Source organism: Citrobacter sp. FP75 (genome assembly GCF_018342065.1).
Classification (GTDB): Bacteria; Pseudomonadota; Gammaproteobacteria; order Enterobacterales; family Enterobacteriaceae; genus Citrobacter.
The window spans coordinates 287,385-345,055 of sequence record NZ_JAFDOE010000005.1 but is presented as its reverse complement, the minus strand read 5'-3'; the positions used below and the strand labels follow the sequence as shown (position 1 = coordinate 345,055).

General features: G+C 52.5%; 47 protein-coding genes and 2 pseudogenes (2 of these 49 cut by a window edge). 21 read left to right on the top strand and 28 right to left on the bottom strand.

Annotated features, from left to right (window positions below; genetic code table 11):
• Positions 1–481, top strand: partial view of a DEAD/DEAH box helicase gene (locus JQ822_RS18390; protein ID WP_213134670.1) — the 3' end only. The gene continues 3,149 nt to the left of window position 1, outside the view; only the last 481 of its 3,630 coding nucleotides appear in the window; the start codon falls outside the window, past its left edge; the stop codon is at positions 479–481.
• A 230-nt stretch (positions 482–711) separates the two neighbouring features.
• Here JQ822_RS18390 and JQ822_RS18385 read toward each other — a convergent pair whose 3' ends face one another.
• The gene (locus tag JQ822_RS18385; RefSeq protein ID WP_121584792.1) at positions 712–1,602 is read right to left on the bottom strand and encodes a LysR family transcriptional regulator; all 891 of its coding nucleotides are present in this window, start codon (positions 1,600–1,602) and stop codon (positions 712–714) included.
• A 176-nt stretch (positions 1,603–1,778) separates the two neighbouring features.
• Between JQ822_RS18385 and JQ822_RS18380 the strand changes: the two genes are divergently transcribed.
• On the top strand, positions 1,779–2,468 hold the full coding sequence (locus JQ822_RS18380; protein WP_213134669.1) for an aspartate/glutamate racemase family protein: 690 nt from the start codon (positions 1,779–1,781) through the stop codon (positions 2,466–2,468).
• 729 nt (positions 2,469–3,197) lie between these two features.
• Here JQ822_RS18380 and JQ822_RS18375 read toward each other — a convergent pair.
• The gene (locus tag JQ822_RS18375; protein ID WP_213134668.1) at positions 3,198–4,070 is read right to left on the bottom strand and encodes a phosphorothioated DNA-binding restriction endonuclease; all 873 of its coding nucleotides are present in this window, start codon (positions 4,068–4,070) and stop codon (positions 3,198–3,200) included.
• 140 nt (positions 4,071–4,210) lie between these two features.
• On the opposite strand from JQ822_RS18375, the gene JQ822_RS18370 reads away from it, so the two are divergent.
• Positions 4,211–4,846 (top strand): HNH endonuclease, encoded by a 636-nt coding sequence (locus tag JQ822_RS18370; protein WP_213134667.1) that lies wholly within the window; start codon positions 4,211–4,213, stop codon positions 4,844–4,846.
• A 46-nt stretch (positions 4,847–4,892) separates the two neighbouring features.
• Here the strand turns inward: JQ822_RS18370 and symE (JQ822_RS18365) are convergent, their stop codons facing one another.
• Complete coding sequence (gene symE, locus JQ822_RS18365; protein ID WP_213134666.1) at positions 4,893–5,255, bottom strand: endoribonuclease SymE; 363 nt, start codon at positions 5,253–5,255, stop codon at positions 4,893–4,895.
• A gap of 778 nt (positions 5,256–6,033) precedes the next feature.
• On the opposite strand from symE (JQ822_RS18365), the gene JQ822_RS18360 reads away from it, so the two are divergent.
• The 3 genes from JQ822_RS18360 (at position 6,034) to JQ822_RS24530 (ending at position 9,007) form a co-directional block, all read left to right on the top strand.
• Positions 6,034–7,404: a tyrosine phenol-lyase gene (locus tag JQ822_RS18360; RefSeq protein WP_135323292.1), complete on the top strand. Its 1,371-nt coding sequence runs from the start codon at positions 6,034–6,036 to the stop codon at positions 7,402–7,404.
• A gap of 190 nt (positions 7,405–7,594) precedes the next feature.
• Positions 7,595–8,860, top strand: coding sequence for an aromatic amino acid transporter (locus JQ822_RS18355; RefSeq protein ID WP_213134665.1), 1,266 nt, complete (start codon positions 7,595–7,597; stop codon positions 8,858–8,860).
• A gap of 12 nt (positions 8,861–8,872) precedes the next feature.
• Complete coding sequence (locus tag JQ822_RS24530; protein ID WP_274608462.1) at positions 8,873–9,007, top strand: hypothetical protein; 135 nt, start codon at positions 8,873–8,875, stop codon at positions 9,005–9,007.
• A 251-nt stretch (positions 9,008–9,258) separates the two neighbouring features.
• Here JQ822_RS24530 and JQ822_RS18350 read toward each other — a convergent pair whose 3' ends face one another.
• Complete coding sequence (locus tag JQ822_RS18350; RefSeq protein WP_213134664.1) at positions 9,259–10,812, bottom strand: L-lactate permease; 1,554 nt, start codon at positions 10,810–10,812, stop codon at positions 9,259–9,261.
• A gap of 437 nt (positions 10,813–11,249) precedes the next feature.
• On the opposite strand from JQ822_RS18350, the pseudogene JQ822_RS24670 reads away from it, so the two are divergent.
• The 4 genes and pseudogenes from JQ822_RS24670 to JQ822_RS18330 all read left to right on the top strand — a co-directional run.
• Positions 11,250–11,363, top strand: a pseudogene (locus tag JQ822_RS24670) (hypothetical protein); the annotation flags it as partial.
• 5 nt (positions 11,364–11,368) lie between these two features.
• Positions 11,369–12,088: a (Fe-S)-binding protein gene (locus JQ822_RS18340; RefSeq protein ID WP_213134663.1), complete on the top strand. Its 720-nt coding sequence runs from the start codon at positions 11,369–11,371 to the stop codon at positions 12,086–12,088.
• A 10-nt stretch (positions 12,089–12,098) separates the two neighbouring features.
• On the top strand, positions 12,099–13,526 hold the full coding sequence (locus tag JQ822_RS18335) for a LutB/LldF family L-lactate oxidation iron-sulfur protein (RefSeq protein WP_213134662.1): 1,428 nt from the start codon (positions 12,099–12,101) through the stop codon (positions 13,524–13,526).
• On the top strand, positions 13,519–14,211 hold the full coding sequence (locus JQ822_RS18330; RefSeq protein WP_213134661.1) for a LutC/YkgG family protein: 693 nt from the start codon (positions 13,519–13,521) through the stop codon (positions 14,209–14,211). The genes JQ822_RS18335 and JQ822_RS18330 overlap by 8 nt, the downstream gene beginning before the upstream one ends.
• Before the next feature lie 49 nt (positions 14,212–14,260).
• Here JQ822_RS18330 and gntP read toward each other — a convergent pair whose 3' ends face one another.
• Entirely contained in the window at positions 14,261–15,604 is a 1,344-nt protein-coding gene (gntP, locus tag JQ822_RS18325) for a gluconate permease GntP (RefSeq protein WP_213134660.1), read from the bottom strand.
• Between the two features lie 262 nt (positions 15,605–15,866).
• Here gntP and uxuA point away from each other — a divergent pair, with 262 nt between their 5' ends.
• The 5 genes from uxuA (at position 15,867) to JQ822_RS18300 (ending at position 21,530) form a co-directional block, all read left to right on the top strand.
• Positions 15,867–17,051 (top strand): mannonate dehydratase, encoded by a 1,185-nt coding sequence (uxuA, locus tag JQ822_RS18320; RefSeq protein ID WP_213134659.1) that lies wholly within the window; start codon positions 15,867–15,869, stop codon positions 17,049–17,051.
• 52 nt (positions 17,052–17,103) lie between these two features.
• Complete coding sequence (locus tag JQ822_RS18315; protein ID WP_213134658.1) at positions 17,104–18,579, top strand: fructuronate reductase; 1,476 nt, start codon at positions 17,104–17,106, stop codon at positions 18,577–18,579.
• 133 nt (positions 18,580–18,712) lie between these two features.
• Positions 18,713–19,486 carry a Uxu operon transcriptional regulator gene (gene uxuR / locus JQ822_RS18310; RefSeq protein ID WP_213134657.1) on the top strand — a complete coding sequence of 258 codons (774 nt, stop codon included), beginning with the start codon at positions 18,713–18,715 and terminating at the stop codon, positions 19,484–19,486.
• 641 nt (positions 19,487–20,127) lie between these two features.
• Positions 20,128–20,331 (top strand): hypothetical protein, encoded by a 204-nt coding sequence (locus tag JQ822_RS18305; RefSeq protein WP_213134656.1) that lies wholly within the window; start codon positions 20,128–20,130, stop codon positions 20,329–20,331.
• 191 nt (positions 20,332–20,522) lie between these two features.
• Positions 20,523–21,530: a porin gene (locus JQ822_RS18300; RefSeq protein WP_213134655.1), complete on the top strand. Its 1,008-nt coding sequence runs from the start codon at positions 20,523–20,525 to the stop codon at positions 21,528–21,530.
• A gap of 123 nt (positions 21,531–21,653) precedes the next feature.
• On the opposite strand, the gene JQ822_RS18295 is transcribed toward JQ822_RS18300, so the two are convergent.
• From JQ822_RS18295 to JQ822_RS18285, 3 genes are all read right to left on the bottom strand, one after another.
• Positions 21,654–22,841: an MFS transporter gene (locus JQ822_RS18295; protein WP_213134654.1), complete on the bottom strand. Its 1,188-nt coding sequence runs from the start codon at positions 22,839–22,841 to the stop codon at positions 21,654–21,656.
• A gap of 97 nt (positions 22,842–22,938) precedes the next feature.
• A complete protein-coding gene (locus tag JQ822_RS18290; protein ID WP_213134653.1) occupies positions 22,939–24,219 on the bottom strand; it encodes a DUF445 domain-containing protein in 1,281 nt (426 codons plus the stop codon).
• Positions 24,220–24,294: 75 nt separating this feature from the next.
• Entirely contained in the window at positions 24,295–25,221 is a 927-nt protein-coding gene (locus tag JQ822_RS18285; protein ID WP_213134652.1) for a LysR family transcriptional regulator, read from the bottom strand.
• 225 nt (positions 25,222–25,446) lie between these two features.
• On the opposite strand from JQ822_RS18285, the gene JQ822_RS18280 reads away from it, so the two are divergent.
• From JQ822_RS18280 to JQ822_RS18270, 3 genes are all read left to right on the top strand, one after another.
• Positions 25,447–26,679: a dicarboxylate/amino acid:cation symporter gene (locus tag JQ822_RS18280; protein ID WP_213134651.1), complete on the top strand. Its 1,233-nt coding sequence runs from the start codon at positions 25,447–25,449 to the stop codon at positions 26,677–26,679.
• Between the two features lie 32 nt (positions 26,680–26,711).
• Positions 26,712–27,902 (top strand): cystathionine beta-lyase, encoded by a 1,191-nt coding sequence (metC, locus tag JQ822_RS18275; RefSeq protein WP_213134650.1) that lies wholly within the window; start codon positions 26,712–26,714, stop codon positions 27,900–27,902.
• A gap of 234 nt (positions 27,903–28,136) precedes the next feature.
• Positions 28,137–28,700, top strand: coding sequence for a YagU family protein (locus JQ822_RS18270; protein WP_213134649.1), 564 nt, complete (start codon positions 28,137–28,139; stop codon positions 28,698–28,700).
• 64 nt (positions 28,701–28,764) lie between these two features.
• Here JQ822_RS18270 and mdtM read toward each other — a convergent pair whose 3' ends face one another.
• From mdtM to JQ822_RS18250, 4 genes are all read right to left on the bottom strand, one after another.
• Positions 28,765–30,006, bottom strand: coding sequence for a multidrug efflux MFS transporter MdtM (gene mdtM / locus JQ822_RS18265; RefSeq protein WP_213134648.1), 1,242 nt, complete (start codon positions 30,004–30,006; stop codon positions 28,765–28,767).
• 318 nt (positions 30,007–30,324) lie between these two features.
• Positions 30,325–30,978 carry a LysE family translocator gene (locus JQ822_RS18260; protein WP_213134647.1) on the bottom strand — a complete coding sequence of 218 codons (654 nt, stop codon included), beginning with the start codon at positions 30,976–30,978 and terminating at the stop codon, positions 30,325–30,327.
• A 48-nt stretch (positions 30,979–31,026) separates the two neighbouring features.
• Complete coding sequence (locus tag JQ822_RS18255; RefSeq protein ID WP_213134646.1) at positions 31,027–31,842, bottom strand: AraC family transcriptional regulator; 816 nt, start codon at positions 31,840–31,842, stop codon at positions 31,027–31,029.
• A 348-nt stretch (positions 31,843–32,190) separates the two neighbouring features.
• Positions 32,191–33,603 (bottom strand): aminotransferase-like domain-containing protein, encoded by a 1,413-nt coding sequence (locus JQ822_RS18250; RefSeq protein ID WP_213134645.1) that lies wholly within the window; start codon positions 33,601–33,603, stop codon positions 32,191–32,193.
• A 177-nt stretch (positions 33,604–33,780) separates the two neighbouring features.
• On the opposite strand from JQ822_RS18250, the gene JQ822_RS18245 reads away from it, so the two are divergent.
• Positions 33,781–33,945, top strand: a complete 165-nt coding sequence (locus JQ822_RS18245) for a DUF1127 domain-containing protein (protein WP_213134644.1) — start codon at positions 33,781–33,783, stop codon at positions 33,943–33,945.
• Positions 33,946–33,993: 48 nt separating this feature from the next.
• On the opposite strand, the gene symE (JQ822_RS18240) is transcribed toward JQ822_RS18245, so the two are convergent.
• The 8 genes and pseudogenes from symE (JQ822_RS18240) to btsT all read right to left on the bottom strand — a co-directional run bounded on the left by symE (JQ822_RS18240) (position 33,994) and on the right by btsT (position 46,270).
• Positions 33,994–34,338 (bottom strand): endoribonuclease SymE, encoded by a 345-nt coding sequence (gene symE / locus JQ822_RS18240; protein ID WP_213134643.1) that lies wholly within the window; start codon positions 34,336–34,338, stop codon positions 33,994–33,996.
• Positions 34,339–34,564: 226 nt separating this feature from the next.
• Positions 34,565–35,932: a restriction endonuclease subunit S gene (locus tag JQ822_RS18235; protein WP_213134642.1), complete on the bottom strand. Its 1,368-nt coding sequence runs from the start codon at positions 35,930–35,932 to the stop codon at positions 34,565–34,567.
• Positions 35,929–37,548, bottom strand: coding sequence for a class I SAM-dependent DNA methyltransferase (locus JQ822_RS18230; RefSeq protein WP_213134641.1), 1,620 nt, complete (start codon positions 37,546–37,548; stop codon positions 35,929–35,931). The genes JQ822_RS18235 and JQ822_RS18230 overlap by 4 nt, the downstream gene beginning before the upstream one ends.
• 66 nt (positions 37,549–37,614) lie before the next feature.
• Positions 37,615–41,136, bottom strand: a complete 3,522-nt coding sequence (hsdR, locus tag JQ822_RS18225) for a type I restriction-modification system endonuclease (RefSeq protein WP_213134640.1) — start codon at positions 41,134–41,136, stop codon at positions 37,615–37,617.
• Between the two features lie 256 nt (positions 41,137–41,392).
• A pseudogene (locus JQ822_RS18220) lies at positions 41,393–42,560 on the bottom strand (restriction endonuclease).
• Positions 42,561–42,692: 132 nt separating this feature from the next.
• Positions 42,693–43,649, bottom strand: a complete 957-nt coding sequence (gene yjiA, locus JQ822_RS18215) for a GTPase (RefSeq protein WP_213134639.1) — start codon at positions 43,647–43,649, stop codon at positions 42,693–42,695.
• A gap of 12 nt (positions 43,650–43,661) precedes the next feature.
• Positions 43,662–43,856, bottom strand: coding sequence for a YbdD/YjiX family protein (locus JQ822_RS18210; RefSeq protein ID WP_003830038.1), 195 nt, complete (start codon positions 43,854–43,856; stop codon positions 43,662–43,664).
• 263 nt (positions 43,857–44,119) lie between these two features.
• Complete coding sequence (gene btsT, locus JQ822_RS18205) at positions 44,120–46,270, bottom strand: carbon starvation CstA family protein (RefSeq protein ID WP_213134638.1); 2,151 nt, start codon at positions 46,268–46,270, stop codon at positions 44,120–44,122.
• A gap of 356 nt (positions 46,271–46,626) precedes the next feature.
• Here btsT and tsr point away from each other — a divergent pair, with 356 nt between their 5' ends.
• Complete coding sequence (gene tsr, locus JQ822_RS18200; protein ID WP_213134637.1) at positions 46,627–48,291, top strand: methyl-accepting chemotaxis protein; 1,665 nt, start codon at positions 46,627–46,629, stop codon at positions 48,289–48,291.
• Between the two features lie 93 nt (positions 48,292–48,384).
• On the opposite strand, the gene JQ822_RS18195 is transcribed toward tsr, so the two are convergent.
• Both JQ822_RS18195 and JQ822_RS18190 read right to left on the bottom strand, forming a co-directional pair.
• Positions 48,385–49,746 (bottom strand): MFS transporter, encoded by a 1,362-nt coding sequence (locus JQ822_RS18195; protein ID WP_213134636.1) that lies wholly within the window; start codon positions 49,744–49,746, stop codon positions 48,385–48,387.
• Between the two features lie 214 nt (positions 49,747–49,960).
• Positions 49,961–50,875, bottom strand: coding sequence for a GntR family transcriptional regulator (locus tag JQ822_RS18190; protein ID WP_213134635.1), 915 nt, complete (start codon positions 50,873–50,875; stop codon positions 49,961–49,963).
• 137 nt (positions 50,876–51,012) lie between these two features.
• On the opposite strand from JQ822_RS18190, the gene JQ822_RS18185 reads away from it, so the two are divergent.
• The gene (locus JQ822_RS18185) at positions 51,013–52,035 is read left to right on the top strand and encodes a zinc-binding alcohol dehydrogenase family protein (RefSeq protein WP_213134634.1); all 1,023 of its coding nucleotides are present in this window, start codon (positions 51,013–51,015) and stop codon (positions 52,033–52,035) included.
• 47 nt (positions 52,036–52,082) lie between these two features.
• On the opposite strand, the gene opgB is transcribed toward JQ822_RS18185, so the two are convergent.
• The 6 genes from opgB to JQ822_RS18155 form a co-directional block, all read right to left on the bottom strand.
• Positions 52,083–54,374 carry a phosphatidylglycerol--membrane-oligosaccharide glycerophosphotransferase gene (opgB, locus tag JQ822_RS18180; protein WP_213134633.1) on the bottom strand — a complete coding sequence of 764 codons (2,292 nt, stop codon included), beginning with the start codon at positions 54,372–54,374 and terminating at the stop codon, positions 52,083–52,085.
• Positions 54,375–54,606: 232 nt separating this feature from the next.
• Entirely contained in the window at positions 54,607–55,095 is a 489-nt protein-coding gene (locus tag JQ822_RS18175; protein WP_213134632.1) for a DUF2501 domain-containing protein, read from the bottom strand.
• Positions 55,096–55,157: 62 nt separating this feature from the next.
• A complete protein-coding gene (dnaC, locus tag JQ822_RS18170) occupies positions 55,158–55,895 on the bottom strand; it encodes a DNA replication protein DnaC (protein ID WP_003019133.1) in 738 nt (245 codons plus the stop codon).
• Between the two features lie 2 nt (positions 55,896–55,897).
• Positions 55,898–56,437 (bottom strand): primosomal protein DnaT, encoded by a 540-nt coding sequence (gene dnaT / locus JQ822_RS18165; RefSeq protein ID WP_213134631.1) that lies wholly within the window; start codon positions 56,435–56,437, stop codon positions 55,898–55,900.
• A gap of 106 nt (positions 56,438–56,543) precedes the next feature.
• Positions 56,544–57,017, bottom strand: coding sequence for a threonine/serine exporter (locus JQ822_RS18160; protein WP_213134630.1), 474 nt, complete (start codon positions 57,015–57,017; stop codon positions 56,544–56,546).
• Positions 57,008–57,671 carry the 3' portion of a threonine/serine ThrE exporter family protein gene (locus tag JQ822_RS18155; RefSeq protein ID WP_213134629.1) on the bottom strand. The gene runs 113 nt beyond the window's last position, so the window shows 664 of its 777 coding nt (coding positions 114–777); its start codon lies beyond the right edge, outside the window; it ends in the stop codon at positions 57,008–57,010. Before JQ822_RS18155 ends, JQ822_RS18160 begins: the two co-directional genes overlap by 10 nt.

Below are 57,671 nucleotides of genomic sequence, written 5' to 3'. Positions count from 1 at the left end.
GGCTTTGGGGCGATCTCGCTGGTTCGACGTCAATGGCAATGCTGAGACGAAGTGGTGCCCCGAGGAGGGTGATGCGGTTGTACGAATGCTTAAAGAGCTGGCCGCATCGGGCATTACAAATCCGGACGTCTTTATCATCACACCATTCAAGATCGTAGAGCAGAACATGCGTCGGCGTCTCGACAGTGAGACCGATCTGCTGCAAGCGCTGGGAGTAAAGTGGAATGAGTGGAGCCGTGATCGTGTAGGCACGATCCACACGTTCCAGGGCCGAGAGGCGGAAACGGTCATCCTGCTGCTGGGTGCTCCGAAAGCGAGTCAGCAAAGAGCCCGTCAGTGGGCGGCAAGCCCGCCAAACATTATCAATGTAGCCGTCTCACGCGCCAAGCAAAACCTGTATGTGGTCGGCTCGGCTGCTGCATGGGCAGGGGCGGGAACGAGCCTACAGGTCCTGCAGCGACAATTGGCGCAATCAGCCTGACAATCTCCGAGGCGGCACTCATTGTTAAGGGCACATCGCAACTAATCTTTTATTTAGCTCTGTAACGAGCCGACCGCTATGTGCCATAAGCGGAAGGTGACAGTTTAAGCTTTTGTTAACGGCTCAAAGTCGGGCATTAGCCTCTGGCAGGATAGAAAAGACCAGAAGTGTCATTTCACCCGGTAGGGATTTCGACATTGCAGACACCGTCAAGCGGTCATAATCTCAAACTAGATTGCAGCACCCTGCCTGTCAGGCAATTTCGACGTTGAGGACAAGATATCAATCAGGGCACCTGTATTAGCCGTGAGCTCTCCCTTGCGCCATATCAGTTCCGTTGTTATTTGACTGTTTTCTGAATCAAAGGGATGGACTGTGATGAGTTCCTGTGTCGGAAACGTATCGAGGATTGGTGTTGGTATCACCCCCGCCCCCATTCCAGAACTGACTCCCCCCAGAATGGCATGGTAGGAGGACATTTCTGCCAGCCTGTAAGGTCTGATCCCAGCCTCTCTGAACCAGGTTGTTAGCCGGTCGCGATAGGAGCAACCGTCACTGAATACCAGCAACGTTGTGTGAGCTAAATCGGCAGCAGAACGTATCTGCGGGAAATTTGCTGCGGCGATAATAACCAGTTCTTCCTTGTAAACAACCATGCGTTCCAGTCTGTCATTAGCCGGCGCGTCTGCAATGAAGGCTGCATCAAGTTCGTGACTAAGCACTGCATCGAGCAGTGTGCGGCTTATCCCGGTAACCAGCTCCACCTTTACTGATTGATGTTGCTGGTAGAGACGCGCCAGCGGCTCAGGCAACCTTGTTGCGGCCATACTGTCGAGCGCCCCCAGTCGGAACCGACCGCCAGGCACCGGCTTTACCATCTGCTGTTCTGCTAAGGTAACCAGCTCGATAATCTTCAGTGCATTGTTATAAAGCACCTGACCTTCATTTGTCGGAAGAAACCTACGGCCAGACCTTACAAACAGTGTGGTTCCGAGCTGGCTCTCCAGGTTCTGAACGCGAGTGGTTATTGCGGAGGGGACTCGGCAGAGCAAATTTGCTGCTGCAGTAATAGTACCTGTTTCTACCAGTGCGATGATGGTTCGGAAGTCAGCTATATCCATACTTTCACCATAATTGAAAGTTTGATTCTATTTTATTCAATTGAAATGAATCTACATGTTTTTTAATTTATTTACTCCATTTAAACAGCTACCAGCCTCCCAGCTAGTCTCAAGCGCTTGTTGATCATCGCAAATGGTCACGCTTGATTAATACGGGAGCTATTGAGGGTAATAAAATGAAGAAACTTGGATTAATCGGCGGCACCGGACCAGAATCAACATTGCTCTACTATCGCAAATTTGTTTATGAAGCTAACAAAAGAATTGGCGATACATTCTTCCCGTCTCTAACTATTGAAAGTATCAATGTATATGACGTCCTGACCATGTGTGGACGGAAAGATTATGAAGCGCTGACGAGGTACCTGGTCAAGGCTGTCGGGAATTTGGTGGCCGCTGGGGCTGAAGTCGTCGCCTTGACCGGTAACACACCACACATCGTCTTCAACGAACTCCAGTCGTGTACAACAGTTCCTCTTGTCAGCATTATCGAGTCCACTTGTGCAGAAGTTCAGACTCAGGGCCTGAAAAAAGTAGGTCTCGTGGGAACACGATTTACAATGGAGGCTGACTTCTTCAAACGGCCTTTCACTGAAGCAGGCATCCAGGTGGTCGTCCCGCATGCTGACGAGGTTGATTACATCGCAGAAAAAATACACGATGAACTCGAAAGAGGCATTATTAAGTCACAGACGCGAGACACGTTTACCGCGATCATTGAGCGGATGTATCGGGATGAAGGCATTGAGGCCATCATTCTGGGATGCACAGAGCTCCCCCTTTTGTTCGCGGGTACAGCGTTACCTGTTAAAGCACTGGACACGGTTGATATTCATATTGAGACGTTGTTTAAAGCTCTTCAGTAGTGTTTTACATCAATTTGGGGAAAGAACCGGGGGCGAACTGCCCCTTTGTTTAACACGCTACGATTTAAGTAATGCCTTCATAAAACTTCGAACTTCCGCTGTTCGCTCATAGCAGACTACAAGCGTTTAGATTCTGCCCACCTTGTACCAGAAGTTGTCAATGCTAGTATTGCGATGTATCGATCAACAAGTGAAGGTTAGGAGAAATGATTGTAACTAGGGAAAGTATGAAAAAATGGATCATCGAGTGTCTTCAGGAACGGGGTGGTAGTGCTTGGCCACGTGAAGTCTCAAAGTATGTATGGGACAGCTACGAGGCTGAGCTTAGGGATTCCGGCGATATGTTGTATACGTGGCAATATGACATTCGTTGGGCCGCTCAACAGTTGAGAAACGAGGGTACTCTGAAACCAGTAAATAGACGCAGAGATTTGCCATGGGAACTAGCATAGCAAAGCAAGGGTTAGCGTTTATTTCGCAGCCAAATCTGACTTTGTTCTGAGTGGATGGGAATTGATATCTCTGAAGAAAACGTTCCTGCCTGCCTGAATCTTGCTTTGATAGCCATATCGGTGTTCTACTGGTATGGCTTTATACCCACTCGCAATGTCTGTTTTTTGTACGGATTTTAACTCGTGGGTACAAGTGCGGGTATGGCTATTTATTCCTGCTTATAAACTACATTGATATCAGTCTATTAGGTGAAAAATTCGAGTCCGGCCTTCGCGCTCACCCTCTAAACACCTCCTTCCTGTGCCACTCCACAAACCCTTCTTTTGGATAATTCTCGTGCATCATCGGCAGCGCTATCGATTTACCTTCGAAATCCCAGAACAGCCTGCCCACCATGCCGCTGCCATTCACTGCGGGAGATACCTGAACCCGCATACGCTCATCCAGCCCAATCGAACCTTTATCAAAGGCTTTATGGTGAATTGCACACAGCGCCAGTCCGTTTGAAATTTCGCAAGGGCCGCCGTGCTGTTTCCATTTAATATGGGCGGCTTCCAGGGCGACTGATGTGCTGTCGTGGCGCATATTGAAGCCACAAATGGCGCATTCGTAGTTATAGGCACGCAGAACCTGCTGGCGGAACAATGGGTCCCGTTGTTTGCGGATTTGCAGGATATCAAATCCCAGTTCATCCGCGATCTCTTCCTGAATGCTTTCGGTGAAGTGCGCCTCGAGGATTTGCTGGGCCAGGGAGTTGATGAGGTTGTTGCTCTTTTTCAGCAGGGCAAAATGTTGTTCATCAAAACCTCCGGCAACGTTGTGCGTTACCAGTTCCCCGGCAGGGGGCTGTTTGCTGCTACCGGATGTTGAACAATGCTCGGCGTTTTGTAGCTCCCAGAACCCATCTCCCTGTAAGCGCCAGAAGGGCATATCCGAGCGGTACTGTGCGCGCTGTGGTCCAAATCGCTCCAGCAGGCTATGCAACGGGTCGCGAACTTCCGAACCGTAGTCAAACAGGCGACCATGGCCCTGCTGATAACCCGCCAGCACATGAAGCAGTAGCAGAGGCTTGTGCGGCGCACGCTGCTCGCCTTTACGCCAGATGGTAATGTCGGCAATTGCCTGTTGCAGGGTTTTGCTGGAAGCCATTGATTTCATTATCAGGTAAATAATTGCGATGATGCTCGCAAAATATCACCTGATCAAGAGGAGTGAGGCCGATACACTATCGATGTCACTTTATCTCTTGCCGTTATTTCAGAAAGCCTCTGGTTAAAGGAACCTGCCCGATGAATGAACTACCTGACACGCTGCCGCGCGAGTACATCATCAAGGCCATTCACGCCTATGACTCGGGCTTCTCGCATCGTTTCAAAGAGGCACGGCTTTACGAGCTGGAATTTCAGGGGCGTCGCTATCCGTCAAAAGCCATTGCCGGAATTGCGGCGACGCTTTTGACGGGCAAAGCGTTTACCCCTCAGGATTTCTCCGGCGGTATCAGTTCGAAATGCGTCAGATTATTGACTGAGCAAGGTTTTCATATTGTTCAGGATAAAAATCGTTCTGCGGCGGTGAGCGACACGATCTTCCCTGAAGAACTCGAGGCGCAAACTGAATATATAGAGGGGGCAGCGACTCAGGTGACCGTGAATCGCTATGAGCGCGACCGCAATGCCCGACAGACAGCGCTTCGCCATCACGGTTGTCAGTGCAAAGTCTGTGGCATCGATATGTCAAAGGTCTACGGTAAGATTGCCGAAGGGTTTATCCATGTTCATCACCTGGTACCCTTATCGGTAATAAATGAAGACTACCGCCTTGATCCCATCAATGACCTGATCCCTGTGTGTCCAAATTGTCATGCTATGCTGCACCGGTGCCTACCGCCGTATACCCCAGAAGAACTGAAAAATATGCTGTGCTAAACGCTCAATAAAGGCGCCCGCAGGCGCCTCAATGACAATCACACTCTCACCCCTTCAACGCTTTCCCCGCAATTACCCCGATAAACTCCAGCACCTGCTTTTGCTTGCGCGCGGAGAACTTTTCCACGGCGCGCAGGGATTTCATCATTTCTGACTCTTCGGGTTCGGCGGCGCGGGCGGTTAATACGATGCAGCCTTGCATTACGCGAACATCAACGTCGGTGCCGGTGTCGAATCCGGCAGCTTTGAGCCACTGGCCCTTCATCACGATGGACGGAAACCGGACGTACTTCACCGGAATGCGGCTGTAATCAGGATAATGGCTCGCATAACCCACCTTCAGGCGACGGTTATCTGTGGCATGCACTTCTGGATCAAATGAAACTGCAATACAATGCGTATCAGTCATGGTGACTATTCTCCGATAATAGTTACTGCGATCAGCGATGCGGAGGTGTTGGCGCACCCTCGCATCGCGCTAATAAAACACCTGTAAATTACTCCAGTAAACTGGGGGAAGTCCAGATGTAAATAAGATGAAATAAGCGCGATTAACATGCTTTCGGAATAAATAGAAATCCTCTCTATCCCAATAAATCCGGTATTATTCGCCGTATAAATTCATTCCCATTCAATCCGCCAAATACCGGCCATTTCCAGAAAATAACGCTCCTCTGCGTCAGGCCAAAAATGCGATCTAACTCACTGAAGCAAATAGCAAACTCTGAAACCACAGCGGTTTGTACACTTTGGTTTACACTTTTAGTGATGTAAATCACAAATATAAGCCCGTGAAGTGATCCGACTCTCACAAAATGGCGTGTACTCATTCACGAATACATTATGAGAACAGCCTGGAAAGTTAAGTTTTCAGTATTTCCACGCTCCACAGACACGCAACGGCGAACAGCAAATCAAAACTCAGAAAAAAACTTGTTGAATATGAACAGGTAAAAAAAAGACGTGTGATTTGTATCACTCACATTTACAGCTTTTTAAATTATTGGCAGTGATTAATGTTGACCGGACTATTTCCATAATCAATCAAATCTTGCATAGTGCTTCCACATTATTTCACCCCCTGCATCAGGCGGCGAATAGTTATATTTCATCAATCTCTGTTGATGAACACGATATGATTTACTTCACATTAATACGTACACGACCACTGTTACTGGAGAAACAAAATGAATTATCCGGCAGAACCCTTCCGTATTAAAAGCGTTGAAACTGTATCTATGATCCCGCGTGATGAACGCCTGATAAAAATGCAAGAAGCGGGTTACAATACTTTCCTGTTAAATTCGAAAGATATCTATATTGACCTGCTGACAGACAGCGGCACCAACGCAATGAGCGACAAGCAGTGGGCCGGAATGATGATGGGTGATGAAGCCTACGCGGGCAGCGAAAACTTCTATCATCTGGAAAGAACTGTGCAGGAACTGTTTGGCTTTAAACATATTGTTCCTACTCACCAGGGGCGCGGCGCAGAAAACCTGTTATCGCAGCTGGCAATTAAACCGGGGCAATATGTTGCCGGGAATATGTATTTCACCACCACCCGTTATCACCAGGAAAAGAATGGTGCGGTGTTTGTCGATATCGTTCGTGACGAAGCGCACGACGCCGGGCTGAATATTGCCTTTAAAGGTGATATCGATCTTAAAAAATTACAAAAACTGATTGATGAAAAAGGTGCAGAGAATATTGCGTATATCTGCCTGGCGGTCACGGTTAACCTCGCGGGCGGCCAGCCGGTCTCGATGGCCAACATGCGTGCAGTACGCGAACTGACAGAAGCGCATGGCATTAAAGTGTTTTACGACGCCACCCGCTGCGTAGAAAACGCCTACTTTATCAAAGAGCAAGAGCAGGGCTTTGAGAACAAGAGCATCGCCGAGATCGTGCACGAGATGTTCAGCTACGCCGACGGTTGTACCATGAGTGGTAAAAAAGACTGTCTGGTCAACATCGGCGGCTTCCTGTGCATGAACGATGACGAAATGTTCTCTTCAGCCAAAGAGTTAGTCGTTGTTTACGAAGGGATGCCATCCTACGGCGGTCTGGCCGGACGCGACATGGAAGCGATGGCGATTGGCCTGCGCGAAGCCATGCAGTATGAGTATATCGAGCACCGAGTGAAGCAGGTTCGCTACCTCGGCGATAAGCTGAAAGCCGCTGGTGTGCCGATTGTTGAACCGGTAGGCGGTCACGCGGTGTTCCTGGATGCGCGTCGTTTCTGTGAACATCTGACCCAGGACGAGTTCCCGGCGCAGAGCCTGGCGGCGAGCATTTATGTGGAGACCGGCGTGCGCAGTATGGAGCGCGGTATTATCTCTGCGGGCCGTAATAATGCGACCGGTGAGCACCACAGACCGAAACTGGAAACGGTACGTCTGACTATTCCACGCCGTGTTTACACTTATGCGCATATGGATGTGGTGGCTGACGGCATCATTAAACTTTACCAGCACAAAGAAGATATTCGCGGGCTGAAGTTTATTTACGAGCCGAAGCAGTTACGCTTCTTTACTGCACGCTTTGATTACATCTAAACAATAATTATGGCCCCATCACGCGATGGGGCTTTTTTGTATTCCTTTTCCATGAACAGGAAGCCTTTGCGGTGCCCGCTACCGTAATATAACGAAAAAATTGCCAACCCCGACTCCGACATTTTTATTATCCGCATGATGTACAAATGACAGCTGTAATTATAACGAATAGTCTACAGGAACATTTATCATGGATATTAATGCCATTGAGCGACAGAGTAGTACCCCCGGACTGATTAGCGGAACCATGTTGGTTATCGCAACCGTTGTGGGCGGTGGAATGTTTTCCCTGCCGATTGCGATGGCCGGCGTATGGTTTCCCGGCGCCTCTGTCATTCTGCTTTTTATTGCCATCATGATGTTATTAACCGGCCTGATGCTGGTTGAAGTGAACCTGCATTACGATGCGGGTGCCAGTTTTAATACCTTTACTCAGGATTTATTAGGCCAGAAGTGGAATATCGTGGTCGGTATCGCTTTTGGTTTTGTGCTGTATATTCTGACCTATGCTTATATCTCCGGATCGTCGGCGGTAATGGCACAAACTGTATTCAAATATAGCGGCGTGCGCTTTCCGGCGAATGTCTCGGTGGTGATTGTCAGTATGCTGGTCGGGGCGATTGCCTGGTACAGCTCCTTGCTGGTCGGACGCATCACTACCATATTGATTATTGGCAAATTTATCGCGTTCTTTGCCACGTTCTCCGGGCTGGTTGGTCATATTGAAGTGGCGAAGCTGGTCGACAGCGTGGCGGTGGCGATACCGGATTCGCAGTACCTGCCGTATATTCTGATGACGCTGCCGTTCTGCATTATCTCGTTTGGTTTTCACGGTAACGTGCCGAGCCTGGTCAAGCTGTATGGCAAGAGCGGCATCTCGCATATCACTCGCTCGATTATCATCGGCACGCTGTTCGCCCTGCTGCTGTATGTTTTCTGGCTGGGTGTGACGATGGGCAACATTAGTCGCTCCGCGTTCCCGCCGATTATCGCCAAAGGCGGCAATATCGATGTCTTTGTCGAGGCCATCAGCGGGTTGTTCACCAGCCGCTATATGGATCTGATCCTGACTTTCTTCGGCAACTTTGCGGTCGCCAGTTCCCTGCTGGCGGCGACCCTCGGCCTGTTCGATTACATCGCCGACCTGTTTCACTTCCCGGATGACGGCGTGGGCCGCCTGAAAACCGCACTGGTGACCTACTTGCCACCGGCTGCCGTGTGCTTCTTCTTCCCGAACGGTTTTGTGCACGCGATTGGCTACGCTGGTCTGGCCTTTACCATCTGGAGCGTGATCCTGCCGCCGTTCCTGGTAAAAGCGGCGCGTAAGCGTTTCCCCACCGCCAGCTATACCGCGCCCTGTAATAACACCGTGCTCAACCTGGTGATCGTTTGCGGCGGGATCGTGTATCTAACGGTGGTGCTGGACGTGTTTGGTCTGCTGCCGACGTTTCGTTAGAGCGGGGGAGTTATGTTTCTGACATTGCTGCGATTTCAGCATCCGCTGGTCTATCGCTTTGCGTGGCTGCGCATGCGGGTAGTGGTGTTAAGAACGTGTGGTCTGCGTAAGAAGAAAGCGGGGAATAAGACTCAGGCCTGTCGTTGACAGGCCTGCCTGGCATTACACCCGGAAGTAGCGTGGTGGGATCAACGCGGAAAAGGCGTCGAACTTCTTCACCATCTTTTTCCAGAACAACATAGCAACAATCCTCTATTTGAAACATCGGCGCTATTTTAGTCAGCGCCGACAAATCGTAAAGTCTGTCACCTCGTTCCGATTCCGGGGCGGTGTAAACCTTTTGGGTCACCATTGCGTCAAATTCGATTGCCGCGAATTTGACCGGGGTTGACAAAAGATTACGCCATAAACCAGTAATAAAAGAGACCGACTTTCAGACCGAGGATCACAATGTAGGCGCAGCAGTATTTCATGGTGCCAGACATTATCTGGTTGGCCTGACCGTCCATTTTGGTGGCCGACACCGCAATGGCGATACTCTGCGGCGAAATCATTTTCCCCCCCGTTGCGCCAGAGGTATTGGCCGCTGCCAGCCAGTTGGGATCGATATGCAGTTTACTGGCGGCAATAGTTTGCAGTTTGCCGAACAGGATATTCGAGTTGGTATCGCTGCCGGTAACAAATGTGCCCAGCGCGCCAATTACCGGGGCGAGGAAGACGTACGAGCTGCCGGTCAGATCGACAATCGACTGGGCCAGCGTGGAGATAATCCCGCTAAGATCCATCACCGTGGCCAGCGCGACGATTGCCATAATCGCCACAATGGAATTTTTAAGCTGGAAAATGGTTTTGATAAACACTTCCAGCATTCCGCGTGCGGACGCCCCCTGAATAAAACCGCCGATAATGGTTGCAAAGATGATCAGCATCCCCGGCGTGGTCACCCATTCAACTTTCAGCGCCAGCGTTTTGCCGTCGGCAAGCGTGAAATGCAGTACCGAAGCCAGTTGTGAGGCTGCGCCTTTTATCGTCGGGAACAGCGGCGAACACAGCAGGATAAAGACAAAAATAAACAGATAGATAGAACCCACGCGGAACAACACTTTTGCTGAACGCGGCGTGGTTTCGCGGGTATGGCTGACCTCAATGCGCCACTCGGGATCGGTTTTCCCTTTGCGTAGGCGGCTAACCATCGCCACGGCAAACAGGCTGACCAGGCTACCGGCAAAGGCGGGTAATTCTGCGCCGAGATGAATAGCAACAAAATACTGCGGAACCAGTGTGCTAATACCGCAAATAAGCGTGATTAAAAATACGCCGCGAATTGCTCTTAGGCCACCGCCAATTATGCAGACAATCACAAACGGCAGCAGGATATTAAACAGCGCAAGCTGCAGAATAATTGTTCCACCTAAGGTATAAACCGGCAGATTAACCTGTTCCGCCAGAATAGAAACCGGGATCCCGACTGCACCGAATGCGGTAGGAACGGTATTTGCCACAAGGGAGGCAATTGCCGCCTTCAGCGGGTTGAATCCCAGTGCAATAAGAATACCAATCGGGATAGCAACCGCTGTGCCATAACCCGCAGCGGCTTCAAGGAATCCACCGAAACACCATGAAATCAGCAGCACCTGAATACGCTTATCTTCGCTAATGCTGGCGAGAATATCGCGCAGAATATCCAGCGCCTTGGTCGCCTGCATGACGTTATAACTGAAGATGGCACCGAGGATCACTATCACGATCGGCCATAATCCCTTCAGCGCGCCATAGCCTATCGCGGCTTTTAGATTCTGTACGGGCATCTCCCAGAAGAGTGCCGACAGCGCGGTGGTGAATACCAGAGAGATCAACACGGAATAATGGATGGGCATTTTCAATTTCAATATTAAAAATACCATTAGTAGTAAAGGAGAGAGTGCCAGGGCAAACATAAAATATTCGTTCATTGCTATTCCTGATTGGTTCATTAAACCTGATTTATATTTATGGCGGGAAAGTTACATTGCTAGGTAAATTAAATATGCAAACTGAATCGCTTCAGTGAATAAAGTAATTATGATTAATGGTTTTGTAACTATTGTAATCTTTCAATTAAAAAACAAGGCTAAGTAAATATTCTTAATAGTAAGAAAGATACCTATAAGTAGTTATTTAATAACCCATTTAATAATGGTAGTGGCGATCGGGTTAATCACCTTAAACTGATTTTTCAGGCGTTCAGATGGCTTTGGTTTTCAATATAAAAATGTGAGCGGGGCCGAAAGAAATAAACCAGGGTATTGCATGTGTGTGTTGATTGGAGGATTATTTGTTTTTGTCATACAAATGTAAAATACAGGCATTTTAGATTGTCCTGATATAAGAAGCGGAGCAGCCATCTAACGAGCATGATCCGACCAACACCATGAACCCAGGCATCGGCAAAACCAGCAAACAGAAAACTGGGCGTGATATAGCGATATCAAGCGCAATAAACAGAAATGAAGCAATGGAGTAGTTATTGTGAATGTAAATTTCTTTGTCACCTGTATTGGTGACGCCCTGAAATCACGGATGGCACGAGATTCCGTATTGTTGCTGGAAAAGCTCGGCTGTCGCGTTCATTTCCCCGAGAAGCAAGGGTGCTGCGGTCAGCCTGCTATCAACAGCGGCTATATCAAAGAAGCGATCCCTGGGATGAAAAACCTGATCGCCGCGCTGGAGGATAACGACGACCCGATTATCTCTCCGGCAGGCTCGTGTACTTACGCGGTAAAAAGCTACCCGACGTATCTGGCCGATGAGCCCGAATGGGCATTGCGCGCCGAGAAGGTTGCCGCCCGTATGCAGGATCTCACCTCTTTTATCGTCAACAAACTGGGTGTGGTGGATGTCGGTGCCAGCCTGCAGGGCAGAGCGGTGTATCACCCTTCGTGCAGCCTGACCCGCAAGCTGGGCGTGAAAGAAGAGCCGCTCACGCTGTTGCACCACGTGCGTGGGCTGGAACTGCTGACATTTGCCGATCAGGACACCTGCTGCGGATTTGGCGGCACTTTCTCGGTCAAAATGGCCGAGATATCCGGTGAGATGGTGAAAGAGAAGGTTGTCCATATGATGGATGCGAAGCCGGAATTTTTGATCGGCGCTGACGTCAGTTGCCTGCTGAATATTGGTGGTCGACTGCAACGGGAAGGTCAACCGGTCAAAGTGATGCATATTGCTGAAGTGCTGATGAGCCGCTGAGGAGAAAGAGATGTCGATAAAAACCAGCGATGTCGCGTTTAAAACGCGAATTCGTCAGCAGATTGAAGATCCGATCATGCGCAAAGCCGTGGCTAACGCCCAGGAGCGCATCGGTGCGAATCGGCAAAAAATGGTCGATGAGTTAGGCCACTGGGAAGACTGGCGCGATCGGGCCAGCCAGATCCGCGATCACGTTCTGAGCAACCTCGACGCGTATCTGTATCAACTCTCCGAGAAAGTGACGCAAAACGGCGGCCACGTTTATTTCGCAAAGACCAAAGAAGACGCTACCCGCTACATTTTGCAGGTCGCGCAGCGTAAAAACGCGAAGAAGGTGGTGAAGTCCAAGTCGATGGTGACCGAAGAGATCGGCGTCAACCCTGTGCTGCAGGATGCCGGAATTCAGGTGATCGAAACCGATCTGGGTGAATATATTCTGCAACTGGATCAGGATCCGCCTTCGCACGTTGTGGTCCCGGCTATCCATAAAGATCGCTATCAGATCCGCCGCGTGCTGCACGAGCGTCTGGGGTATGACGGCCCGGAAACCCCGGAAGCCATGACCTTATTCATTCGCCAGAAGATCCGCGAGGACTTCCTCAGTGCCGAAATCGGCATTACCGGCTGTAACTTTGCCGTGGCGGAAACCGGCTCGGTATGCCTGGTGACCAACGAAGGCAACGCGCGGATGTGCACCACGCTGCCGAAAACGCACATTGCGGTGATGGGTATGGAGCGCATCGCGCCGACGTTTGCCGACGTTGATGTGCTGATCACCATGCTGGCGCGCAGTGCCGTGGGCGCACGTCTGACGGGCTACAACACCTGGCTGACCGGCCCACGCGAGGCGGATAACGTCGACGGCCCGGAGGAGTTCCACCTGGTGATTGTCGATAACGGTCGCTCGCAGGTGCTGGGTTCGGCGTTTCGCGATGTGCTGCGCTGCATCCGCTGCGGGGCCTGTATGAACACCTGCCCGGCGTATCGTCACATTGGCGGACACGGCTATGGTTCTATCTATCCCGGCCCTATCGGCGCGGTGATCTCTCCGCTGCTTGGCGGCTATAAAGATTTTAAAGATCTGCCATACGCCTGTTCATTATGCACGGCCTGCGACAGCGTTTGTCCGGTTAAGATTCCGCTGTCAAAACTGATCCTGCGGCATCGTCGGGTGATGGCCGAGGAGGGCATTACCCCGAAAGCCGAGCGGCGAGCGATAAAAATGTTCGCCTATGCCAATAGCCATCCGGGGCTGTGGAAAGTCGGCATGATGGCGGGCGCACATGCGGCGAGCTGGTTTATCAACGGTGGCAAAACCCCGCTCAGGGTTGGCGCGATTGGCGACTGGATGGAAGCGCGCGATCTTCCTGATGCCGACGGCGAGAGTTTCCGCAGCTGGTTTAAGAAACATCAGGCGCAGGAGAAAAAGAATGGATAACCGTACCGCGTTTTTAAACACTATCGCCCAGGCGCTGGGCCGCCCGCTGCGTTTTGAGCCGCAAGCGGATGCCGCGCCGGTGAACAACTATGCTAATGAGCGCCTGACCGAACTGAGCCCGCAGCAGCGCTGCGATGCGTTTACCCAGTTTGCCAGCGAGGTGATGCTGGCCCGCTGCGAACTGACCCGCGAGGACCAGGCAGCAGAAGCCGCGCGACGCCTGTGCGAAGAACTGGGGCAGCCGGTGGTCATCAGCGGAGACAGTCGGCTGGCGGCGCTGGGCATCACCGAACGCTTGCTGCAGGAATGCAACGCCGTGGTCTGGGATCCGGCCCGCGGCAGCGAAAATATTACCCAGGCCGAGCAGGCGAAAGTGGGTGTGGTGTATGCCGAGTATGGCCTGACCGAGTCCGGCGGCGTGGTGCTGTTTTCCGCGCCGGAGCGTGGGCGGTCAATTAGCCTGCTTCCGGAGTCCTCGATTTTCGTGCTGCGTAAAAGCACCATCCTGCCGCGCGTGGCGCAACTGGCGGACATTCTGCATCAGAAAGCGCAGGCCGGCGAGCGTATGCCGTCGTGCATTAACATCATCAGCGGGCCCAGCTCAACGGCGGATATTGAGCTTATCAAGGTGGTTGGAGTGCACGGCCCGGTGAAGGCGGTGTATCTGATTATTGAGGATTGTTGAGGCGGGATAAAGAACCGCTCTGGCGCTGCGGGCCAGAGCGGTATCGAGGTTATGCAATCATGCTGATGATCAACACGATAATCAGGCCCACCACGGAGTTCACCAGCTCCAGCAGACCCCAGGTCTTCAGCGTATCCTTCACCGACAGGTCAAAGTAGCCTTTGAACAGCCAGAACGAGGCGTCGTTAATATGGGTCAGGGTGTTGGAGCCTGCCGCCGTTGCCAGCACCAGTAACGCCGGATCGACGCCAACCAGTTGCCCGGTTGCCGGGTCGAGGATGGCTGCGCTGATAATCCCCGCCGCTGTCATGGCGGAGACCACGCCCTGACCGGTTGCCAGACGAATAAGCACGGTTATCAACCACGCCATGATGTACGGAGAAATATTGCCGTGCGACATCAGCATGCCGATGGTATCGCCAATGCCGGTATCGATAATGGTCTGCTTCAGTACGCCGCCCGCGCCGATGATCAGGATCACCATGGCGATGCTTTTCACCGCGTTTTCAAAGGCGTTCATCACCCACTGCATGTCGTGACCACGCGCGGTACCAAACAGCACGAAGGCGACAACCATGGCGATAAACATCGCAATCGGCGAGGAGCCTAAGAAGTTGACCACTTCCCACGCCTGCGTCCCTTTTACCAGCCAGATGTTGGCGATAGTGGTGGAGATCATGATGAACGCCGGGATCAGCGGTACCAGAATAGACACGCCGAAGGACGGCAGATTGTTCTGGTCAACCGGTACGTCGGCCTTCATAAATGACGGCGTCGGGCGATCGAGGTTGCCGAGGAACTTCGGCAGGATAAGCCCGGCGCAGATCACGCTCGGAATGGTGACCAGAATACCGTAGATGTAGACCATGCCCATGTCCGCACCGTAGGCGTTAACCAGCGCAACCGGACCCGGCTGTGGTGGGAACAGCGAGTGAGCGGTGGTGGCGGCGGCAACGGCGGGGATCGCCAGCTTGAGGAACGGGATCTTCGCCTCCGCGGCAATGACGATCACCAGCGGCGCCAGCATAATAAACGCCACTTCATAGAACATCGCCAGGCCGAAGATCAGACCAATAATGATCACCGACAGCTGCACGTAGCGCAAACCGAGTCGCGCCAGCAATGTGTGGGCAATCTGATGCGCCGCGCCGGAGTCGACCATCAGCTTACCGATCACCGCCCCGAACACCACGATGATCGCCAGCTCACCCAGCGTACTGCCAAAGCCGGATTTCATGGTGTGCAGCAGCTCCATGAGATCCATACCCGCCAGCATGCCGACCGAGAGTGCAGCCAGCAGCAGGGCGACCATCGAGTTTATTTTGAATCTTAGATTGAGCACCAGCATCAGACCGATGCCGAATACGACCCACAGAATATTGAGAACGTGCATGTAACGTCACCCTTTCTTTGGTTGAACCATTATGATTTTGGTTGAGATGTTACATATATTGGTCAACCATTGATGCGATGGATATCACAGTCGTTACAGATTGACGTTATTTATGCGTTTAGTGAATTGTCAGACTTTAGATCTGATTCATAGTTATTGTGATTTGGTTAACCAATTTTATTGTTTAGGTTGACATGTCATACCAAAAGAGGGAATTTATGCGCCATATTGTCGAGTCCATAACGTAAACGAGGAATAAAGCATGGAACAGACATGGCGCTGGTACGGTCCGAACGATCCGGTCACGTTGGCAGATGTACGTCAGGCAGGGGCGACGGGCGTTGTGACCGCATTGCACCATATCCCGAATGGAGAAGTGTGGACGGTTGATGAGATCCTAAAACGCAAAGCCATTGTTGAGCAGGCGGGTCTGGTGTGGTCGGTCGTCGAAAGCGTGCCGATCCACGAAGACATCAAAACCCGTTCCGGCAACTATCTGCAGTGGATTGCCAACTACCAGCAGTCCTTGCGTAACCTGGCCCAATGCGGCATTCGTACCGTGTGCTACAACTTCATGCCGGTTCTCGACTGGACGCGTACCGATCTGGAATACGTTCTGCCGGACGGCTCCAAAGCGCTGCGTTTTGACCAGATTGAATTTGCCGCCTTTGAGCTGCATATCCTCAAACGCCCGGGCGCAGAAGTGGACTACACCGCTGAAGAGGTCGCCCAGGCGAATCACCGTTTCGCCACCATGAGCGAAGAAGATAAAGCGCGTCTGACCCGCAACATCATCGCCGGTTTGCCGGGAGCAGAAGAGGGCTACACGCTCGACCAGTTCCGCCAGCATCTTGCGCGCTACAAAGATATTGATAAAGCCGCGCTGCGTGAGAATTTTGCCGTCTTCCTGAAAGCGATTATTCCGGTGGCCGAAGAAGCAGGTGTGCGCATGGCGGTACACCCGGACGATCCGCCGCGCCCGATCCTCGGCCTGCCGCGTATTGTTTCCACCGTGGAAGATATGCAGTGGATGGTCGATACGGTCAACAGCATGGCGAACGGTTTCACCATGTGCACCGGCTCCTACGGTGTGCGTGCGGACAACGACCTGGTCGATATGATCAAACAGTTTGGCCCGCGTATTTACTTCACCCATCTGCGCTCCACGCTGCGTGAAGACAACCCGAAAACCTTCCATGAAGCGGCGCATCTTAACGGCGACGTCGACATGTACGAAGTGGTGAAAGCGATTGTCGAAGAAGAGCAGCGTCGGAAAGCCGAGGGCAAAGAAGATTTGATCCCCATGCGCCCGGACCACGGTCACCAGATGCTTGACGACCTGAAAAAGAAAACCAACCCAGGTTACTCCGCGATTGGTCGCCTGAAAGGGCTGGCGGAAGTGCGCGGTGTTGAGATGGCTATCCAGCGCGCTTTTTTTAGCCGCTAAATCAGACTTGCCGGTCACCTCTCTGGCCGGTTTTTTCTTTTCGGAGTTCACGATGACAACGACAATTGCCAACAGCAACCTGCCGGTTACACGCCCGGCGTGGGAGCATTCTCGCCTGCAATCCCGCATTGTTCACCTGGGATGCGGCGCTTTTCACCGCGCGCATCAGGCGCTGTACACCCATCATCTGCTGGAAACCACCGACAGCGACTGGGGTATCTGTGAAGTTAACCTGATGCCGGGGAACGACCGCGTACTGATTGAGAATCTGCGTAAGCAGCAACTGCTGTATACCGTGGCGGAAAAAGGCGCGGACAACACCGTGCTGAAAGTGATTGGCTCAATGAAAGAAGCGTTGCACCCGGATCTCGACGGCTGTGACGGTATTTTACAGGCTATGGCGCGCCCGCAGACGGCAATTGTTTCGCTGACGGTCACGGAAAAAGGCTACTGCACAGACGCTGCCAGCGGCCAGTTGGATCTTAATAACCCGCTGATTCAGCACGACCTTGCGAATCCGACCGCGCCGAAATCGGCGATTGGTTACATCGTGCAGGCGCTGCATCTGCGCCGTGAGCAGGGGCTGGCGGCCTTTACCGTGATGTCCTGCGATAACGTGCGTGAAAACGGGCATGTGGCGAAGGTTGCGGTGCTGGGACTGGCGCAGGCGCGCGATCCGCAGCTGGCGCAGTGGATTGAAGCTAACGCCACTTTCCCGTGCACCATGGTAGATCGCATCGTTCCGGCGGCGACGCCTGAAACGTTGCAGGAGATTGCCGACCAGCTGGGCGTGTACGATCCGTGCGCCATCGCCTGTGAGCCGTTCCGTCAGTGGGTGATTGAAGACAACTTTGTTAACGGTCGTCCTGACTGGGATAAGGTTGGCGCACAGTTCGTGGCTGACGTGGTGCCGTTTGAAATGATGAAACTGCGTATGCTCAACGGTAGCCACTCTTTCCTCGCGTATCTGGGCTATCTCGGTGGCTATGAAACCATTGCCGACACCATGACCAACCCGGCATACCGCAAAGCGGCGTTTACGCTGATGATGCAGGAGCAGGCACCGACGCTCGCGATGCCGGAAGGTACCGATCTCAACGCCTACGCCACGCTGCTGATCGAGCGTTTCAGTAACCCGTCCCTGCGTCACCGTACCTGGCAGATTGCAATGGACGGCAGCCAGAAATTGCCGCAGCGCCTGCTGGATCCGGTGCGTTTGCATCTGCAAAACGGCAGCGACTGGCGTCATCTGGCGCTGGGTGTGGCGGGCTGGATGCGTTACACCCACGGCGTGGATGAGCAGGGTCAGCCTATTGATGTGGTCGATCCTCTGCTGGTGGAATTCCAGCGCATCAACCAGCAGTATCAGGGCGCAGAACGCGTGAAGGCGCTGCTGGGGCTGAGCGGTATTTTTGGTCATGATTTAGCGGAAAACGCCGACTTTGTCGCGGTGGTTATCGCCGCGTATCAACAGTTGTGTGAACACGGCGCACGCGAGTGCGTTGCGGCGTTAAGCGCTGACGCATAATCCCCCGAACCATGACGGGTCAATCAAAATGTTTATTTGGTTGACCCGTTTTCTGTTTTTGGCTTCCCGCAAATGCTATAGTTCGATACCTATTCACCGTATCTGATTACACGCATCTGACGGACATAACATTATGAAATCGAACACTTCTCAGCAAAGACCCTACCAGGAAGTGGGCGCCATGATCCGCGATCTGATTGTCCAGACGCCGTACCAGCCCGGTGAGCGTTTGCCGCCGGAGCGTGAAATTGCCGAAATGCTTAATGTCACCCGTACGGTAGTACGCGAGGCGTTAATTATGCTGGAAATTAAAGGGCTGGTGGATGTGCGCCGTGGTGCCGGGATCTACGTGCTCGACAATGCCGATGCGCAGACTATCGACAGTACGGATGCTAACCATTGCAATGATGCGGGACCGTTTGAATTGCTACAGGCGCGTCAACTGCTGGAAAGCAACATCGCAGAGTTTGCCGCTCTGCAGGCCACGCGCGAAGATATCGTTAAAATGCGCCAGGCGTTGCAGCTGGAAGAGCGGGAGCTGGCCTCCAGCGAACCGAACGGCTCAGAAAGTGGTGATATGCAATTCCACCTCGCGATTGCCGAGGCCACGCATAACAGCATGCTGGTGGAGCTGTTTCGCCAGTCATGGCAGTGGCGTGAGAATAACCCGATGTGGATCCAGCTCCACAGTCACCTTGACGATACTCATTACCGCAAAGAATGGATGGGCGACCATAAACAGATCCTGGCGGCCTTAATCAAAAAGGATGCCCGCGCGGCCAAGCTGGCGATGTGGCAGCATCTGGAAAACGTCAAACAGCGTCTGCTGGAGTTTTCGAATGTCGATGACCTCGACTTTGATGGCTATCTGTTTGAGTCCTGGCCGTTAGATAACGTTAACGCCTGATTTCCACATCTTCTGGCACGCGGGCTATCTCGGCCCGCGTATCGCCTTTCCTGCTCGTTCAATGCCCCTTTTCATGTTCAGAATTCAGCGTAAAAATAGGTTTCCATCACCTGCGTTAACGATCTTTTTTCAGCGTAGCAGTGGGGCGAAAATTGATTAACATCAATTAAAAGCGACTTATTTTTGCATGCGAAAAAATGTGTTATTTACCTTATCTTTACCTTTTCGTGCTTACTTTTAGACAAAACAGATTAATTTTAAGTGAGAATCGAAGCGATTTCCGTGGGAGGGTGAACGGCGTAATTTTGCATAACACCGCATAAAAACAAGCGTTTTACGTAAATGTAAACATTAATAACGGTGCGTAACTTATTGGCATGGATGATGTTTTGATGGCACGCTGTCACTCTCCTCTTTCGTGCAGAACTTTTTAATCAAATGAGTAAGAATAAGTATGTGTAACGCTATACTTACACATTTTTCTATAATCAAGTTACCTTTCACTTGAAATAACGTTCCATTTTTAATCTCTGTTATTAACAGTTTCATTACTATTGTTGCTTTATTTTGCCGTTGACATGTTTTTACACTGACTGCATATTTCATCGCCATAAGCGTGTGATTGCGTTCAGGAGTTAAAAATGCCTTCCCGAGATTATCCCGATATTCGAAAACCCAGGGGGAGCCGATCGAAAGATATGGTTCTTTTAAGCGCCCGTGTCGATACCTCCTTGTGGGAATATGTACGAACGTTGGCATTTGAAACAAGAAAAAGTAAACAAGATATTATTGCTGAAGCATTAATGTTACATCGTTCTGTTAATGAGAGTGAAAGTCTCGAGTAATTACTCTGTATCTGGGTTTATTTAAAACCCAAAATGAAATATGTCTTGCCACTTCATTATTACCTTTATCGGTATGTTTTTTGGTGTGTTATTGATTTTCCCCCTTAATCCATAGGGGACTTTTTTATGTAGGCGTTCTGCCTTCATAACAAAGTTGATAGCAAAATTCACAATTAAAAGTGAGTAAAAAAATGAAAAAGACAGCTGTGGCATTAACAGTGATGGTATTAGGGGTAACCTCCGTTCATGCAGCGGAAATTTATAATAAAGATGGCAACAAGCTGGATCTGTACGGCAAAGTCAAAGCGGTCCATTCCTGGACTGACGGCACCGACGCTGACGGTACCTATGCGCGCCTGGGTTTCCGTGGCGAGACACAAATCAACGATCAACTGACCGGTTATGGCCAATTTGAAAGTCAGTTTGATGCCTCTAAAGCAGAAGGTTCTCAGAATGGTGTTAATACACGTCTGGCGTTTGCTGGCCTGGATTATGGTCATGACGTCAGTTTTGACTACGGTCGTAACTACGGTATTGCTTACGACGTGGGAGCTTACACTGACGTTCTTTCCGAGTTCGGCGGCGACTCCTTTGAAAATACTGACCGCTTCCTTACTACACGTACTTCTGGCGTCGCAACACTTCGCACCAAAAATCTGTTTGGCGCCGTTGATGGTCTGAACGTTGGCGCGCAATATCAGGGCCAGGATGATACCAACGCTGACCCGGCGAAACAGCACGGCAATGGCTACGGTTTCTCTCTGGGCTATGACAATATCGCGGATTCCGGCGTGTCTGCCATTGCTGCCTACACAAACAATTCAGTGACAGCGAAGCAGAAACAAAGCGGTTGGAATGGCGAAAATGCAGAATTTTGGGGCGCTGGCCTGAAATATGATGCCAACGCCATCTACGTTGCGACCCTGTACGGTGAATCCCACAACCTGATCCAGGATGCGGACAAAGCGCAGCACTTTGAAGCAATGGCAGCCTATGTGTTTGATTTTGGGCTGCGTCCGAACGTGGCTTATGTTCATACGCGTGATACCGACAATACTGACCTGACTGAATATGTGGCGTTGGGAACAGACTACTACTTCAATAAAAATATTGTGGCTGATGTGGGTTACAAAATTAATCTGCTGGATGGCAAAGACGACGACAACCAGGTTGTGGCAGGTCTGACCTATCAGTTCTAAGTTGTAGTGATGATATGAGAAAGGCGTTTTTAGTCAGACGCCTTTTTTACGTGCAGTTGATAGTTATAATTATTTTTTAAGCCGTGACGTCTATTTCCCCAGATATATTGTGGCTGTTGAAGATTATATTCTTTTAGCGGTGATGAATCGCTGTTTGTATAATTGTGCGGCGCTAATCAGCGCGGCGAAAAGCAGCGCCGCCGCACCACACAGTGTGGCGTTGACGATGGCAATTGCGCCGCTTCCCAGCAGGCTGGTTAATAGCGGTCCGAGAATTTGTCCAATGCCGTAAGTCAAGGTGACAAGACCCAGCAGATTAATATTGCGCGGCACGCTGAGCTGGCGAGCGAGCGGCATCACCAGCGAGGTGGTGCCCATAAACGTGGCGCCAAAACCGATACTGCTGAGAACCAGCAGGAGCAACGAGCCGCTGGCGAGTGTTAACACCACGCAGGCGCTTTGGATCAGCAGATTGACCGTCAGACATTGCAGGACTCCCCAGCGTTTGGCTGCCCATAGCCAGCCGAAACATCCCGGAATAATCGATATGCCGACCAGCGACCAGAGATGGGCCGTCAGCAGTGGCGATCCGGCGCTTTTCGCCATCAGTGGCAGGTAGGTGGCGACAATGATGTAACCAAATCCGGCCAGCCCGTACAGCAGCGCCAGCAGCCACCAGGACATCGGCTGATGTTCCGTTTTTACCGGAGTCGTGGCGGGGAGCGCATGGTCGCGAGAGGGGAGCAGCACGGCGAGTAGCAGGAACAGCAGGCCAGAGATGGCTCCAGCACCCAGCCACAGTGTGTGCGATGACAGCGCATGGCGTAAACCGGCGATGACATATTCATTGCCGAGAAAAATACCGGCACCCACGCCGGAGAACAGGGCCGCGATCACAAACGGGTGACGAGTGTGGTGCAGGACAACCATCGAACCAAAGATCATCATTCCGGCACTGGCGACGCCTGCCAGAAAGCGGATCAGCATTACCAGCGCAGGTTGTGTAAAGCTGGCCATCGCCAGAATCAGTCCGGCGGTGGCGAGTGCAGAAGTTAACAACATTGGGCGTAGGCGTGAGGGCTGGTGGAACAGGTCGAAGGAAAAGAGCAGGCTGCCCGCCAGATACCCGGCGTAGTTGGCGCTGGCAATCCATGAAAGCTGGTCAAACGTAAATTGACCTTCCGACAGCAGTACCGGCAGCATTGGGGTATACAGAAAGCGCCCAATCCCCATACCCAGCGTTAAGACCAGCAGACCAAACAGCGCAATGCGGATGGCATGATGCTTTGAATCTGGGCTTCCCTGGGGCATACGAATTCTCATTTCACGTAGTCAGTTTGATGATTGTTATATTACATGTGTAAATGATAATTAAAAGTTAAATAAAGCGGACTCGTTCCCTTTCTCCTTAAAAATTCGCCAGCGTCAGCAGGGACGGAATTTGTGACAACAGATAGAGCACCAGCCCGATAGAACCGCCAACCAGCGTGCCGTTGACGCGAATAAACTGCAAATCTTTGCCGATGTTGAGCTCAATTTGCTGCGACATCTCCCGCGCATCCCAGCTTTTCACCGTGTCGCTGATGTGGCGCGTCAGGAAGGCGGCGAACTCCGGCGCGATCTTTTGCGCGGCCTGCTCCAGATGCTCGTTCAGCGAAGCGCGCAGGGCGCCGTCGGCAACCAGCGTTTCACCAAACCACTGCCCGGCGCTGGCGATGCGTTGCTTCACGCGGGAATCGTCGGCGTTAATGTCGGTTTTCACCCACTGGCGCAAGTCTGCCCACAGTTCGCCGAGATAACGGTTAAAGGCCTCGTCCTCTTTCAGGTAACTTTTGAGGCTTTCCGCGCGTACGGCCATCTCAGGATCGTTTTTGAGTTTGTCGATGAGCTTAAACGTGGCGCGATCGAAGGCGTGGCGGATCTGATGCGCTCGATCGTGGCTGATGTCGTCCAGCAGGGAGTTGACCGCGTCAGAGACCAGTTCGGCGCTGTGCTCGCCCAGCCATTCGGTCGGCAGGATCTTCGCTTTCAGCGGGTGCTCGGTCTCCAGCCAGCGCACGACCTGCTGGGCGATAAACGCCCGCGAACTGTCGCGCTGCAGCAGGGCGATCAGTTGTGTAATCAGCGTGTCGAGCAGCACCTGATGGCGATTGTTTTTGGTCATGCTTTCCAGCATGAGTGCACTGGTGCCGGAGAGATCAACCTTGTCGATGGCCTTGTGCACCGCGCGTTTGATCAGCCGCTGGATGCGGGCGTCGTCGGTCAGTTCCAGAAAACCGCTCATGATTTGCAGCAGATGCTGGCCGATGCGCTGGGCATTCTCCGGCTGGCTGAACCAGTTGCCGATCAATAGCGCCGGTTCATGGCGACGGATCAGCGCCACCAGGGATTGGGTATCGAGGAATTTCTCTTGCACAAACTGACCGAGATTTTCGCCGATTCGGTCTTTATTGCGCGGGATAATCGCCGTATGGCGCGAGATAAACGGGATCGGCACCCGGCGAAAAAGCGCCACCACGGCGAACCAGTCCGCCAGCGCGCCGACCATCGCCGCTTCGGCAATCGCTTTGATCCCGAGTACCCAAAAGTTGGGCGGCAAAAACAGCGTGATGACGAACGTTGCGGCAGCGATCAGCAGCAGAGAGAGCGCCAGTTGCTTGGCGCGTTTGAGTTCAGCAATTTTATTCATAGACTTAAGGATAGAGCCAGACGGGGCGATCGCGCAAAAATTGTGGCGCGTCTCCCATTTTTAGGCGAGAAGCGTTTATCCTGGGATCCAGTTGTCCCACGCCGGTAAGGGACCGAGTTCCGCCACCAGAAAATCGATAAACGATCGTACCTTCGGATTGCTGTACTTGCTGGGAAAATACAGCGCATACAGGGCGTGGGTTTCACAGGTGATGGTGCCGTCGAGCATCAGCGGCGTGACCTCCTCTTTTTGAATATGATCGCCAATCAGATAGGTGGGTAAATACGCCACCCCCTGATCTTCTAGCACCGATTTCAACAGTACCAGGCTGCTATTGGCCTGGATCGGCATATGCAGTTTTAATGGGTGCAGACGATCCTGCTCATCTGCCACTTTTAACATTGGCGTGAGGCCGGGGTAGACGAGGCAGTCATGATTCACCAGGTCGCTGCGACGCTGGGGCATGCCTTTTTTAGCGAGGTAGCCGGGCGACGCGCAGTAAGCCCAGCGGATGGGCACCAGCTTGCGCATTGCATAGTTCTGCGGTGGTGCGGTGGAGATACGCAGGGCGATGTCGAAATCGGTTTCGTTCAGATTGACGAAATTATCGTTGAGATCGATGTACAGATTCACATCCGGGAACTGAGCGCGATATTTATCCACCAGGTTTACCAGCCGTGAATAACCAAACGCAATGGAGCAGGTAATGCGTAATTCACCCTGCGGGCTGTGGTAATAACCTGATGTGGTATTCAGCGTTTCATCAAATTCTGTCAGTAACTTATTGGCGCGGTTAAATAAATATTGCCCGGCATCGGTCAGGGTAATACTGCGGGTGGTGCGTTTAATTAATGTCGTCCCCAGCGTATCTTCCATCGCCGTCAGGCTTTTGCTGACCGCCGACGGCGAGACGTTGAGTTGCGCTGCGGCTTCCGATAACCCTCCGCAGTCGACGATTTTGACGAAAAATTCCAGATGCTTGAGTGAAATCGGCGTGCCCATAGTTTCCTTTGATTCACAAGTGATTTGCAAAAACGGTACGAATAGGCCGTTACATTCGCATTTTAAACATGTAACTATTGAATCACAGGAAACAACTCGCTAGCAAAATGAAAAAATAACAACTTAAGTGAGTTGCGTCACAAAATATAAGGAGGCAACGCGAAAACTCATCAAATTGTGAATTTAATCTCATTTAATATTATTTAAAATTAAAAGGTACCGATTATGTGGTCACGACTCGAACCCTACAGATCGTCGATTATTTTATTATTTGCTCTGGTGATTGGCGGCTTACTAGGTATTTATGCACCATCTTTTGCCAGTACACTCCAGCCAATAGGTCAGATATTTTTAAACCTGTTATTCATGATAATTGTGCCGCTGGTGGGGATCAGCGTCATGTCTTCTATCGCCAGTATGACCGACCTGAAAAGGTTAGGCCGCATTATGGCGATTATCTTTATCGTTTCTATCGCAATGGCTTTTATTCCGGCTGCCGGGATTGTGGCACTGGCGCTATGGTATAACCCGGCGCAGGGCGTCACTATCGATCTCTCGCAGTCTGTGCAGGCGGGCAGCGGCAAAATGGATTTTGTCAGCATGATCACCACCAGTGACTTTATCGGGCTGTTCTCTAAGTCCAATATTCTGGCACTGATCGTGATGGCGATTATTGCCGGTGTGGCAATTGGCCAGTCGGATCAGGCGGGTAAACGCATTGCGTCGCTGCTGGAAGATGCCAATACCGTGATCATGAAGATTGTCTCCATCATTATGAAAGTGGCGCCGATTGGGCTTGGCTGCTATTTCGCCGCCACCATGGCCAGCCAGGATTCTGCTTTGCTGTTAACCTTTGCCCGCGCCATCGGCCTGTTTATGGTCGCCACGCTGGTCTACTTTGTTTTCGGCTCGATTCTCTATTCGTATATTGGCGGCGGTGTTCCGGCGGTCAGAGCGTTCTGGCGCAATGCGATTGAACCATCCGCGACCGCGCTGGGGACCTGTTCTTCACTGGGGACGCTACCCGTGACCCTGCGCGCTGGTAAGGCGATGGGGATTAACCCGGAAATCGTTGATGTGTCCATTCCGCTATTGGTTAACCTGAACAAAGGCGGCGTGGCGATGATTGCTGCGCTGAAAATCGTCTTTATCTATTCCGTGCTGGGCATGGAGTTCACCACTGAGACCTTCTTCCTGACGATGCTGATTGCGGTGCTCTCCGCCATTATCGTCGGCGGCGTACCGGGCGGGGCGTTCCTCGGTGAAATCTTTATCGTGACTACGCTGGGCCTGCCGATGGAAGCGATCCCGATGCTGGTGGTGTTGGGCACCATTACCGATGCGCCAGCCACGCTGATTAACGTGATCCACGATTTGAATGCGGCACAGATTGTCGAGCGGTTTGCTGGAAAAAAGCAGACCAACGCTGAAATAAACTCTACTGCTGCGGTGGTATAGGTTTTCACACGGATTAAGAAACAGGAGATGTTATGAAAGACGCAATGAAGCTTGAGACGCAATTGGTTGTTGCGGGTCGCGACAAACGTTATACCCAGGGAGCGGTGAATCCGGTTATCCAACGCGCCTCTTCGCTGGTGTTTGATACCGTGAAGGACAAGAAATTCGCCACCGCCAATCGTGCGAACGGCGAGCTGTTTTACGGTCGTCGCGGGACTTACACCCACTTTGCCTTCCAGAAGGCCATGAGCGAACTGGAAGGCGGCGTTGGCTGTGCGCTGTACCCGTGCGGCGCGGCGGCGGTCACCAATGCGATTCTGGCGTTTGTCCAAAGTGGCGATCATATCCTGATGACCGGCGCAGCCTACGAGCCAACCCAGGATTTTTGTAATAAGATCCTGAGTAAATTCAACGTTGAAACTACCTATTACGATCCGCTGATTGGCGCGGGTATTGTCGATCTTCTGCGTCCTGAGACGAAAGTGGTGTTCCTCGAATCGCCGAGTTCAATCACCATGGAAGTGCAGGACGTGCCGGGAATGGTGAAGGCGATCCGCGCGGTCAATCCGGAGATCGTCATTATGATCGACAACACCTGGGCGGCGGGCGTGCTGTTTAAAGCGCTGGATTTTGGTGTGGATATTTCCATTCAGGCTGGCACGAAATACACCATTGGGCATTCCGATGGCATGCTGGGGACGGCGGTTTCCAATGCTCGTTGTTGGGATCGCCTGCGTGAGAACTCCTATCTGATGGGGCAAACGCTGGACGCCGACACGGCTTACAATGGCAGCCGTGGATTGCGCACCCTGGCGGTACGCCTGAAGCAGCATCAGGAAAGCAGCATCCATATTGCCCGCTGGCTGTCGGCAAGGCCGGAAGTGGCGCGGGTGAACCACCCGGCATTACCGGAATGCCCGGGGCATGAGTATTTTCAGCGTGACTTTGCCGGAAGCTCGGGCCTGTTCTCGTTTGTGCTGAAAAAGCGACTCACCGACGAGCAGATGGCGAATTTCCTCGATAACTTCTCGCTGTTCCATATGGCCTATTCATGGGGCGGATTCGAGTCGCTCATTCTGGCGAATCAGCCGGAGGAGTTGAATAGCATACGCCCAGCCGGGGATGTTGATTTCAGCGGCACGCTGGTCAGGGTGCATATTGGCCTCGAGGATATTGGCGACCTGATTGCCGATCTGGAAGCCGGATTTGAGCGTATTGCATAACGTAATGTGATTAATGCCGGATGACGTTGATGAACGTTTATCCGGCAAGTTTTGACGCAGAAGCTTTATCAATATCAGTTTTCATCTCATACAAATAGTCAAAACGAATCATATGAAATCAAAATAGATCATTTTTTATCAAAAGTAATCTTTGTCACAATTTTTATCATCTCTCACGAGTAGCATAAACGCGGATTTGCTGTGTTACTTTTGCATATAAGGGATGATGAATTTATGACGTTGAATGAGCTGTTCACAAGGACGCCACCTGAGCGTCGTCGCTACGGTGTCGCGGTATTGATTGGTATCATTTCAGGCGTACTGTCTGCATTTGTTAAGTGGGGAGCCGAAGTTCCCCTTCCGCCCAGAACGTTTTCTCTGGGGCGAAATGAGTTTAATCCGCCGTATCTTTTTCTCAGAGACTATTTTGGTATCGACCCCACGCAAACGGTCTATACCTTTTCTGAACATGTGATCAATCCCGTTATGGTCACGCACATCATATTTTCATTAGTGTTTGCAGTGGGTTATTGTGTCGCTGCTGAAATTTTTCCGAAGGTTAAACTTTGGCAGGGGATTTTAGCGGGATTGATCGTGACAGTGGCTGTTCACGGTATCTTTATTCCTGCGTTTCATCTTTCACCCCCCTTGTCCGAGATACCGTTTGATGAATATGTTTCTGAAATAGTGGGGCATATTTTTTGGTTTTGGGTGATTGAAATCATTCGTCGTGATCTGCGTAATCGGATCACGCATCAACCCGATGCTGAGATCCCGTTACATCCTGCCAGACAGTAAAGAGCGCCAGCATGGACGGCCCCCGCACCATTAAGCACTGCAGGGGGGCATTCACAATAAAGGTTTAGCTCTCAGTAACTAGCGCCGTTGCCTCGTGCTGATGTACACGCTTCAGTAAACCTGCCAGCGTGAAAACAACGGCAATACCCGCCATAACTGCCAGCAGGTGAAACGAAATCCTGCCGCCGTTAAACCACAGCCAGCGTCCGATTTCGACCGACACTGCCATCACCGTCAGGATCACCATATTCAGCGACGCGGAAACCGTGCCCTTCGGTAAATTGTTGGAAAACAGCGTAAAGCGAAACAGCGTCGGGAAGATCATCCCAATGCCAAACGCATACAGGCTGGTCCCCAGCACTGACCACAGCCAGACGTGCGGCCACAGTAAATTGCCAGCAATTAGCACCGCCAGTCCGCTTAGCTGAATGGGCGCGGCCCGCCAGATAAACCGCGGTCGGGTTGGATCCTTCACAAAACGAACCACCACCATATTGGCAACGATCACTGCGCCAAACACCGGAGCCTGCGCCCACGCAAACTGCGATGTGGTCATGCCGCCCGCATCAATCAGGATCACCGGTGAGACCGCCACCCAGCTCATCATCGGGATATAGCTCAGCGACAGCGTGGCTGCGCCAAACAGGAACACCCGGTTGCGAAAAACGTCGCGGAAATCACGCAGTACGCCGCGCGCGCTGAACGGCACCGCGCTGCGCTGGACGGTTTCCGGCATTGCCAGCAACAGGCCAACAAAGGCGATAAGCCCCATGGCGGCAATAATGGCAAACAGAAACTTCCAGTGGACAAAGTGCATCAGCGCCGCCCCGGAGAGTGGGCCAATAACCGGCGCAACCAGCACAATGGAGGTGATTATCGCCATCAGCTTAATGGCCTTCGTTTGCCCAAACGCCTCCTGCACCGTGACATAACCCACAGTGGCGATAAAACAGATGCTGGTGCCCTGCACGAAACGCGCAACCAGAAATTGCGTCATTGAGGTGGTGAACAGCGTGGCCGCGCAGGCGAGCGTAAAGATTAACGCCCCCGCGATCAGCACTGGTCGGCGGCCAATCCGGTCGGAAAGCGGGCCTAACAGCCATTGCAGCGCCATGCCGCCTGCCAGATAAAGGCTGACCGCAGCTGGCGCCAGGCTGACATCGGCGTTGAAATCGCGCACCACATTAATGATGCCAGGCTGGATCAAGTCCGTCGACAGATAGGCGGCGAAGTCGTACAGAATCAGCGCGATGGGGAAAAATAGCGTCGTGGCGCGTTGGGAGAAAAACGCGAAAATCCGTTGCATAAAACAGCTCCTTGTCGGGAGAAAACCCTCAACGGGAATAGCGAAATTCAATACCGTCTTTGAGACGTCAGACCTATGGCAGAAAAAGCAGACTGCAAATGTACTGAATTTCATGTAATCAAAATGCTGCCCGCGCGTGGCGCAAACAGGAGAAACGTTTTCAGACTCGGGTCAGAAAACGTAACGATTACAGGTAACAATCAGCACATCGCACCTCGGGAAGAATAAGTTGAACGGATAATAGTCATTCGCAGTGTAATGCGGACTGGATATTAATTAAACGAATTTATCCGCTTTATTTGCAGAAAATCGCCACGCTTAACAGAGAGTGACGCTCTGCAAAAACCGCAGCGCGATTGCACTGCCGAAGACGATCAGTACACCCCCGGCGACACGCTCGATCCAAAGGATCCCTTTGGTTAGCCGCTGTTGGATCTGCGGTAAACCGATGAACATCACAATCAGCAGATCCCACAACAGCACCACGCTGGTCATCCAGATCCCGCTCACGGCTTGTTGCAGCAGCGTCACCGATGGGCCGAGCAGGGCGGTCATCAGCGCCAGATAAAACAGCGCATTTTTTGGGTTGAGCAGCGACGAACCTAGCCCCAGCAATAGCTGTTTGCCAAACCCAGGTCTGGTAGACAGGCCGTCTGCTCCGGTCAGAGTTTGCGGGCGGCTTCGTACCAGCAGGCTGCCAATCCACAATAGATAGAGCGCGCCCAGCAGCTCAATAACCGTAAACAGCAGGGGAAGCTGGCGCAGGATCCCCCAACCAATAATCGCCAGCAGGATATACAGTCCATTGCCGATGGCGATACCCACACACAGCCCGGCACTGCCTCGCATCCGGTAGCGTACGGCGTAACCGACCAGTAAAAAGAAGTCCGGCCCGGGGCTCAGCAGAGCGACAAAATGTGCCAGCACAAGAGCGGGGAAAGCAGACGGAAAGAGTAATGAAAGCAGCGACATAGCGACCTCAGGAAATGAGCCTGCGATCACCCTACGCCTGACATCACGCTATTTATTGTCTGATATTGATCGCCCCAACGCGTACTGGCGCGGTGTGGCTGCGGTGTAGCGGACAAAGGTGCGGTGGAAATGGCTCTGGTCGGCAAACCCGCTCTGATAGCCGACATCGGCAATCTCGTCCCCGGCACGAAGCCGCCTGCGGGCAAAGTCAATCCGCAGGATGTTCAGATAACTTGCCGGTGTGAGTCCGGTGTCCTGCTTAAAGGTACGGATCAGCGTTTCTTTACGCATGCTGCACTCATGCGCCAGCTCGTCCAGCGAGGGCGGGGCCAGCAGGTTGGTCTGCAACCGTTCACGCAGATACTGGCTGGTGGCGCTTAGATTTTCTGGTGTTGCCGACTGCAATGGCAGCGAGCGCAGCAATGCTTGTGCGGCATTAGTTATCTGCATCGTTTGCCGTTGCTGCATAAGCGCCACAAGGTTTACATAGCGCTGGAATAATTGCGGATCGTGGATAACGGGATCGCGCGTGCAAAGCTGCTGATTACAGTTCAATGCAGGCAGATGGGCAAGACACCATTGGGCGTCAAGATAGAGCATGTGGTAGCTGCGAAACCGCCCGTTAACGGGGTTGCAGCTGTGAGGCGCCAGTGGTGGGATCACAATCAGTTCGCCCACTTTCAGGTGGTAATCCTTGCCATCGCACAAGCAGCGCGTTTCACCCTCAAGAATTGCCCCGATTGAGAGCTGAGAGTGGTGATGACGCTTATATGCCTGTTGGCTTTGCCAGGTGCTGCGCAGCTCCAGCCACGGGAGCTGTTCATCACGCCAGAACGATTGTGGAATATCCCGGGTGTGCGTCACATCGCGTCCTCCTTGAAAGTGATGGTTTGTTATAGCACAGGCAGCGTGATGAAAAAGCGGGAATGCGTATTGAAATAGTGATTCTGCGTGATGCGTTCCAGACAAATGCAGACGTTGCAAAGAGACGTTTTTATCTCTGAAAACGTCTCGCAAAGAGAGAAAGTTGCAGGTGAGGATGTGGCTGGTTGAGCAAATTGTTTCTCTGCCCGCACCATGCTGACCGACGGCATCGATATCAGCACGGTGCAAAAGATTACCCGGCTATCCGCTGAGGATATGCATAATTTAAGCCATTAGATATGAGCGGAACATTCAGTCGCCAGCTCGGTAGCACCGGGCGGTCCTGATTTACTCCATCGCTACCTTCACCGCTTCCCCGAGTTTTTGCATCACTTCCCGATGCTTCTCGTTGGGTGGCAGCGCGCAGTTGATGCGCACGCAGTTGCGATACTTTCCGGATGCGGAGAACAGTGAACCCGGTGCGACCTGTATTTTCAGCCGACAGAGCTGTTTGGCCACGCAGACCATATCGACCTGTAGTGGCAGTTCGACCCACAGCATAAAGCCGCCTTTTGGTCGGGTGACGCAGATCCCACAGGGGAAGTATTCGCGCACCCAGCAGGTGTAGATTTCCATATTTCGCTGGTAAATCTGGCGCATGCGTCGGACATGGCGATGATAGTGGCCTTCGCGCACAAAGGTTGCCGCCGCCAGCTGCGTAGCGGGAACGTTGGTGCCGATAACGGCATATTTTTTATGCAGAAGTTTGTCATGGTAGCGGCCCGGAACAACCCAACCCACGCGCAGGCCCGGCGCTACGGATTTGGTAAACGAACTGCACAACAGCACCCGACCGTCGATATCCCAGGAGTGGATGGTGCGCGGACGCGGATATTCTGTTGCCAGCTCGCCATACACATCGTCTTCAAAAATAACAATATCGTGGCGCTGAGCGAGGGCGAGGACCGCCCGCTTGCGTGCATCTGGCATAATAAATCCGAGGGGATTATTACAGTTGGGGACCAGGATCACGCCTTTAATGGGCCACTGATCCAGCGCCAGTTCCAGCGCTTCAATACTAATGCCGGTATCCGGATCGGTTGGGATCTCAATAACCTTAATCCCTAAGCCGCGCAGGAGCTGCATCGTACCGTAATAGGCGGGGGATTCTACGGCGACGATATCTCCTGGCTGGCAGACCGTCAGCAGTGCCAGCGACATTCCGCTCTGGCTGCCGCTGGTGATCACGATATCATCCGCAGCCACTACCGATCCGCCGTCCAGCATCAGACGGGCAATCTGATTACGCAGTTCGCGGCATCCGGCCAGTTCGTCGTAGCCCAGCACCGCGCCTAAATTGTGCTGCACTACGCGGCTTAATTCGCGCCAGAGCGGTTTCAGGCTGGGTTGATTGATATCGGGGACGCCGCTGCTGAAAGGAATTATCGATTTGTCTGCATGACCTGCCAGCATGTCCAGCACCTGATCCCACTGGGTTATCTCCACCGGACGCTGGACCGGTCGCGACATCAGCGGTACGGGCGGCTGCGCTTTTTGCGGCGCGACAAAGTAACCGGAACGCGGCTGCGGGGTGATCAGCTGCCGCTGTTCCAGCATCTGATACGCCTGCTGTACGGTACTGATACTCACCCCGTGCTCCTGGCTCAGGCTGCGCACCGACGGCAGTTTCTCACCATGGCGATACAGCCCCTGCTCAATGCGTTCGGCCAGTAGTGTGGCCAGATGTTGGTAACGCGTCATGCTGTATCCCTCGTTGTTGCCATACAGATGGATAAACCAATACAGAACGGTGGAAAAAACAGTGTGCAGATACTGTTTTAACCAATCTGTATGTTAAATAAAAGTACTTTTTGAGTCTGTATTGTTTAGCGGTAAATCCGCGAAGATAAAGCCTCTGACAAGGTGAGGAGGTGGGGTATGGAATTTCACGAGAACCACGCAAAACAGCCGTTTATTGGTTTGGTGCAGATCTGGCAGGCGATTAAACGCTGGCACCTGCGGGCGCAAACGCGGCGTATATTGCAGCAAATGAGTGACGAGCGACTGCGGGACGTTGGGTTGCGACGCGATCAGGTGGAGTGATGGTGCGGTGTTGATATCCCCCTTCACAGACTGAAGGGGGAACAGGGGTTATTTCTGCCTGCGTGTCTTCGCTGAAATCACGTCGATAAACTCCTGTACCTGCTGTTGCTTACGCGCGGACAGCTTGCACACCCGACGCAGCGACTGCAATAACGCCGGTTCTTCCGGCTCCGGCAGTTTTGCCGTCAGTACAATGCAGCCTGGCATTACTCTGACATCGAATGGGGTTCCGGTGGTAAAACCGGCGGCTTCCAGCCACTGGCCTTTCATAATAATTGCCGGAACATGCGTGTAATCCGGATAACGACTCGCATAGCTGACGGTACCCAGACGATTATTTGCCGGGGAGACTTCTGGATCTGTGAATTCTGCAATAGAATGCGGGGTAGTCATGGTCTCTATTCCTATTCCAATAGTGATTGTGATTAGCGAGGCGCTCGTGTTGCAGCACGGGCGTCTTGCGATAAATACCTGTGCATATCATCAGTAAATAAAAGAAAAGTCCAGCTAAAAACAGAATGTAATAAGAGCGATTTGGAATAAGTAAGATATATTTTTGCGGGTTATAAAAGGGCGTGAATATATAAAAGCGCACGCTTCCGGTGCGCTTTTATCAGAATTATGCTTTTTTACGCGAGGCTTTTTTACCGCCGCTGGCGGCGCGTTCAGCCTTAATTTTTTCCAGCAGCGCGGCGGCGCTGTTTTCACCGCTGATCAGTTCCGGGTTTTCAGCACGCCACTGGGCGGTAAGCTCGCCGCGGAATGCCTTCGCCAGAATCGACTGGGTGAGGCTGTTGACGCGGGTCAGGGCGTTGTTGACCTGCTTTTCGATGGTATCGGCGTAGGCGAAGAGTTGTTCGACGCGGCGGACGATTTCGTGTTGTTCTTCTAATGGGGGAAGTAAAAAACTAAGTCCTTTGATTGATGTCTGGTTAATAGTATTTTGTCCTGCACTTGTTGATAAACTATTGCGCAGATAAAATCTACCCTCGCCTTCATTTGCAATATAAGTTAAAAATCTAGACATGATTTTATTCGAATCTAAGCGTAAACGTATAAAATGATCGCAGAATCCTTCAATATCACCATTTGACTTATATTCAATAAATCGACCAGCTAAGTCCGCACTTCCATTCACTCTTATAACCAAAATATCATTATCGGCTAAGGAATATTTATTTTCTTCCTTAGCATCTAACTTTATTTTCCTTTCATTGCCAATTATACGTTGAGCATCTTTAAAATCGGCCAATCTCAAAATAGTAATTTCATTACCATTTAATCCTTGTCTTTTAGCCAGCCCATTACAGGAATCGACGATCAAGGCCCCGAGATTTGTACTGTACCAGTCAATAAGACTATGGCTGTTTCTAGAGGCATTTGTCAGTTTTCCACTCACTGCCGCCGCCAACACCGCCTGACGAAAACGTTTCAGGATTTGCGGGATTTGCTCAAGACGTGCTTTGGTGTTGCCCACCTGCGCCAGCAGTGTATCGAGCTTTTCGGCGATGATTTTTTGTTCGAAAAATGGGGGGAGATTAATTGAAAGAGCCTTCAAAACCTCCAGACGTATTCCCTTTACCGTTGTCCCGGTCCCTAAACTTTCGATTAGCCGCGCCTGCGAACGGTACCAGTGAATAAAGAAATTACGATCAACTCCGCTAGATAGGAATAATGCTTTTAAGTCCTGGTTAATTGCTGAATCAAAAGATGCTGTAACAATTTTCCCCAAGCTCATACGAGTTGCAATAATCGGTGTCCCAGCAGGAATTATATTTGTACTGCTATTTTCTACCGCATCATTGGTAATATGGTCGACAGTATCTGTAAGGGTATGTTTATTCATATCCTTGACACTCATCCACGGAATATCACCTTGATAATACTCAGGGACTGCTTTGCTTGGAGTACCTCCGCCAATAATAGTAAGAAGTATATTATCCAGTTCGCTTTGTACCCACCCCTCCGGCAATTTCCCCGCACTCATGCCTTCACCTCACCAAACGCTTCTTCCAGCAACTGACGCTGCGCATCCGCCTCATCCCCCGCGCCCAGCTCGCGCATCAGCGCATCCAGCTCGCCCAGCGCCTGCACCAGCTCGCCCATTGCCTCTGCCGCCAGCACGTCCGGCTCCGGCAGGCTGTCGGCGTCGATGCTGTCCTTATCCTTCAGCCAGGAGATATCCAGCGAATCGGATTTGGCGGTGCGGATCCACTCGCGGCTGAAGCAGCGCCAGCGGCTGGTGGTCAGGTGCTGCTCGGTGTCCTGGTTCTCTTCGCTGTCGGCCACGTCAATCTCGCGGGCGTTAAAGCTCCACTCGCCTTCAGTGCGTGGGCTGTTGCCGCGCGGATTGTCGCCAAACACATCCTCAAACGGTTTGAGATGTAGCTCGGTAAAAGGTGTGCGCTTACCGAAGCTCGGCATATTGGTGCGCAGGTCATAAACCCAGACGTTTTCGGTGCAGTTCTCTTCCTGGTATTTATCGGCGTCGGTACCTTTGGTGAAAAACAGCACGTTGGTTTTCACGCCCTGCGCGTAGAAAATCCCGGTTGGTAAACGCAGGAGGGTATGCAGGTTGCATTTGTTCATCAGGTCGCGACGTACGTCGGCACCGACCCCAGCTTCAAATAGCACGTTATCAGGCAGCACAACGGCAGCACGACCGCCCGGCTTCAGGTTGCGGTAAATATGCTGCAAAAAGGCCAGCTGTTTATTGCTGGTGCTGTAGGTAAGGTCATCGCGGGTAATACTGGCTTCTCCACCCTTGGAGGTACCAAACGGAGGGTTGGCTAAAATGATATCGGCTTTCGCCAGCGACTGCCCGGCCATGCCCAGCGCGTTGCCCTGATGTACCACGCCTTTTTCATCGCCTTCCATCCCGTGCAGCAGGCAGTTCATCAGCGCCAGACGACGGGTAGATGGCACCAGCTCAACGCCGATAAAGGCTTTATTCTTCTGGAACACGCGCTCTTTGTCCGACAGATCGTACAGGTCGTCGGTATTGGCCTTGATGTACTGATCGGCGGCAATCAAAAAGCCCGCAGTACCGGCGGCAGGATCCTGAATCACTTCGCCCGGCTGCGGTTTGATGCAGCGTACCATGCTGTTGATCAGCGCACGCGGGGTAAAATACTGTCCGGCACCGGACTTGGTTTCACCGGCGTTCTTTTCCAGCAACCCTTCATACAGATCACCCAGACCGTCTTTCTGCGCGCTGAACCAGTCGATCTGATCCAGCGAGCGGATCAGCTGCTCCAGGTGGCGCGGCTCGCGCAGGCGCGTTTGCGCATCGGCATAAATCGCGGTGATCAGCGGGTCGGCGTGGACCAGTTTGCCTTCGGCGTCTTTACCGGTAGAGAGCTTCAGCAGAATTTGTTTGTAGTCGTTCAGCAGGTTAAGACCGGATTTGCTGTTTAAATCGCTCCAGCGGCACCCTTCTGGCAGGATGTGTTTATCCAGCGTTTCCGCTTCGGTGTTCTCGTGCACCATCTTGATAAACAGCAGTAACACCAGCTCGGTGACGTAATCGCTGTAGTTGATACCATCGTCACGCAGGACGTCACAAAGATTCCAGAGTTTCTGAACGATTTCGTTGTTACTCATAACTATTCCGGTTAAGGCCGGTTACCCGGCCTGTCTGTAAAAAAATTATGGGGAAGGGTATCACGATCAGGCGGATTTGGGTGCCCACAATGCATCGCTCATCTGATCGAGAATGGTGTCCAGTTGGTTGTCCAGCAGGCTGTTGAGCTTCTTCGTCCCGCCGTCGGCGGAGAACAGGTGGTTAACGAAGTTTTTATCCAGCACCACTTCATGCACCAGTTGTTTTGCCAGCCGCTCGAGCCAGCGTTTCTGCACGTTATTCCAGCTGTGCTGGGCATAGATTTTGTCCAGCGCCAGCTTAACGCGTTCCTCGAACGGAATAAGCGGTTCACCGAGCGCGGCCTGGCGGATATGTCCAATGATGGTGGCGGCGATATCCTGGCTGCTCTGGGTGCGTACCGCCGAGCGCAGGCTAGCCTCGCTGTAGCCCGCTTCATCCAGCAAAAGACGGATCTCTTTTAACTGCTCACGCGTCAGGTCGCGTGGACGGTTAATCACCACCGACAGCGCTGCGGACTGGTTGATTTGCGTGGAGATAAACTCATTAAAGCTTTGCAGGTAGTCGGCGGGTTTCTGGTAGCGCCCGTAGGTCTGCTCTTTGCTGATGAGTTCATCATCATGGTCTGAAATCACCGGGCGGTATTCGCTACCCAGCAGGGTACCAACATCGCTTAATTGACGAATCAGATTGCGATGCTGCTTGAGAAACGCCGAAGCTTGTTGCGGGCCAAGTTTATGCAGATGCTGGTGCAATTGCTTTGGCTCCATGCCCCAGAGTTCTTCCAGTTCATTAAGTTTTTGGCGGATTTCTGGGCGTTTTTCGGCCTTTTTCTCCGCTTTACGCAGGACGCGCATAATTTTCTGGCTGAGCTGATTGAGCAAGCTATCCGCCTGCGTTTCCGTTGGTCTATCGCCCGGATTGTTCAGCGCCGTTTCCAGTACATCGTCATTCGACAGCTCTTCCACCAGTTGCTCGATGCTGACGCCTGCGTTTTTCACCAGCGGTTTCATGGTGTTCACATCCTGAAGCGTCGCATAGATATCCACAGGATCGTGGATCCAGAAGACGGTTTTACCGATATCGTCGCAGCGACGGGTGGCGCGGCCAATCATCTGCTCGTACAGAATGCGTGATTTCACCCGACGCAGGAAAACCAGATGGGTAATTGCCGGAACGTCAATACCGGTGGTTAACAGATCCACGGTGATCCCAATGCTGGGGTAGCGTTCGTTTTTGAAACGCTTGATAAGCTTGCTGACCTGATCGCTCTTGCCGGTGATCTTCTCAATCGCGGCCTGATTAAAGTCGGGGTTAACCGCACCCATGGCCTCATCGAGAAGGCGCTTAACCATATCGGCGTGGGCGTCCGTGGCGCAGAAAATCAGTGTTTTTTCATCGCCGGAAGGGTCTATCTCTTTCGCCAGCTCTTCGCAGATTACCCGGTTGAAATCTTCGGTGATGACTTTACGGTTGAAGGCGTCGACGTCGAAATTCAGCTCGTCTTCCAGCTCGCTGGTATCGACTTCCCCTGTTTCTGCATCCACAGCACTGACGGTGTCGCCAGCCTCAAAGTGAATGCCGTATTTGCTGAGCTGGGTTTCATAGCGAACCGGGGGTTCGTGGTCAATCAGCCAGTCTTCCGCCACCGCTTCCCGGTAGGAGTAAACATATACAGGGTGACCAAAAATCTCACTGGTGTGTTTGGCCGGGGTGGCAGTCAGACCGATTTTTACGGCGTCAAAATAGTCGAGCACCCGACGATAGCTGGAGAGATATTGGGCGTTATCGCGGATAGAGAGTTCGCCCTCGGTCATCTCCTGATCCAGCGTGTAACCACGGTGCGCTTCGTCGATGATGATACAGTCGTAAGTATCTACCGAAGGCGGCGTGCCAGAACGATAGATGCGGCTGACCATGGATTGAACTGTGGCAACCTGTACGCGGGTTTCTGCTTCTGCCGCCATATCGCCCAGTTCGGCGACATTATAGATTTGTGAAAGCGTCTGGTTCTGTTCCAGTGAAGCCTCTTTAAAAGCATCCTGCGCCTGTTCACCGAGCGCAGAGCGGTCGACGAGAAAGAGGATCCGTTTAAAGCGTTCGGCCTTCAGGAAGCGGTAAATTAAGCCAATAATGGTACGTGTTTTGCCCGTCCCGGTCGCCATGGCCAGCAACGCTTCACGCGAGCCTTGTTCCAAAGCGGACTCGACGGCCTTAACCGCGTTGACCTGGTAATCACGCAAGCCAAGATAGCTAAACGGCTCCTGATGTAATTTGGCTTCTGCTTCCGCCCGGCTACGATGCAGGCGGTCCATCAGACCTTCTGGCGTAATAAAGCTTTCCAGCGGGTAGCGGGTATTGTCAGGCGAGCGAACATCGCGGAACCACGTGCCGGAATGTTCGGCGGACTGTTTGATATAAGGCCGACCGTTGCAGGAGAACACGAAAGGAATTTGATAAACGCTATTCACGCCATCTTCCCAGCCTTTGACGCGTCCTTCTTCAGACCAGGCGGGGATCATGGATGCGTCAAACTGAAAACCTTTGCTGTAGCGCTCGGCCTGAGGGATTTTCCCAGCAACATTTTCGTTTTTTCTTTTTGCTTCAACGGTTGCGACGGGGGTGAGCCCGCAGAAAAGAACGTAATCTGCTCTGCCATGTTCGTCATCGGCAAAGGTCGGCCATTCCGCAATGGCTTTGTTGACCCCTTTTTCAGGGCGGGAGCCTTTTTTCCAGGTGATTTCCTGAGTATCCGCCAGCCAACCCCATTCATTGAGCTGCTGGTCAATCAGGATCCGCGTCAGCTCTTCGGTAATGATGTGCTTGCGGGCATAGCTGGACTTGCGGCCAAACTCTTTACGCTGGGCCATAATGGCTTGCTGTGTTTGTTGAGCAAGCTGCGCCTGCAAGGCGGTGAGCTTCGCTTCATAATTTTGCTGGAGCGTTTGCAGATCCTGCTGGCTTATTTCCAGCAATTGCTGCTGTTCTCTGGCCTCAATATCCATCGCATGAGCCAGTTGTTCATATTCTTCTTTTTGCTGTTTAAGTAACGTCTGAAGCTGCTCGCTGGATTCCAGCTTTTGGTTCGCTGCCAATAAGGTTTGTTTGAGTTGTTCGATGGCAGATTGAGATTTATTGAGCTGTTCACTCGGGTCATGCGGCGGAACAAAAGGGCCGGGATTAAACTGACTACCTGCATCATCAAATGTCTGATGGAACCAGATTGCCAGGGCACGGGCGACTTTCAGCGCATCCATCGCTTCACGGTGACGGGTCTGGAACTGATGTGTCGCTTTATTACCTTCAATTCTCAGCGTATGAAATAACTGACGGATGGCAGGATCAAACTGTAATTCCCTGTCCAACCTGTAGAGCAACTCTTGCTGGTTTGGATTATCTTCCCGGCTAATATTCAACCGGGCAGCAATATTTTGCGCCAGCGCTTCACCAAACTGGCGTAGCTTCATTAGTGTGGTATTGGGATCGCTGGAGAATAGCCGTTCTGCGGTGGCGGTGATTTGAACCAATAGCGGATCGTATTCTGCCAGGAAATCAAAGTTTGTTGGCTGAGTTGGGCTGGCGGTTGTCAAAGATTGAGCTCCTTGCAGCGATCACCCGCAGCGTATTGCTGAAAATGCAAAGGGTGAAAAGGTTCGTTTTGCGAGACGTCTTCCAAAATCATAACGCTGCACGTTTTTTTATCAAGCGTTATAAGGGCAGGATGTTGTGCGTAACACTTTAAAAAGGCTAAAGAATGGGATTGATGAGTAATTTGTAGATTATGCTGCTGTATGAGTGCGGAGAAGAAGAGGACGCGACCTTACTGGCCGCGACCTTTCATGCTTATTACTCAATCTCCAGCTCATCAAATAGCTGTAAATCCACATCCAGCAATTCCACCGCGTTGCTGCGTCGAATGCCGACGTTGTTTTCAATCAACATTTCCAGCAGGCGATCGCCGTCAATCAGCGTGATAGGGGCGGCCTCCGGAAACAGCGCTGCTTCCGCGCATTTGGCGGCAAATTTGCCAGTAGTGATCAGCGTGCCGCGAATGGCTTTGTGGTAAGGCAGTGCGCCGCGTAGCTGGTCGATATACGGACGCGTGATGGTGTTCTGCATCCGTTTTACCTGCACCACTTCGGTGATGGTGGTAATGCCCACCTGTACCTGACCAATCACGTCCACGCCTTTATCGCCGGAGGCTTTGGTCACTTCAACCTGTTCGTAGCCCATGGCTTCCAGCAATTGCCCAACAAGATGCTCAAACTTGTACGGATTCATGGTGCTGATTTGTTCGCGCAGCAGCTCTTTTTGCTGCTCGTTGTAGCGCTTCACGGCTTCCAAAAGCTCTTTACGCGGATCGCTTTTTCGTGCCGGTAGCGCTTTTCCAAGCCAGACGCGTCCGGCATCGGTGATGCGATAGCTCATGCCTTCGCGGTTCACCATCTCACGGTCGATCAGGTTATACAGGCGAGAGTAGAGTGTGCTTTTTACTGAACTGGCAGAGGCGAATTTGGAGTGCTGGTGCAAAAAGGCCTGCCATTCGGGAAGTAAATCCGCGCGACGCGACATTTCCCGGCCTGCCAGTAGCTCCAGAAGCTGCAGGATGCCTTCCTGATCGTCTAATGAGCGCAATGTCTTTTCGTCATCATGCAGAAATTGTTGCCCACGAGGAGTGGGTTGCCAGGCATCATCTGGCGTGCTTTTCATCAGGTCAAACTGAGGATAGTTAAGGAATAAATAGCAGCCGTAGCTGTGGCGTGGGTTCAGAATATGGTTATCGGTATCCCAGATACGGCGGGCGATTTCGGCATCTTCACCTGACAAGCGCTCGCTGATCCATAGATCCGGTTCGGACCAGTCAACGGGTTGTTGCGGTGTTCCTGTTTGCTCGTGAATGGCAGTAATCATATCGCGCACGGCTATTCAGGGAATAGCCTGAAACGGCTTTCATCATCGCTTTTACCTGGGCGTAGGTCGGAAAAAGCGGGGTAATCACTTTGTAATTTTTCACGTTGGTCCCTTAACGAGTGCAATGGCAATAGCTTGCCATACCAGATGAAAAATTCCATGGGATGAATCACTTATCGGAATTAAAACTGCCTGTGCCGGATGGCGGCTGCGCCTTATCCGGCCTACAAAAAATCTACTTCTTCAACCCCGCAAATGCCGCTCTGATCTCGTCTTCCGGCAGATTAATGCCGATAAACACAAGCGTGCTGTGCGGTTGTTCGTCGCCCCACGGGCGGTCCCAGTCGGCGCTGTACAGGCGTTGCACGCCCTGGAACAGCAGGCGGTTTGGCTCGCCTTCAATCCACAGCATGCCTTTGTAGCGCAACAGCTTCTCGGCGGACTCCAGCAGCAGGTTCTCCATCACCCGGGAAACGTCGCTGATGTTTACCGGGTAATCCAGCTCGACGACGATCGAGGAGATATCGTTTTGCTTGTCGGCGATAAAGTGGAAGCGCGGTTTGGAGCTGACCACGTTCTCTTCCAGCATAAAACCGTTGGTATCGAACAGCAGCGAGAGATCGATATCGCCGTGCGTAACGGTATACACAGGGGCACGGGCATTGATGCGCGCTAAGCGCTCACGCAGCTTTTCGCTTTCTCCTGCGACATCGGTTTTGGTCAACAGGATGCGATCGGCATAGCCAACCTGCGACTGGGCAATAGTGAACTGGTTCATCTGCTCGTCGGCATGGACTGCATCAACCAGCGCAATCACGCCATCCAGCAGGTAGCGTTCGCAAATCACTTCATGGGAGAAAAAGGTCTGAATAATCGGGCCGGGATCGGCCATGCCGGTACACTCAATCACCAGGCGGTCAAAATTGATGGTGCCTTTATCGAGGTTGTCGAGCAGATCGAGCAGCGCGTCTTCCAGCTCGCTCGAACGGGTGCAGCAGATGCAGCCGTTGGTCAGGGTTTTGATCTGCGTGGCGCGATCGCCAATCAGCTGGTCGTCCACCGAGACTTCGCCGAATTCGTTTTCGATAACGGCAATTTTGTAACCGTGCTGCTCGTTGAGAATATGGCGCAGCAGGGTGGTTTTACCCGCGCCGAGAAAACCGGTAAGTAGGGTAACTGCAATCGGGGTCATTCATTTCTCCTTCTAACAGCAACTGCTTCCGCCGCTACCGTAGCGGGCTTCCTGGCGCTCGCGGAAGAATTCTTCGTAGGTCATGTACGGCTTATCGGGATGGTTGGTCTTCATGTGCTCGACGTAGTTGTCGTAGTCCGGAATACCAATCAGCATCTTCGCCGCCTGACCGAGATACTTCTTTGCCTGACCTAAAGTACCAAACATGAAACGCCCCGGATATATGTTGAGCTGGTAGATGCAGGCTATTTCACTTGCCATTTTGGCCGCGGGCAGTGCTCGCACAAAACGCGACGGCGTTTTGAACGCCCTTCAGGGCGGCCCGAAGGGGAGCGAAGCGAATCATCCTCACGTACTGCGTGTACGCCCCGGTTGCTGCGCGCTGTCCGCGGTCAAACTGACTGCGCCAATTACGCCTGCGGCACTAAGTGATATAGGCCGGGTAAGCGAAGCGCCACCCGGCATCAGTTTTAATGGTGTGAAGAGGTCTTCACGCCGCCTTCCGGCACCGGTACATACGGTGTCTCTTTATCAGAGCGACCGTTGATGGCGCGGGCTTTCTGCCAGGTACGGAACCCGTAGAAAATGATACTGTATACCACCACCAGGAACAGAATACTTAAGCCGGCGTTGGTGTAGTTGTTGATAACGATATGGTTCATATTGGCAATCTGCTGCGCGGTCAATTCGCCGCCGTTAGCAATCTTCTCTTTGTACTGACTTGCCATAAAGAAGAAGCCTTCCATCTGAGGGTTGGTGCTGAACAGTTTCAGACCCAGCGCCCAGGTGGTGCAGATCAGCAGCCATACTGCCGGAACCACGGTGACCCAGATGTATTTGGTGCGCTGCATTTTGACCAGCACCACGGTACCCAGAACCAGCGCCACGGCGGCCAGCATCTGGTTAGAGATACCGAACAGCGGCCACAGGCTCTTCACGCCGCCCAGCGGGTCAACCACGCCCTGATACAGCAGGTAACCCCACAGGCCTACGCAGCCCGCAGTACCCACGACGCCAGCAACCAGGGAGTCGGTTTTCTTCAGGAACGGGACGAAGTTACCCAGTAAATCTTGCAGCATGAAGCGGCCAGAACGGGTACCTGCATCCAGTGCGGTCAGGATAAACAGTGCTTCAAACAGAATACCGAAGTGATACCAGAAGCCCATGTCAGCCATCGGCAGCACTTTATGGAACACGTGAGCAATACCAACGGCCAGCGTTGGTGCGCCACCTGCGCGGTTCAGAACGGACGGCTCGCCGATGTCTTTCGCGGTTTGCAGGATCTGCTCAGGCGAAATCACAAAGCCCCATGAGCTGACGGTTGCTGCTGCGTGTGCGGTAACGTCTTTCAGCTGCGCCATAATCAGCGGCCCGTTCTCGCCACCCATTTCATGCAGGTTCGGCATGGTGATGCCAAGGCCCGCAGGCGGGGTGTTCATTGCGAAGTACAGACCTGGTTCGATGATGGAAGCTGCAACCAGCGCCATAATCGCCACGAAGGATTCCATCAGCATCGCGCCATAACCAATGAAACGCGCGTCGGTTTCACAGGCCAGCAGCTTCGGTGTAGTACCGGAGGCGATCAGCGCGTGGAAGCCAGACACCGCACCACAGGCGATGGTGATGAACAGGAACGGGAACAACGCACCTTTCCACAGCGGACCGGTACCGTCAATGTACTGGGTCATCGCCGGCATTTTCAGTTCCGGGTTGAGGATAACAATCCCCACCGCCAGACCGACGATAACGCCGATTTTCAGGAAGGTAGCCAGATAGTCGCGCGGGGCGAGGATCAGCCATACCGGCAGCAGCGCAGAGATAAATGCGTAGCCGATAAGCGTAAAGGTGATGGTGGTGTCTTTAAAGGTCAGCGCCGGGCCCCAGTACGGGTCGTGCGCAATCACGCCGCCGAAATAGATAGAAGCAACCAGCAGCACAATACCAATCACTGACACTTCGCCCACGCGTCCGGGGCGCAGGAATCGCATGTAGATCCCCATGAACAGCGCGATCGGTACGGTTGAGCAGACGGTGAACACACCCCACGGGCTTTCTGCCAGCGCTTTCACCACGATCAGCGCCAGCACTGCCAGGATGATGATCATGATTAAGAAGCAGCCGAACAGCGCAATGGTTCCCGGCACCGGGCCCATCTCTTCTTTGATCATCTCACCCAGAGACGCGCCGTTACGGCGAGAAGAGATGAACAGCACCATGAAGTCCTGCACCGCACCGGCCAGCACCACGCCCGCCAGCAGCCACAGCGTACCGGGCAGGTAGCCCATCTGCGCGGCCAGTACCGGTCCAACCAGCGGACCTGCACCTGCGATAGCGGCAAAGTGGTGACCGAATAATACGTTACGGTTGGTCGGGACGTAGTTCAGACCGTCGTTGTTGATGACCGCAGGCGTGGCACGCGTGGGGTCAAGTTTCATCACTTTCTGGGCGATGTACAGGCTGTAGTAACGATAGGCCACCAGATAAACGGAGACAGAGGCGACCACGATCCACAGGGCGCTGATGTGTTCACCCCGACGTAATGCCACTACCGAAAGGCAGAATGCACCGATGATTCCGAGAATCACCCAAGGTATGTGCTTGAATATCTTTTTCGTATCCATAGTAAAACCTAATAATTGGCCGAAGCCGCTGGGAGGTTGATCGTGTGTTTGAAGAGATAAATTGACTGCTATGTTGCAGAGGATCTTGCCAGACAATTACGCGCGTAAAGTAAGGTAAATAAGTGAGTGGTTGTATGTCAGCTTAAGCGGTCCCAAGTGTCAGCAAGCGGTTCCTGGGGCCGGTAAGTGGGGATGATTATGTGATTGAGATCACTAATAAACCCGTTTTGATCCCTGGCGAGTAGCGGGGATCGACGATTCGTCGATGCTGAGATCGATTCAGTTAGCACGAATTTCGTAAAGTTTTCCCTTTCCAGGCCGAAAATTCTGACATCTGTCTAGCGGAAAGAGAAAACATGTTAAAACGAATGAAGATTGTTACCAGCTTACTGCTGGTATTGGCGCTGTTTGGCCTTTTACAACTTGCCTCGGGCGGGTTGTTCTTTAACTCACTGAAGAATGACAAAGAGAATTTTACCGTTCTGCAAACCATTCGCCAGCAGCAGTCTGCGCTGAATGGGACCTGGGTTGAACTGCTGCAAACACGTAATACCCTTAACCGGGCGGGTATTCGCTACATGATGGATCAGAGCAATATTGGCAGCGGTGCGACCGTGGCGGAACTGATGCAGGTGGCGAGCACGGCGCTGAAACTGACGGAAAAGAACTGGGCAGTGTATGAATCGCTGCCACGCGATCCGCGTCAAAGCGAAGCCGCGTTTCAGGAGATCAATCGCACCTATGACATCTACCACGGTGCGCTGGCGGAGTTGATCCAGTTACTGGGTGACGGGAAGATCAACGCGTTCTTTGATCAACCGACGCAAAGCTACCAGGATGGTTTTGAGAAAGCCTATATCAGCTACATGCAACAGAACGATCGCCTGTACGACATCGCCGTTGCCGATAACAACAGCTCTTACAGCCAGGCGATGTGGGTGCTGGTGATTGTGCTGATCACCGTACTGGCGGCAATTATCGCGGTCTGGTTTGGCATCAAACTGACCCTTATCTCTCCGATGAACCGTTTGATCGACAGCATTCGCCATATTGCCAGCGGCGACCTGGTGAAGCGCATCGATGTGGAAGGCTCCAACGAGATTGGGCAACTGGCCGAAAGCCTGCGCCACATGCAGGGTGAGCTGATGAGCACCGTGGGTGATGTGCGTAACGGTGCCAACGCAATTTACAGCGGTGCCAGTGAAATCGCGATGGGCAATAACGATCTCTCTTCGCGTACCGAGCAGCAGGCGGCGTCTCTCGAGGAAACCGCAGCCAGCATGGAAGAGCTGACGGCAACCGTGAAGCAGAACGCCGAAAACGCGCGCCAGGCCAGCCATCTGGCGCTGAGTGCTTCTGAAACGGCGCAGAAAGGCGGTAAAGTGGTGGATAACGTGGTGCAAACCATGCGTGACATCGCCTCCAGTTCGCAGAAAATTGCCGATATTATTAGCGTTATCGACGGCATTGCTTTCCAGACTAACATTCTGGCGCTCAACGCCGCGGTAGAAGCGGCGCGTGCGGGTGAACAGGGCCGTGGTTTTGCCGTGGTTGCCGGTGAAGTCCGCAACCTGGCCCAGCGCAGTGCGCAGGCCGCGCGCGAGATCAAGAGTCTGATTGAAGATTCGGTCAGTCGTGTGGATGTCGGTTCAACGCTGGTTGAAAGTGCCGGTGAAACCATGGATGAGATCGTTAATGCGGTGACCCGCGTGACCGATATCATGGGCGAAATCGCCTCCGCTTCTGATGAACAGAGCCGCGGTATTGATCAGGTCGGTCTGGCCGTTGCCGAGATGGATCGCGTAACGCAGCAAAACGCCTCGCTGGTGGAAGAGTCGGCTGCTGCCGCTGCGGCGCTGGAAGAACAGGCCAGCCGTCTGACCCAGGCCGTTGCCGTGTTCCGTATTCAGCACGATCAAAAGCGCGCGCGCGACGTCGCTGCAGCAAAACCGGTATCAGCATCAACCCAGCCGCGTAAAGCTGCGGTGACAGATACTGGTGAGAACTGGGAAACGTTTTAAGTCTGTGATGCCGGATGGCGCTGTCGCGTATCCGGCCTACGGGAAAGAGTATTGTAGCCCGGTCTGGCGTTGCTGCCATCGGGCTACAAAGGATTACTCCTGACGCGGGTCGCTGATGGGCTGGCGGACCAGGAAGATATAAGCGAACGCCCCGACCATCGTCACGCAGCCACAGATAATCAGTGCCAGACGGAAAGAGTTGGTGGTATCAACAATGAATCCGGTGACGATCGGTGCGAACGACGCACAGATAAAGCTGGCAAAGTTCTGGATACTGCCCACGGAGGCGGTCATGCGCGAAGCCACCGCAACGTGGATCAGACCCCAGCAGGACGTTCCGGCGAAGTGGATACAGAACAGCGCCATCCCAATCAGTAACACTGCGGCCATCGACGTTGTCGCCTGCGGGACTACGAAGGTGAATGCAGCAGAACAGAACATCCCGGCAATAATACAAATCTTACGACTCTTAATTGGCGCCATGCCGCCTTTCACCAGCCAGTCGGTGGCAAAACCGTTAATCAACATGCCGGCTGCGCCAAACAGGAACGGGATCGCCGCCATTAATCCGGTGCTTTTTAAATCCAGATTGTAGGACGTTTGCAGATAACCCGGCAGCCAGGCCAGATACAACCATGCGGTGTAGTTGATGCCGCTAAAGCCCAGCATCATGCCCCACATGGTACGGTTGCGGAACAGGCTGCGCCATTCGGCAAAACTCAGCGGATCGCGGCGGGCATTGACGCTACCGGCGTTCAGGTATGCCTGTTCAGTGGCGCTCAGTTCAATCTGCTCACGGTTGCGATACAGCATATACCAGCCGATGGCGAGGAAAATGCCCAGCACACCAATGGTAATGAACATCCCGCGCCAGCCCATCACCAGCATCATGGCAGCCAAAATTGGCGGGCTAATGGCGACACCGATGGTCGAGGCGGCGTTGAATAATCCCATCGGGCGACCGCGTTCTTTGATGTTAAACCAGTCGTTGATCACCTTCACGCCGCACGGGTTCATTGGCGCTTCACCAATTCCCATCCCGATACGTACCAGCACAAACTGAGTGAAGGTGTGCACCATGCCGGACATCGCCTGAAACAGCGACCAGAAGAACATGCCAAGCCCCAGCATAATACGTGGGCCTTTACGATCCAGCAGCGGGCCGCAGGGCAGTTGTGCAATGCCGTAAGCGAGAGAGAACACAGACAGCAGGATGCCGATTTGTGTGGCGCTTAGCCCCAGTTCTTCACGAATCGTTAAGTTTGCTACCGACAGTGAACTGCGGTCGAGATAATTAATGACCGCAGCAAAAAATAATAAAATCATTGCTGTGGTCTGAATGCGCTTTATTCGACTGCTGCGTTGCACCATGCCGTCTGGCGGAACATTAATATCCGCAGATGACGAGGTGCCAAACGAAGAACTCGGGTCGAGGGTAATATTATTTTTTTCCACGCCGGACTCCTGAACCTCAATAATTTATTTTTACACAGCGCCAGGCCATGCTGTATTGAAAAAATACCAGTGATAAATCAATTTATTCATCACCGCTCACAAAAGTTTTTAATGCAGTCGACTTAGCGTGAGCATAGGCAAGAGGTTTTTTTCTGGCGTTTTTATTTTTATAAAATCGTGCTCCCGGTAGTGGTTTACTGTTTTTTATCCGTTCTTAATGCGTGCTGTCACTGGTTTGGTTAATGGAGCGAATCATCGATTGTTTGGCTGAATTCAAATGGTTACACAGTGCCAGGGTGGCATCCAGGTCGCTGCGGCAGATCAGTGCGCTGAGAATGGTCATATGTTCATCAATGGCAATGATATTGCGCTGCTTGAGATCGCTTTCGTCCCACTGATAGTGGAAGTGGAAAATGACAGAGATGATTTCAAGTGATTGATTAAAAAATATATTATCAGCGGCGGAGAGCAGCAGAGCGTGGAACTCTCGATCTAATTGCGAGAACATACGAAAGCTACTGCCGATGCTGTCGCGCAGCGTCCGGTGGCGCTCAAGCAGCGTTTTGGCCTGCAGCCAGCGTGGGTCGTCGTCGGGCAGGTTCAGGAAATGCTGCAGGGAATGCGTTTCCAACATTTCTCGCAGTTCAAACAACTGCTCGGCGTAGGCCTGATCAAACTGCTTCATGCTCCACTGACCGCGTTTTTCGTTTTTAATCAGATTGTAACGTTCGAATTTTAAAAGATATTCCCGCACAACGACCGGACTGACGCCCGCCGTTCTGGCAAGCTGCAACTCGGAGAAACTCTCACCCGCACGCAGCTGGCGCTGGTTAATCATGGTGAAAAAGGCCTGCTCAAAAATGCGATTTTGCTCGGTCATTGAGGCCGCGGTGCAGTCAAAGCCGTCGTCATGATCGGGTTTACGTACGATCACGTAGTGGCTGCCCACCTGCGTTAACACACCGCACTCACCTAAATGGCTCAACATATGGCGTACGGTGGTGCGACTGATGTTGTACATCTCTGCCAGCGCGCTTTGCGAGGGGAGAGGAGAAGGAATATGACCCCGTGCCATGTCATCAATTATCTGGTTGATCACATTATGGCGCAGGTTCTGTGAACGGCTCATGGTGTCTCCTTTTTTGCCCATTAAAACCCGATTTAAAACATTTTTATGCGGTGGATTTCACAGATTATGTTTCTGCTTGCGCCGGTATTTTTATTTTCATCAATATCTGAGGCAACAAAAAACAGGAGAGCAGAATCATGTCTACGATGAATACGCTAATTTGCCAGGAACCTAAAAAATTAGTCTGGAAAGAACGTAACATACCTATTCCGGGTAATGGCGAAGCATTAATAAAAATAAAATCCGTCGGGATTTGTGGCACCGATATTCATGCCTGGGGCGGCAATCAACCTTTTTTCAGCTATCCGAGAGTGTTAGGCCATGAAATATGTGGAGAAGTTGTCGAGCTAGGTGAAAATATACAGGATCTGAAAACAGGTCAGCAGGTTGCGGTTATTCCTTACGTGGCATGTCAGCAGTGTCCGGCGTGTCTGAGTGGGCGCACCAACTGCTGCGAGAAGATTTCGGTGATTGGTGTGCATCAGGATGGTGGTTTCAGTGAATACCTGTCCGTACCGGCGACGAACCTGCTGGATGCGCAGGGCATTGACCCGCAGGCGGCGGCGCTGATCGAACCGTACGCCATCAGCGCACATGCGGTGCGCCGGGCAGCCGTGGCGCCTGGTGAGCAGGTGCTGGTGGTGGGGGCGGGGCCGATTGGCCTTGGCGCGGCAGCGATTGCTAAAGCCGATGGTGCTCAGGTGGTGGTGGCGGATACCAGCCCTGCGCGCCGGGAGCATGTGGTCTCCCGGCTGGCACTTCCGGTTGTCGATCCCTCTGCTGAAGATTTTGACGCGCAGCTACGCGCGCAGTTTGACGGTTCGCTGGCGCAAAAAGTCATTGATGCGACGGGGAATCAGCATGCGATGAATAACACGGTGAATTTGATTCGCCACGGCGGCAGCATTGTGTTTGTTGGGTTGTTCAAAGGTGACTTGCAGTTCTCTGACCCCGAGTTCCACAAGAAAGAGACCACCATGATGGGCAGTCGCAACGCTACGCCGGAAGACTTCGCCAAAGTTGGTCGCCTGATGTCTGAGGGCAAACTGACAGCGGATATGATGCTTACGCACCGTTATGCGTTTGCCCAGCTTGCAGAAATCTACGAGCGGGATGTGATTAACAACCGTGAGCTGATTAAAGGCGTGATCACGTTCTGATAAGGTTGCCATGCAGCGCCCGGGGGTGTGTTGGGCGCTGTTTTTTTTTACCCTTGCACGTCCACGACTTTGATTTCAACCATCCCGATCCCCAGCTTACGCGGTGAGTGGCCCAGAATGTTGCCCTCGTTGGTGGCGATGGGATCGGGCGGGACAATGACCAGCGTGTCGGCGTCTGCCGGGTTATCAAAATGCAGCGTGGTGGTGCTGACATCATGGCTTAACACCAGCGTTTGTTCTTCGTTGCCGACGCGTACCGGGATAGGGCGATTGGCGTTGTCACCGAAGGCTTTAGCGGTGATCACCAGATCGAATTTCTTTGGCAACGGCGCGTTGTATTCGATTTTTACCTCTTCACTCAGCTGCGCGTTGGACCAGCGTCCCCAGGATTCGGGGCGTGAAATCCCGCTAAACTGTTTCACCTCTTCCGGCGCGCCGGCCACGTTAAAGATGAAGCTGTCGGCTTTGTAGCGAATGTCGTTATCGACAATTTTCAGCGTATCGACGTTACCTTTGTAGCGTTCCATGTCGATCACCGTATCTTTAAATGTGGTTTTACCTTGCCATTTGGCTTTATTGACGTGCTGCACGATTTGCTGCCCGCCCAGTTGTCCTTGCGATACGCACCAGTCGGTAGAGAGCGCCAGTTCCGGCGCCCACAGCTGGGCCATTTTGTAGCAGCGGTCGATCCAGACAAAGTTATCGCGCGGGGCGAAATCAGCCAGTTGGAAGCGCAGTGGGGCAGAGTATTCACTTTCCGGCAGCGGCTCAACGCGTTTGTCCGACACGCGCAGTAGCAGCGGCAGGCGGAAATGGCTGCCGGAGAAAGCGATCATACTTTTGTCTCTGTCGACGGTGAACGCTTTCATCTCTTTGGGGAAATTCCACAGACGAATAATATCGGGCTTCCAGGCCAACGTTTTTTCTTTGATGTTCAGGAACACTTCTGACACCGACTCGCTCGACAAGCTGCTGCGTCCGAGACCGATAAAGTTATCGCCGCCGAGAATATCCAGGACGGTCGCGCCGTTATCCATGGTGTTGCGCTTCACCGCCAGCGTCTCCTGCTGCGGCTTGTCGCCGCGCAGCACGAAGAACAGGTTGTTGCGATCCTGCTTGTTCAGGTACTTCCATGCGGTGTTGTTCATCGCCAGATGATCGGAAGAAACCACGATCACGGTGTCTTTAAACCACGGTGAGGCTTTGATTTTATTGATAAATTCGGCGATGTTTTCCTGGCTGCAGCTGACGGCGCTAAACGACAGGTTTATCTTTCCATCGACGTCATAGCGTTTACGGTTGCAGCTACGTGAGATAAACCCATCCGGGTGATGCGTGTCTACCGTCAGGGTAAACAGTGAAAAACGTTGGCCCGAGCGCGAAAGTGCTTCGAATTTTTTCCACGCTTCGTCCAGCACCGTGTCGTCGTAAAAACCCCAGTCGTTACGATAAGCCGGGTCCGCAACCACGCTTTTTAACTCTTCTGCGCCGTACAGATGATCAAAACCGTGGGATTTCAGGAACACGTCTTTCCCGGCAAAGCGCAGATTTGCGCCCTGCACAAAGTAGTTCTGGTAGCCGGAGTTCTTCAGGATATCGCCGAGGCAAATATTGTTTGGGAAGAAGCTGGAAACCGACGCTGAGGCGTTACCTTCAAACGGGGCAAACAGCGGAATGCCGCACTGCGAGGCGACCATGCCAGCGATGGTGTAATCCGTGCCCGGCAGCTGCATGGTATTGCTGAAATCCATTCCTTCGCTTTTTAATGCGCCGAGTTCCGGGGTCAGGTCCGGGAACGCGTCATTGTTAAAATAGGTTCGTTCGAGGCTTTCGCCGTAGATATACACCAGGTTCAGCTTCGGGTTGGGAATGGTTTTCGACGGCTCTTTGTAATATGCCGCGAAGTCCGGATCGCCATCGCGCGACTGGGATTTCACCAGTTCGGTTATCTGATGAAATGCCGGGCTGGCATCGACGGAAGCCAGAGCCAGCACCAACGCCAGCAGGCTGTAGCCAACGTGATGAGGATGGTGGCGACGGCGGCGAAGTACCCAACCCAGTGCGCCAAAGACTGCGGCCAGCGCCAGTGCAATCCCGACGCCTGGTAGAACATATTTGCCAAGGCCCGCGCCAGTCAGGCTGTTGGTCAGCGTGTATAGCACCGCGTCGTTGATGCCATCGCCGGTGAAATAGTCGCTGGCATACAGCGTGATATTCAGGACAATAAAAATCCCCAGCACCGTTAACGTGGCGGCAAACCACCAGGTGTTGCGACCCGCTTTCCAGGCGTAAATCAGTACCGAAGCGAGAAACAGAGTGATGGAGAATAATTCAGACAACGGACGATCCTCAGTAAGCCGGGCATATGCCTGGCAGGCTAATCATTTCTGGACAGTACAATGTAATAGCGTTGTTATATTGCTGCAATTGTAGTGACATTTAATTACGTTGTTATTCAGAATTGGTTTAGATATGCGTGTTTTTTGCGGGGGAATTACTGGTCATTTGATGTGTGAATGTAATGGAGTAAGCCAATTGATGCCGCGCAGGTTATACGCGGCATGTAGAGCCTCAGGAAATGAAGTTCATACCCTGTTTTAATACCAGATCGCAGGCCTTGGTTTTTACCTGCTTCGCCAGCGAGCTGTTACCAATCGTGTCCAGGTTAAGCTGTTGACCATCTTTGGCATTGAGCAGGCCCTGAATACCGTCCAGGTAGTTGGTATCTTTTTTCTGCTCCGTCGTGCCCAGGCCTAGTTTGTCCAGCACCTGATTTTTGACGTTTTCGGTATCGGTCACTGAGGCGAGTTTCTGTTTTGCACAATACTCCAGAATCCCGGCCGCGTTATTCATACTGTTTGAGGTGAGCGACTGATTGCTGCCCAGCAGGCTGGTCAGGGACGAGAGTGAGGTGCTGCCCTGTGAGCCAGCACTTTGCTTACTCAGTTCGCCAGCCGCGCTGGAGAGCGAATCCTGCCAGGAGGCAGCGAAAACGCTGGTGGAGAGAAGCGTGCTGGCGGCAACCGCACAGCACAGCAGACGTTTGGTCGTTTTTATCATTATATGCAACTCGTGTTATGCCTTTTCAACGCAGTATAGCGCTGCTGATGTTAGGAATGGTCTTAATACTCTTTGCCGGTTACGCGGCTGCGATAGCTTTCCCAGTTAAAAATCACCCACAGGCTATTGCCGAGTCGCATACGATCCATCACGCGCTCACCCAGCAGTTTGTTCATTTCATCCATATTGCTGTTGGTCAGCATGCCGGTCGGGCGCTTGGAGGAAGAACGACGATCGACGATCTGATTGATGATCACTTTTTCATAGCGGGATTCGGTCTGCATGCCGATCTCGTCGATCACCAGCAGATCCACGTTGCTGAGATCGTTGAGCAACTGCTCTTCGCTGGTTTCACGATTGCTGAACGTCTCTTTCATCGCCGACATGATGTCAGCCACGGTAATGATCAGCACCGACTTGCCGCGCAGCAACAGTTCGTTGCAGATGGCGGCGGCCAGATGGTTTTTTCCGGTGCCGGGTTTGCCGGAGAAGATAAAGCTGGCGATGTTGCCGTCAAACTCTTCAACGTACTGACGGGCTTTGCTCAGGGCGTTCATTTGTCCTTCGCACTCGACCCGATAGTTCTCAAACGAGCAGTTCTGGTGCAGTGGGCGGATACCGGAGCGGTTGAACGTGCGCTGCATTTTCATGGCCCGGTTCTCGCGCGCCAGCGCCGCGGCACGAATTTCACCCTGTTCTTTTTGCCACGCCAGCAGTTCCTCGCCCGTTTTGAATGCGGGCTCGACATTGGGCGGCATCATTTTTTGCAGACGTTTCATCAGGTCGCCAACGTTTTTCATCGTTATCCTCTAAAACCCGGTGGAATATGGCTGTCAGGTTCGCTGACACTGTTCACATCGCGCTTCGGCATTCCGCCATTGCTGGCCCGGCCAATCTGGATGCTGCGCGCGAGTTTTTGCTGCCACTGAATATGGTGAAAGACTTTGCCTTCGGCCTGCCAGTAGGCGACAAATGAGGCCAGTTCTTCGGCGGTAACCGGTTCTCTGAGCGCTACGCCCCACAAGGCGGCCTGGCGCTGAAAGTCAGCATCGGGCTGCCAGTCAGCGTACATTGGAAATTTCCCCATAGGTATGGCAACAGGTACCGCCTGAGGCTCTTCATAAAACTGCGCATCCAATGTTACATCGCTTCCCGGGCGTGACAGCTTTTCTTCAAGCGCCAATAGCTCAGCCAACCTGGCAGGGGTTACTGCGTAAAAGGCGGGCACATTATTGGCGAAAACGGCCACCGCGCCAGATGCTGACTTTGCCAGCACCGCGTTGTGGTCGTGTAATAAGGCGTCAATACCGATGACGTCTGGAGTCAAAACTTTGCAGGGCATAATGTTTCTCAATACTGAACAACAACCGAGAAGGGGACTGCTTTTATAGTAACACAGAGAAGAAGGAGAGCAGCAGAAGAGGGGGAGATTCCCCCTCAGTGGTGTGCTAAACGCGCGGGCGTTTGCGATACAGCCATAATCCTGGCACGGAAAGCCCGATGGACAGTGCGCCCACAATCGATGAGGCTTTCAGAAAGTTAGTCAGCAGAGTAATCATCAGTTCCTCGCTATAGCCGAAATGACCGATTTTTACCGCAGATATCATCGCGGTGTAGGCGGAGATCCCTGGGAACATGGGGATCACCGCCGCGACGGTGAAGACTTTCGGGTGCGCCAGATACCAGCGTGACCACTGGATTCCGATGCAGCCAACCAACAGGGAAGCCATAAAGGTTGACCATTCGATGTTGAATCCTGCAGTCATCATGACCATTCGTGAACCATGCCCGAGTGCGCCGAGTAACGCACACCAGGGGAGTGCCCGATGCGGTACGTTAAATACCATGGCAAAGCCTACGGCGGGGATCGCCGAGAGGATCATGTCCTGCATGAGTGCCAAAATGAAATCGATCACGCCCATCCGCGAAGCCCCCATAAGGTCATCGACATCACTACGCCAATGCAGGTCGCTAACGTCAGCAGACTGGCAATGGCCCAGCGCGCAAGACCCGTATTGATGTGACCCTTAAACATATCTGCAACTGAATTGATCAACGGAAAACCCGGAACCAGCAGCAGTACGCTGGCCGCCATGGCTACGGTGGAGGTGTGATTAAACGTTGGCAAAGTCAGCAGCAAGCCAGAAATAGTTGTAGCCACAAAGGCGGTGATACAGAAGTTGATTTGCGGATGCAAATGCCGGGAGGCCAGAGTCTGGCGGATATACATGGCGACCATGCTGGCGAAAAAGGTGATTACCGCGCCATCCCAACCGCCCTTATTGAGCTTACAGAAGCAGGCGCAGGACAAACCGACCATGAAGGCGACCAGCCATCTTGGATAGCGCAGCGGCTTAATCTGACTAAAGCGTTTCTCTACGCCTTTAACATCCAGCAGCTTGTGTTCCGCCAAAATTACGATGTGCTGCACTTCGGTCACAACGTGCATATTAATGCCGCGATCGTGATTTTTTCGGGTCGATGTCAGACATTGCCCGTCTTTAATGGTGGTCAGAACGATAGCGTTAGAGGAGATGGCGCTTTCTACGCTGTCCATGCCAAGCGCCAGCCCGAGG

Bases quoted from the DNA above. Each gene is read 5' to 3' on its own strand.
- JQ822_RS18385 (WP_121584792.1), bottom strand. From the start codon at position 1,602: ATGGATATAGCTGACTTCCGAACCATCATCGCACTGGTAGAAACAGGT.
- JQ822_RS18380 (WP_213134669.1), top strand. From the start codon at position 1,779: ATGAAGAAACTTGGATTAATCGGCGGCACCGGACCAGAATCAACATTG.
- JQ822_RS18375 (WP_213134668.1), bottom strand. From the start codon at position 4,070: ATGGCTTCCAGCAAAACCCTGCAACAGGCAATTGCCGACATTACCATC.
- JQ822_RS18370 (WP_213134667.1), top strand. From the start codon at position 4,211: ATGAATGAACTACCTGACACGCTGCCGCGCGAGTACATCATCAAGGCC.
- symE (WP_213134666.1), bottom strand. From the start codon at position 5,255: ATGACTGATACGCATTGTATTGCAGTTTCATTTGATCCAGAAGTGCAT.
- JQ822_RS18360 (WP_135323292.1), top strand. From the start codon at position 6,034: ATGAATTATCCGGCAGAACCCTTCCGTATTAAAAGCGTTGAAACTGTA.
- JQ822_RS18355 (WP_213134665.1), top strand. From the start codon at position 7,595: ATGGATATTAATGCCATTGAGCGACAGAGTAGTACCCCCGGACTGATT.
- JQ822_RS24530 (WP_274608462.1), top strand. From the start codon at position 8,873: ATGTTTCTGACATTGCTGCGATTTCAGCATCCGCTGGTCTATCGCTTT.
- JQ822_RS18350 (WP_213134664.1), bottom strand. From the start codon at position 10,812: ATGAACGAATATTTTATGTTTGCCCTGGCACTCTCTCCTTTACTACTA.
- JQ822_RS18335 (WP_213134662.1), top strand. From the start codon at position 12,099: ATGTCGATAAAAACCAGCGATGTCGCGTTTAAAACGCGAATTCGTCAG.
- JQ822_RS18330 (WP_213134661.1), top strand. From the start codon at position 13,519: ATGGATAACCGTACCGCGTTTTTAAACACTATCGCCCAGGCGCTGGGC.
- gntP (WP_213134660.1), bottom strand. From the start codon at position 15,604: ATGCACGTTCTCAATATTCTGTGGGTCGTATTCGGCATCGGTCTGATG.
- uxuA (WP_213134659.1), top strand. From the start codon at position 15,867: ATGGAACAGACATGGCGCTGGTACGGTCCGAACGATCCGGTCACGTTG.
- JQ822_RS18315 (WP_213134658.1), top strand. From the start codon at position 17,104: ATGACAACGACAATTGCCAACAGCAACCTGCCGGTTACACGCCCGGCG.
- uxuR (WP_213134657.1), top strand. From the start codon at position 18,713: ATGAAATCGAACACTTCTCAGCAAAGACCCTACCAGGAAGTGGGCGCC.
- JQ822_RS18305 (WP_213134656.1), top strand. From the start codon at position 20,128: ATGCCTTCCCGAGATTATCCCGATATTCGAAAACCCAGGGGGAGCCGA.
- JQ822_RS18300 (WP_213134655.1), top strand. From the start codon at position 20,523: ATGAAAAAGACAGCTGTGGCATTAACAGTGATGGTATTAGGGGTAACC.
- JQ822_RS18295 (WP_213134654.1), bottom strand. From the start codon at position 22,841: ATGCCCCAGGGAAGCCCAGATTCAAAGCATCATGCCATCCGCATTGCG.
- JQ822_RS18290 (WP_213134653.1), bottom strand. From the start codon at position 24,219: ATGAATAAAATTGCTGAACTCAAACGCGCCAAGCAACTGGCGCTCTCT.
- JQ822_RS18285 (WP_213134652.1), bottom strand. From the start codon at position 25,221: ATGGGCACGCCGATTTCACTCAAGCATCTGGAATTTTTCGTCAAAATC.
- JQ822_RS18280 (WP_213134651.1), top strand. From the start codon at position 25,447: ATGTGGTCACGACTCGAACCCTACAGATCGTCGATTATTTTATTATTT.
- metC (WP_213134650.1), top strand. From the start codon at position 26,712: ATGAAAGACGCAATGAAGCTTGAGACGCAATTGGTTGTTGCGGGTCGC.
- JQ822_RS18270 (WP_213134649.1), top strand. From the start codon at position 28,137: ATGACGTTGAATGAGCTGTTCACAAGGACGCCACCTGAGCGTCGTCGC.
- mdtM (WP_213134648.1), bottom strand. From the start codon at position 30,006: ATGCAACGGATTTTCGCGTTTTTCTCCCAACGCGCCACGACGCTATTT.
- JQ822_RS18260 (WP_213134647.1), bottom strand. From the start codon at position 30,978: ATGTCGCTGCTTTCATTACTCTTTCCGTCTGCTTTCCCCGCTCTTGTG.
- JQ822_RS18250 (WP_213134645.1), bottom strand. From the start codon at position 33,603: ATGACGCGTTACCAACATCTGGCCACACTACTGGCCGAACGCATTGAG.
- JQ822_RS18245 (WP_213134644.1), top strand. From the start codon at position 33,781: ATGGAATTTCACGAGAACCACGCAAAACAGCCGTTTATTGGTTTGGTG.
- symE (WP_213134643.1), bottom strand. From the start codon at position 34,338: ATGACTACCCCGCATTCTATTGCAGAATTCACAGATCCAGAAGTCTCC.
- JQ822_RS18235 (WP_213134642.1), bottom strand. From the start codon at position 35,932: ATGAGTGCGGGGAAATTGCCGGAGGGGTGGGTACAAAGCGAACTGGAT.
- JQ822_RS18230 (WP_213134641.1), bottom strand. From the start codon at position 37,548: ATGAGTAACAACGAAATCGTTCAGAAACTCTGGAATCTTTGTGACGTC.
- yjiA (WP_213134639.1), bottom strand. From the start codon at position 43,649: ATGACCCCGATTGCAGTTACCCTACTTACCGGTTTTCTCGGCGCGGGT.
- JQ822_RS18210 (WP_003830038.1), bottom strand. From the start codon at position 43,856: ATGTTTGGTACTTTAGGTCAGGCAAAGAAGTATCTCGGTCAGGCGGCG.
- btsT (WP_213134638.1), bottom strand. From the start codon at position 46,270: ATGGATACGAAAAAGATATTCAAGCACATACCTTGGGTGATTCTCGGA.
- tsr (WP_213134637.1), top strand. From the start codon at position 46,627: ATGTTAAAACGAATGAAGATTGTTACCAGCTTACTGCTGGTATTGGCG.
- JQ822_RS18190 (WP_213134635.1), bottom strand. From the start codon at position 50,875: ATGAGCCGTTCACAGAACCTGCGCCATAATGTGATCAACCAGATAATT.
- JQ822_RS18185 (WP_213134634.1), top strand. From the start codon at position 51,013: ATGTCTACGATGAATACGCTAATTTGCCAGGAACCTAAAAAATTAGTC.
- JQ822_RS18175 (WP_213134632.1), bottom strand. From the start codon at position 55,095: ATGATAAAAACGACCAAACGTCTGCTGTGCTGTGCGGTTGCCGCCAGC.
- dnaC (WP_003019133.1), bottom strand. From the start codon at position 55,895: ATGAAAAACGTTGGCGACCTGATGAAACGTCTGCAAAAAATGATGCCG.
- dnaT (WP_213134631.1), bottom strand. From the start codon at position 56,437: ATGCCCTGCAAAGTTTTGACTCCAGACGTCATCGGTATTGACGCCTTA.
- JQ822_RS18160 (WP_213134630.1), bottom strand. From the start codon at position 57,017: ATGGGCGTGATCGATTTCATTTTGGCACTCATGCAGGACATGATCCTC.